The organism is Variovorax sp. DXTD-1, from assembly GCF_003984625.1.
Lineage (GTDB): Bacteria > Pseudomonadota > Gammaproteobacteria > Burkholderiales > Burkholderiaceae_C > Variovorax.
Window position 1 is genome coordinate 110,529 of the sequence record NZ_RWKH01000015.1, and the last position, 41,466, is coordinate 151,994.

General features: G+C 65.1%; 41 protein-coding genes, 1 tRNA gene and 1 pseudogene (1 of these 43 cut by a window edge). 27 read left to right on the forward strand and 16 right to left on the reverse strand.

Annotated elements, in window-relative coordinates:
- The 14 genes from EJI00_RS15685 to EJI00_RS15750 form a co-directional block, all read left to right on the forward strand.
- A protein-coding gene (locus tag EJI00_RS15685; RefSeq protein WP_126748431.1) for a DUF3305 domain-containing protein crosses the window boundary here: on the forward strand, window positions 1-415 show its 3' portion. 155 nt of this gene lie to the left of the window's left edge; 415 of the gene's 570 nt are visible here — the last part of the coding sequence; its start codon lies beyond the left edge, outside the window; its stop codon occupies window positions 413-415.
- On the forward strand, window positions 408-1,067 hold the full coding sequence (locus EJI00_RS15690) for a DUF3306 domain-containing protein (protein ID WP_126748432.1): 660 nt from the start codon (window positions 408-410) through the stop codon (window positions 1,065-1,067). The genes EJI00_RS15685 and EJI00_RS15690 overlap by 8 nt, the downstream gene beginning before the upstream one ends.
- The gene (locus tag EJI00_RS15695) at window positions 991-3,141 is read left to right on the forward strand and encodes a 4Fe-4S dicluster domain-containing protein (RefSeq protein ID WP_185868146.1); all 2,151 of its coding nucleotides are present in this window, start codon (window positions 991-993) and stop codon (window positions 3,139-3,141) included. The genes EJI00_RS15690 and EJI00_RS15695 overlap by 77 nt, the downstream gene beginning before the upstream one ends.
- Entirely contained in the window at window positions 3,138-3,755 is a 618-nt protein-coding gene (locus EJI00_RS15700) for a molecular chaperone (RefSeq protein WP_126748433.1), read from the forward strand. Before EJI00_RS15695 ends, EJI00_RS15700 begins: the two co-directional genes overlap by 4 nt.
- A gap of 112 nt (window positions 3,756-3,867) precedes the next feature.
- On the forward strand, window positions 3,868-4,098 hold the full coding sequence (locus tag EJI00_RS15705) for a formate dehydrogenase (protein WP_126748434.1): 231 nt from the start codon (window positions 3,868-3,870) through the stop codon (window positions 4,096-4,098).
- Window positions 4,099-4,112: 14 nt separating this feature from the next.
- The gene (locus EJI00_RS15710; RefSeq protein ID WP_126748435.1) at window positions 4,113-7,100 is read left to right on the forward strand and encodes a formate dehydrogenase subunit alpha; all 2,988 of its coding nucleotides are present in this window, start codon (window positions 4,113-4,115) and stop codon (window positions 7,098-7,100) included.
- Window positions 7,101-7,109: 9 nt separating this feature from the next.
- Window positions 7,110-7,733: a formate dehydrogenase FDH3 subunit beta gene (gene fdh3B / locus EJI00_RS15715; protein WP_126748436.1), complete on the forward strand. Its 624-nt coding sequence runs from the start codon at window positions 7,110-7,112 to the stop codon at window positions 7,731-7,733.
- Complete coding sequence (locus tag EJI00_RS15720) at window positions 7,730-7,984, forward strand: hypothetical protein (RefSeq protein WP_126748437.1); 255 nt, start codon at window positions 7,730-7,732, stop codon at window positions 7,982-7,984. The genes fdh3B and EJI00_RS15720 overlap by 4 nt, the downstream gene beginning before the upstream one ends.
- 11 nt (window positions 7,985-7,995) lie before the next feature.
- A complete protein-coding gene (locus tag EJI00_RS15725; RefSeq protein ID WP_126748438.1) occupies window positions 7,996-9,216 on the forward strand; it encodes a formate dehydrogenase subunit gamma in 1,221 nt (406 codons plus the stop codon).
- A complete protein-coding gene (locus EJI00_RS15730) occupies window positions 9,213-9,632 on the forward strand; it encodes a hypothetical protein (protein WP_126748439.1) in 420 nt (139 codons plus the stop codon). The genes EJI00_RS15725 and EJI00_RS15730 overlap by 4 nt, the downstream gene beginning before the upstream one ends.
- Window positions 9,629-10,504, forward strand: a complete 876-nt coding sequence (locus EJI00_RS15735; protein WP_126748440.1) for a formate dehydrogenase accessory sulfurtransferase FdhD — start codon at window positions 9,629-9,631, stop codon at window positions 10,502-10,504. The genes EJI00_RS15730 and EJI00_RS15735 overlap by 4 nt, the downstream gene beginning before the upstream one ends.
- Before the next feature lie 70 nt (window positions 10,505-10,574).
- Window positions 10,575-13,091: an ABC transporter permease gene (locus tag EJI00_RS15740; protein ID WP_126748441.1), complete on the forward strand. Its 2,517-nt coding sequence runs from the start codon at window positions 10,575-10,577 to the stop codon at window positions 13,089-13,091.
- Between the two features lie 100 nt (window positions 13,092-13,191).
- Window positions 13,192-14,643 carry an AAA family ATPase gene (locus tag EJI00_RS15745; RefSeq protein ID WP_126748442.1) on the forward strand — a complete coding sequence of 484 codons (1,452 nt, stop codon included), beginning with the start codon at window positions 13,192-13,194 and terminating at the stop codon, window positions 14,641-14,643.
- A gap of 4 nt (window positions 14,644-14,647) precedes the next feature.
- Window positions 14,648-14,872: a SlyX family protein gene (locus tag EJI00_RS15750; protein ID WP_126748443.1), complete on the forward strand. Its 225-nt coding sequence runs from the start codon at window positions 14,648-14,650 to the stop codon at window positions 14,870-14,872.
- A 290-nt stretch (window positions 14,873-15,162) separates the two neighbouring features.
- Here the strand turns inward: EJI00_RS15750 and trhA are convergent.
- From trhA to cyoA, 8 genes and pseudogenes are all read right to left on the reverse strand, one after another.
- Window positions 15,163-15,825 (reverse strand): annotated as a pseudogene (gene trhA / locus EJI00_RS15755) (PAQR family membrane homeostasis protein TrhA).
- Between the two features lie 21 nt (window positions 15,826-15,846).
- A complete protein-coding gene (locus tag EJI00_RS15760; RefSeq protein ID WP_126748444.1) occupies window positions 15,847-16,395 on the reverse strand; it encodes a response regulator transcription factor in 549 nt (182 codons plus the stop codon).
- Window positions 16,373-17,800: an ATP-binding protein gene (locus tag EJI00_RS15765; protein WP_126748445.1), complete on the reverse strand. Its 1,428-nt coding sequence runs from the start codon at window positions 17,798-17,800 to the stop codon at window positions 16,373-16,375. The genes EJI00_RS15760 and EJI00_RS15765 overlap by 23 nt, the downstream gene beginning before the upstream one ends.
- The gene (locus tag EJI00_RS15770; protein WP_126748478.1) at window positions 17,757-18,539 is read right to left on the reverse strand and encodes an SURF1 family protein; all 783 of its coding nucleotides are present in this window, start codon (window positions 18,537-18,539) and stop codon (window positions 17,757-17,759) included. Before EJI00_RS15770 ends, EJI00_RS15765 begins: the two co-directional genes overlap by 44 nt.
- A gap of 80 nt (window positions 18,540-18,619) precedes the next feature.
- A complete protein-coding gene (cyoD, locus tag EJI00_RS15775) occupies window positions 18,620-19,042 on the reverse strand; it encodes a cytochrome o ubiquinol oxidase subunit IV (protein WP_126748446.1) in 423 nt (140 codons plus the stop codon).
- A complete protein-coding gene (cyoC, locus tag EJI00_RS15780) occupies window positions 19,039-19,704 on the reverse strand; it encodes a cytochrome o ubiquinol oxidase subunit III (RefSeq protein ID WP_126748447.1) in 666 nt (221 codons plus the stop codon). Before cyoC ends, cyoD begins: the two co-directional genes overlap by 4 nt.
- The gene (gene cyoB, locus EJI00_RS15785; RefSeq protein ID WP_126748448.1) at window positions 19,697-21,709 is read right to left on the reverse strand and encodes a cytochrome o ubiquinol oxidase subunit I; all 2,013 of its coding nucleotides are present in this window, start codon (window positions 21,707-21,709) and stop codon (window positions 19,697-19,699) included. Before cyoB ends, cyoC begins: the two co-directional genes overlap by 8 nt.
- Window positions 21,706-22,734, reverse strand: coding sequence for a ubiquinol oxidase subunit II (gene cyoA / locus EJI00_RS15790; protein WP_126748449.1), 1,029 nt, complete (start codon window positions 22,732-22,734; stop codon window positions 21,706-21,708). The genes cyoB and cyoA overlap by 4 nt, the downstream gene beginning before the upstream one ends.
- Window positions 22,735-22,911: 177 nt before the next feature.
- Here cyoA and EJI00_RS15795 point away from each other — a divergent pair, with 177 nt between their 5' ends.
- Together EJI00_RS15795 and EJI00_RS15800 are read left to right on the forward strand one after the other, a co-directional pair.
- Window positions 22,912-24,252: an MFS transporter gene (locus tag EJI00_RS15795; RefSeq protein ID WP_126748450.1), complete on the forward strand. Its 1,341-nt coding sequence runs from the start codon at window positions 22,912-22,914 to the stop codon at window positions 24,250-24,252.
- A gap of 91 nt (window positions 24,253-24,343) precedes the next feature.
- Window positions 24,344-25,033, forward strand: coding sequence for an HAD family hydrolase (locus EJI00_RS15800; protein ID WP_126748451.1), 690 nt, complete (start codon window positions 24,344-24,346; stop codon window positions 25,031-25,033).
- A 9-nt stretch (window positions 25,034-25,042) separates the two neighbouring features.
- Here EJI00_RS15800 and EJI00_RS15805 read toward each other — a convergent pair whose 3' ends face one another.
- Genes EJI00_RS15805 through EJI00_RS15825 form a run of 5 tightly spaced genes read right to left on the reverse strand, consistent with a single transcriptional unit; the run spans window position 25,043 to window position 29,117 of the window.
- The gene (locus tag EJI00_RS15805) at window positions 25,043-26,047 is read right to left on the reverse strand and encodes an isopenicillin N synthase family oxygenase (RefSeq protein WP_260590741.1); all 1,005 of its coding nucleotides are present in this window, start codon (window positions 26,045-26,047) and stop codon (window positions 25,043-25,045) included.
- 16 nt (window positions 26,048-26,063) lie between these two features.
- Window positions 26,064-26,807 (reverse strand): amino acid ABC transporter ATP-binding protein, encoded by a 744-nt coding sequence (locus EJI00_RS15810; protein WP_126748453.1) that lies wholly within the window; start codon window positions 26,805-26,807, stop codon window positions 26,064-26,066.
- Window positions 26,804-27,526 (reverse strand): amino acid ABC transporter permease, encoded by a 723-nt coding sequence (locus EJI00_RS15815; protein WP_126748454.1) that lies wholly within the window; start codon window positions 27,524-27,526, stop codon window positions 26,804-26,806. Before EJI00_RS15815 ends, EJI00_RS15810 begins: the two co-directional genes overlap by 4 nt.
- A 10-nt stretch (window positions 27,527-27,536) precedes the next feature.
- Window positions 27,537-28,232 (reverse strand): amino acid ABC transporter permease, encoded by a 696-nt coding sequence (locus EJI00_RS15820; RefSeq protein WP_126748455.1) that lies wholly within the window; start codon window positions 28,230-28,232, stop codon window positions 27,537-27,539.
- A gap of 57 nt (window positions 28,233-28,289) precedes the next feature.
- Window positions 28,290-29,117, reverse strand: coding sequence for an ABC transporter substrate-binding protein (locus EJI00_RS15825; RefSeq protein WP_126748456.1), 828 nt, complete (start codon window positions 29,115-29,117; stop codon window positions 28,290-28,292).
- A 174-nt stretch (window positions 29,118-29,291) separates the two neighbouring features.
- Between EJI00_RS15825 and EJI00_RS15830 the strand changes: the two genes are divergently transcribed.
- Together EJI00_RS15830 and EJI00_RS15835 are read left to right on the forward strand one after the other, a co-directional pair.
- Window positions 29,292-29,714, forward strand: a complete 423-nt coding sequence (locus EJI00_RS15830; RefSeq protein WP_126748457.1) for a group II truncated hemoglobin — start codon at window positions 29,292-29,294, stop codon at window positions 29,712-29,714.
- A 33-nt stretch (window positions 29,715-29,747) separates the two neighbouring features.
- Window positions 29,748-30,971: an NAD(P)/FAD-dependent oxidoreductase gene (locus EJI00_RS15835; protein WP_126748458.1), complete on the forward strand. Its 1,224-nt coding sequence runs from the start codon at window positions 29,748-29,750 to the stop codon at window positions 30,969-30,971.
- A 24-nt stretch (window positions 30,972-30,995) separates the two neighbouring features.
- On the opposite strand, the gene EJI00_RS15840 is transcribed toward EJI00_RS15835, so the two are convergent.
- The gene (locus tag EJI00_RS15840) at window positions 30,996-31,655 is read right to left on the reverse strand and encodes a Smr/MutS family protein (protein WP_126748459.1); all 660 of its coding nucleotides are present in this window, start codon (window positions 31,653-31,655) and stop codon (window positions 30,996-30,998) included.
- A complete protein-coding gene (gene radC, locus EJI00_RS15845; RefSeq protein WP_126748460.1) occupies window positions 31,655-32,332 on the reverse strand; it encodes a RadC family protein in 678 nt (225 codons plus the stop codon). The genes EJI00_RS15840 and radC overlap by 1 nt, the downstream gene beginning before the upstream one ends.
- Before the next feature lie 109 nt (window positions 32,333-32,441).
- Here radC and EJI00_RS15850 point away from each other — a divergent pair, with 109 nt between their 5' ends.
- Genes EJI00_RS15850 through EJI00_RS15860 form a run of 3 tightly spaced genes read left to right on the forward strand, consistent with a single transcriptional unit; the run spans window position 32,442 to window position 34,809 of the window.
- Window positions 32,442-32,885, forward strand: a complete 444-nt coding sequence (locus EJI00_RS15850; RefSeq protein WP_028259435.1) for a peptidylprolyl isomerase — start codon at window positions 32,442-32,444, stop codon at window positions 32,883-32,885.
- Window positions 32,882-33,850, forward strand: coding sequence for a 4-hydroxy-3-methylbut-2-enyl diphosphate reductase (gene ispH / locus EJI00_RS15855; protein WP_126748461.1), 969 nt, complete (start codon window positions 32,882-32,884; stop codon window positions 33,848-33,850). Before EJI00_RS15850 ends, ispH begins: the two co-directional genes overlap by 4 nt.
- On the forward strand, window positions 33,847-34,809 hold the full coding sequence (locus EJI00_RS15860) for a threonine/serine dehydratase (RefSeq protein WP_126748462.1): 963 nt from the start codon (window positions 33,847-33,849) through the stop codon (window positions 34,807-34,809). The genes ispH and EJI00_RS15860 overlap by 4 nt, the downstream gene beginning before the upstream one ends.
- Before the next feature lie 15 nt (window positions 34,810-34,824).
- Here the strand turns inward: EJI00_RS15860 and EJI00_RS15865 are convergent, their stop codons facing one another.
- On the reverse strand, window positions 34,825-35,226 hold the full coding sequence (locus EJI00_RS15865) for a VOC family protein (protein WP_126748463.1): 402 nt from the start codon (window positions 35,224-35,226) through the stop codon (window positions 34,825-34,827).
- A gap of 57 nt (window positions 35,227-35,283) precedes the next feature.
- Between EJI00_RS15865 and serS the strand changes: the two genes are divergently transcribed.
- The 6 genes from serS (at window position 35,284) to EJI00_RS15895 (ending at window position 41,278) form a co-directional block, all read left to right on the forward strand.
- Window positions 35,284-36,615, forward strand: a complete 1,332-nt coding sequence (serS, locus tag EJI00_RS15870) for a serine--tRNA ligase (RefSeq protein WP_126748464.1) — start codon at window positions 35,284-35,286, stop codon at window positions 36,613-36,615.
- 60 nt (window positions 36,616-36,675) lie between these two features.
- Window positions 36,676-36,765, forward strand: a tRNA-Ser gene (locus tag EJI00_RS15875).
- Window positions 36,766-37,045: 280 nt separating this feature from the next.
- Window positions 37,046-37,489 (forward strand): hypothetical protein, encoded by a 444-nt coding sequence (locus tag EJI00_RS15880; RefSeq protein ID WP_126748465.1) that lies wholly within the window; start codon window positions 37,046-37,048, stop codon window positions 37,487-37,489.
- Between the two features lie 48 nt (window positions 37,490-37,537).
- Window positions 37,538-38,887 (forward strand): hypothetical protein, encoded by a 1,350-nt coding sequence (locus EJI00_RS15885; protein WP_126748466.1) that lies wholly within the window; start codon window positions 37,538-37,540, stop codon window positions 38,885-38,887.
- Window positions 38,884-39,660 carry a glycosyltransferase family 2 protein gene (locus tag EJI00_RS15890; RefSeq protein ID WP_126748467.1) on the forward strand — a complete coding sequence of 259 codons (777 nt, stop codon included), beginning with the start codon at window positions 38,884-38,886 and terminating at the stop codon, window positions 39,658-39,660. Before EJI00_RS15885 ends, EJI00_RS15890 begins: the two co-directional genes overlap by 4 nt.
- A gap of 199 nt (window positions 39,661-39,859) precedes the next feature.
- Complete coding sequence (locus EJI00_RS15895; protein ID WP_126748468.1) at window positions 39,860-41,278, forward strand: sensor histidine kinase; 1,419 nt, start codon at window positions 39,860-39,862, stop codon at window positions 41,276-41,278.
- Window positions 41,279-41,466 lie beyond the last annotated feature (188 nt).

Below are 41,466 nucleotides of genomic sequence, written 5' to 3' on the forward strand. Positions count from 1 at the left end.
CGAAGCGAGCGAGAGCGCGCAGCGCTGGCTGCACCCGGGTTTCAAGACCGAACTGTTCCGCGACGACGTCGAGGGTTACCACCTGAATGCCACGACGCCCGCGCCGTGCTGGTTTGTGCTGTGGCGCATGGAAGAAGAGCCCACCATCGCCGACGAGCCGCTGGCACGGCCGGTGGTGGTGAGCCTCAGCTACAACGAGGCCGGCCGCTGGCTCGATGCGCAGGAAACGGTCGAGCAGGTGCCCGCGCCCGAAGAGGTGATCGAGTGGATGCGCGATTTCGTGCAGGCGCACTACGTGATCGAGCCCAAGCGCCGCAAGCGGCCCGAGAGTTTCCGCCCGCTGGTCGACCGCTTCGGCAACGCGGCCAGCGTGTCGACCGAGAAAAAGCGCGGACGCGGAGCGGGCGATGCCTGAGAATTTCTTCGACCGGTGGTCGCGGCGCAAGAAGGAAGCCCGCGAAGAGGCGCCGCCCGCCGCTGCTGCGCAAGAGGCCGAAAAGCCCGCCGATGCGCTCGCCGGAACCGCCGCGCCCGTGCCCGCCGCGCCAGAGCCCCAGGCCAGCCTTCCCGCCGAAAACCAGCCCGAGATCCCCCAGCCCACGCTGGCCGACGCCCAGGCGCTCACGCCCGAGTCCGACTTCCGCCCCTTCGTCGGCAGGAACGTCGCGCCCGAGGTGAAGAACACCGCCTTCAAGAAGCTCTTTGCCGACCCGCAGTTCAACGTGATGGACGGCATGGACACTTATATAGACGACTACTCCGAGTCGACGCCGATTCCGGACAACGTGCTGCGCCAGATGGCGAGCGCCAAGTTCCTCAAGCTGTTCGACGACGAGGAGGAAGAAGAAAGAAAAGCGCAGGAAACTGCCGGAAAATCAGCGGAAACCCCGCAAGACGCTGCGCCCACGGACGTGGCACAGTCAGAGCACCCGGGAGACGCCCTCCCCAGCCAGCAGGTTGCCGATGCGCAGCCCGCAAGCCAGAAGACCGATGACCACAACGCTGATCTGCGACTGCAACCAGACGATGCCGCTCGAGCCGAAGACGCTCGGCGCGGCGCTGGCTGAGTCGCTGCCCCTTCACTCCACCCTGTGCCGCCGCGAGGCGCCCGCTTTCCAGCGCGCCATCCGTTCGGGCGACGACGTGATGGTGGCCTGCACGCAGGAGCGCAAGCTGTTCACCGAGCTGGCCGAGCAGACCGAAGGCGCGACCTCGCCGATCCGCTTCGTGAACATCCGCGAAACCGGCGGCTGGAGTCGCGACGCGAAGAACGCCAGCCCGAAGATTGCCGCCTTGCTGGCGCTGGCTCACCTGCCCGAGCCCGAGCCGGTCTCGACCGTGAGCTACGTGAGCCAGGGCCGTTTGCTCATCGTCGGCCCGCTCGACCAGGCCGAAAAGGCCGCGGCGCTGGTGGCGGATTCGCTGCAGGTCTCCATCTTTTCCACCGGCCCGGGTGCCACCGGCGGCGGGCAGGAGCGCCGCTGGCCTGTGATGGCGGGGCGCATCGGCTCGCTCACAGGCTGGCTGGGCAAGTTTTCGCTGCGCTGGACGCGCGACAACCCCATCGACCTCGACCTGTGCACGCGCTGCAACGCCTGCCTGGGCGCATGCCCCGACCAGGCGATCGGGCTCGACTACCAGATCGACCTGGCGAAATGCGGCTCGCACCGCGACTGCGAAAAAGCCTGCACCGTGGCCGGTGCCATCAACTTCAGCCGCGCGCCCGAGGCGCTCGATGCGGATTTCGACCTGGTGCTCGACCTGGGTGCCAACGCGCTGATCGACTGGCATGCGCCGCCGCAAGGCTACTTCCACCTGTCGGGCGGACTCGCGCACGCCGAGGGCTTGTCGACCCTGCTGCGCCTGCGCGAACTGGTGGGCGAGTTCGAGAAGCCCAAGTTCTTCGACTACAAGCAGAAGCTCTGCGCCCACAGCCGCAACGAAGTGGTGGGCTGCAACGCCTGCGTCGAGGTGTGCTCGGCGCATGCCATCTCCAGCGACAAGGAACGCCAGCGCATCGTCGTCAATCCGCAGCTTTGCGTGGGCTGCGGCGCCTGCACCACCGTGTGCCCGACCGGCGCGCTGGGCTACACCTACCCGCGCACGCCCGACCAGGGCCGCAAGCTGCGCACGCTGCTGTCCACCTACACGGGAGTCGGTGGCCGCGATGCCGCGGTGCTGCTGCACAACGAAGAGGGCGGGCAGGCGCTCGTCGAACAACTCGGCCGCGCGGCGCAACTGGGCCGCGGCAAGCGCGACGGCTTGGCCGGCGTGCCTGCGCATGTGCTGCCGGTGGCGCTGATGCATGTTGCCAGCACCGGCATCGACCTTTGGCTCAGCGCCATTGCCTTCGGGGGCTCGCAAGTGGCGGTGCTCTCCACCGGCGAAGAAGCTCCGCAATACATCGATGCACTGAAAAAGCAGATGGCCGTTGCACAGGCGCTGCTCACGGGCCTGGGCTACACCGGAACGCATTTCCACCTGATCGAGGCCGCCACGCCGGCCGCGCTCGATGCGGCCCTCGCCGGCCTGCGCGCCACGCGGCAGCGCGTGCCGGCTACTGCGGCGCGTTTTGCCGTCGGCGGGGAAAAGCGCGGCACGCTGGAGATGACGCTCGACCATTTGATGGCGCAAGCGCCCGTGCTTGCGGCGCCGTCGAACGAGGCGGCCGCAGCCCTCGCCCCTGCGCTTGAAATTCCGCTGCCCCCTGGTTCCCCCTTCGGCGCGATCACGGTCAACAAGGACACCTGCACGCTGTGCCTGGCCTGCGTGAGCGCCTGCCCCGCCAGCGCGCTGCAAGACAACCAGAACGCGCCGCAGCTTCGGTTCATCGAAAAGAACTGCGTGCAGTGCGGCCTGTGCGAAACCACCTGCCCCGAGAACGCGATCGCGCTCGTGCCGCGCCTCTTGGCCGCCCCCGAGCGCAAGCAGCCCGTGGTGCTCAACGAGGCCAAGCCCTGGGCCTGCATCCGCTGCAGCAAGCCATTCGGCACGCAGAAAGCCATCGAAGCGATGCTCGGCAAGCTGGCGGGCCACGCCATGTTCCAGGGCGAGGCGCTCGAGCGGCTCAAGATGTGCAGCGACTGCCGGGTCATCGACCTGTACAGCGCGCAGAACGAAATGAAGATCACCCAGCTATGAGCCAGTTTCCCCCGATGACCTCGGCGCTCGATGAGGAGATTGCACGTGCCGAGGTCTATGGCCTTCTGGCACGCCTCTGGTATGCGGCGCCCGACGCCGAGCTGCTCGGCGCCTTCAGCGTGGCACCCACGGAAGCACCGGCAGCCGGCGCTTTCCTCGAGGAACCCTGGCGGCAACTGGTCGGCACGGCGCGCGGCACCGAGGCCGCTGCGGTTCATGCCGAATACGACGCGCTGTTCGGCGGCATGGGCAAGCCCGAAATCTACCTGTTCGGCTCGCACTACCTGAGCGGCTTTCTCAACGACAAGCCGTTGGCGCAGCTGCGCACCGACCTGGCGCGGCTGGGCCTCGCGCGGGACGAGGCCGTGTCCGAAAGCGAAGACCACGTCGCCTGCCTGTTCGAGGTGATGCGCTACCTTATTGCCGGTGACGACGCGGCTGTGTCCAACCTCGCGCAGCAGCAGGCGTTTTTTGCGGCGCACCTGCAGTCCTGGCTGCCGACCTTGTGCGACGCGGTCGCGCAACATCCCAAGGCGCATTTCTATGCGTCCCTGGCGGGTTTCACCCGCGCTTTTGCCGAGGTCGAAGTCCAGGGCTTCGACATGCTCGATTAAGCTTTTTTGCTCCGTAGAAATACGATTGTTAGAAATTTGGGCCTAGACTAGTATCCAGATGTACGAACATCAGTTCACATCTGATTTGCCCCTAGCCACTCCTGGAGATCACATGCAGGACAGCCAAGCGGCCGGTATCAAGCCGGCCTCGCGTCGAGGTTTCTTTTTTGGCGCCGCCACCGCGAGTGCCGCGGTCGCCGCGGTTTCGGTGCTTCCCAAGGTGGCCGAGGCCCCCGCAGCCATCGAGGCTGCCGCTCCCGAGCTGAAGCCCGCGCCTGAAAAAGGCGGCGGCTATTCGCTGAGCGAACACGTCAAGCACTACTACAAGACCGCTTCGGCCTGAAGCGGACACCCAAGATGTTGTTGACCAAGAAAACGACCCCCGCGAACAGCGTGTCGCGGCAAGGGGAACGCGAGTCTTCTCCGTTCATTCACAGCCTGCGGCGCGGCCTTTCGGGCGCGCTGCCCACCATGGACCGGCGTGCCTTTTTGCGCCGCTCCGGGCTCGGCGTGGGCGTGGGGCTGGCTGCCAGCCAGCTCACGCTGATGCGCAAGGCCGAGGCGGCAGGCGATGCCCGTCCCACCGCGGTGGGCGCCGGCAAGGTTGAAATCAAGCGCACGGTGTGCTCGCACTGCTCGGTAGGCTGCGCCTCCGACGCCGTGGTGGAGAACGGCGTGTGGGTGCGCCAGGAGCCGGTGTTCGACTCGCCCATCAACCTGGGCGCGCACTGCGCCAAGGGCGCCGCGCTGCGCGAGCACGGCCATGGCGAGTACCGGCTGCGCTACCCGATGAAGCTGGTCAACGGCAAGTACGAACGCATCAGCTGGGACACCGCGCTTACCGAGATCACCGCCCGGCTGAAAGACCTGCGGCAGGCCAGCGGCCCCGACTCGGTCTACTGGATCGGCTCGTCCAAGCACAGCAACGAACAGTCGTACCTGCTGCGCAAGTTCGTGAGCTTCTGGGGCAGCAACAACTGCGACCACCAGGCGCGCATCTGCCACTCGACCACCGTTGCGGGCGTGGCGAATACATGGGGCTACGGCGCCATGACCAATTCGTACAACGACATGCGCGGCGCCAAGGTGGCCATGTACATCGGCTCCAACGCGGCCGAGGCCCACCCCGTCAGCATGCTGCACATGCTCCATGCCAAGGAGCATGGCTGCAAGATGATCGTGGTCGACCCGCGCTTCACGCGCACGGCGGCCAAGGCCGACGAGTACGTGCGCATCCGCTCGGGCTCGGACATCGCTTTCCTGTTCGGCATCCTGCACCACATCTTCAAGAACGGCTGGGAAGACAAGCAGTACATCAACGACCGCGTCTTCGGCATGGAAAAAGTGCGCGAAGAGGTCCTGGCCAAGTGGACGCCGGACAAGGTCGAAGAGGCCTGCGGCGTGAAAGAGGCGCAGGTGCTCAAGGTAGCCACCTGGCTCAATGAAAACCGCCCCGGCACCGTGGTGTGGTGCATGGGCCAGACGCAGCACACCATCGGCAACGCGATCGTGCGCGCGTCGTGCATCCTGCAACTGGCGCTCGGCAACGTGGGCAAGTCGGGCGGCGGCACCAACATCTTCCGCGGGCATGACAACGTGCAGGGTGCCACCGACGTGGGCCCGAACCCCGACTCGCTGCCCGGCTACTACGGCATCGTCGAAGGCTCGTGGAAGCACTTTGCCGCCACCTGGGGCGTCGACTACGAATGGATCAAGGGCCGCTTCGCATCGCCTGCGATGATGAGCAAGCCCGGCATCACGGTGTCGCGCTGGATCGACGGCGTGCTCGAGAAGAACGAGCTGATCGACCAGGACTCGAACCTGCGCGGCGTGTTCTATTGGGGCCATGCGCCCAACTCGCAGACCCGCGGTCTCGAGATGAAGCGCGCCATGGACAAGCTCGACCTGCTGGTGGTGGTCGACCCGTACCCATCGGCCACGGCCGCCATGGCCGCCATGCCCGGCCGGCCGGAAGACCTGAACCCCAACCGCGCCGTCTACCTGCTGCCCGCGTGCACGCAGTTCGAGACCAGCGGTTCCGTCACGGCGTCGAACCGCTCGATCCAGTGGCGCGAAAAGGTGATCGAGCCGCTGTGGGAGAGCCGCAGCGACCACATGATCATGCAGCAGTTCGCCGACCGCCTGGGCTTTGGCAAGGAACTGAGCAAGAACTACAAGATGCAGAAGGTCAAGGGCATGGACGAGCCCTTGCCCGACGACATCCTGCGCGAAATCAACAAGACCTGCTGGGCCGTCGGCTACACCGGCCAGAGCCCCGAGCGCCTCCAGGCGCACATGCGCAACATGGGCGCCTTCGACGTGCGCACGCTCAAGGTGAAGGCCGGCGTGAAGGACAAGGTCAACGGCTACGACCTCACGGGCGACTACTTCGGCCTGCCGTGGCCCTGCTACGGCAGGCCGGAGCTCAAGCACCCGGGTTCGCCCAACCTCTACGACACGTCCAAGCACGTGATGGAAGGCGGCGGAAATTTCCGTGCGAACTTCGGCGTGGAGCGCGAGGGCAAAAACCTGCTGGCCGAAGATGGCTCGCATTCGCTGGGCGCCGACATCACCACCGGCTACCCCGAACTCGACCACATGTTGCTCAAAAAGCTGGGCTGGTGGGACGAACTCACCGAGGCCGAAAAGCCGAAGGCCGAAGGCAAGAACTGGAAGACCGACAGCTCGGGCGGCATGATCCGCGTGTTCATGAAGAACCACGGCTGCCATCCCTTCGGCAATGCCAAGGCACGCGCGGTGGTCTGGAACTTCCCCGATGCCATTCCGCAGCATCGCGAGCCGCTGTACGGCAACCGGCCCGACCTGATGGCCAAGTACCCGACGCACGACGACAAGATGGCGTTCTGGCGCTTGCCCACGCTCTACAAGAGCGTGCAGCAGAAGAACATCGCCGACAAGGTGGCCGAGAAATTCCCGTATATCATGACCTCGGGCCGGCTCGTCGAGTACGAAGGCGGCGGCGAGGAAACCCGTTCGAACCCCTGGCTGGCGGAACTGCAGCAGGAGATGTTCATCGAGATCAACCCGAAGGTCGCGGCCGAGAAGGGCATTCGCAACGGCGAGCGCGCCTGGGTGCACACGCCCACCGGCGCAAAGCTCAACGTGCAGGCCCTGGTCACCGAGCGCGTGGGGCCCGACACGGTCTTCATGCCGTTCCACTTCTCGGGCCATTGGCAGGGCGCCGATATGCTGGGCTATTACCCGGCGGGCGCCGCCCCGGTGGTACGCGGCGAGGCCATCAACACCGGCACGACTTACGGTTACGACAGCGTGACCATGATGCAAGAGACCAAGACCACGGTCTGCAATGTGGAAAAGGCATAAGGAAGCACCATGGCGCGAATGAAATTTGTCTGTGACTCTGAACGCTGCATCGAATGCAACGGCTGCGTCACTGCCTGCAAGAACGAAAACGAAGTGCCGTGGGGCGTGAACCGCCGCCGCGTGGTCACGCTGAACGACGGGGTGCCGGGCGAGAAGTCGATCTCGGTGGCCTGCATGCATTGCTCCGACGCACCCTGCATGGCCGTGTGCCCGGTGCAGTGCTTCTACCGCACCGACGAAGGCGTGGTGCTGCACGACAAGGATGTGTGCATCGGCTGCGGCTACTGCTCGTACGCCTGCCCGTTCGGCGCGCCGCAGTTCCCCTCGCAAGGCACCTTCGGCGTGCGCGGCAAGATGGACAAGTGCACCTTCTGCGCCGGCGGCCCCGAGGCCAACGGCTCCGAAGCTGAATTTGAAAAGTACGGCCGCAACCGGCTGGCCGAGGGCAAGCTTCCGGCCTGCGCCGAGATGTGCTCGACCAAGGCCCTTCTGGCCGGCGACGGCGATGTGGTGGCCGACATCTTCCGCACCCGCGTCGTCCAACGCGGCAAGGGCGCCGAAGTGTGGGGCTGGGGCACCGCCTACGGCTCGCAGCAAGCCGGCACGCCGCCGGTGAACGGGGTGCAGAAGTGAAGCGGCAGGGCCTCGTCGTCCTGGGCGTTGCGCTGGTCGCAACCTGCCTGGCGGCCTGCGGCGAAAAGCCGCAGACCAATGCGCAGGGCGTGAAGCACGACGCCGTTCCCTGGAGCGGCACCGGCACCAAGGAGAACGCCGGCACGGTGTTCACCGCGCCCGACTGGAAGGTCGGCGACAAGACCGCCTGGCAGCAGCAGCTCAAGACCCGCACGCAAAACGGGCAGAACGAATACAACAAAGAGAACTGAACGGAGAGCCCATGAAGCAAGCGCTGACCGCTCTCGTTATTTTCGCCGCGCTGGGTTCGGTGTTCGCGCAGGCGCAGCCGCCGGCTGCACCTGGAACGACGCCCGCACCCGCTGTTCCTGCTGCAACCGCCGCGCCGGCGCCCGCCGGCGGCGTTCGCAGCCAGAACATCTTCGAGGTCAAGCCCGAAGCGAGCGCCGATCCCAACTACGCGAACCAGACCAACGGCGAGCGCATGAAGGTGCAGCCCGGCAACAACGCGCCCATGTGGCGGCAGGTGGGGCAGGGCGTCACCGGCTACAGCAGCCTGCCGAAAAGCGAGGCGCCCGAAGCCGGCAACCTGATTCAGCCGTTCGTGCAGTACCCGGGCTCGCGCTTCACCAATGCCGGCGAAGCCTGGCGCCAGGTGCGCAACGACTGGATCATTCCCTACGGCGCCGCACTGCTGTTCGTCGTGCTGCTGGCGTTGGCCATCTTCTATTTCACGCGCGGCCCCATTCGCCTGCACGGCCAGGAAACCGGCCGCAAGATCGAGCGCTTCACACCGTTCGAGCGAGCCACGCACTGGTCGAACGCCATCGCATTCGTCACGCTCGCCATCTCCGGCATCGTGATGGCCTTCGGCAAGTTCTTCCTCTTGCCCTGGATGGGCTTGACGCTGTTCGGCTGGATTACCTACGCGCTCAAGAACGTCCATAACTTTGTCGGCCCGCTGTTCGTGGTGACGACGGTGTTCATGGTGTTCACCTTCATCCGCGACAACATTCCGCGCGCGATGGACCTGAAATGGCTTGCGCGTTTCGGCGGCCTCTTCGGCGGCAAGGAAGTGCCTTCGCACCGTTTCAACGCGGGCGAGAAGCTGGTCTTCTGGGGCGGCGTGCTGTTCCTCGGCCTCTTCGTCATCGGCTCGGGGCTCTTCCTGGACAAGCTGCTGCCCGGCTTCGTCTATACCCGCGGCGAGATGCAGGTGGCGCACATGATCCACGGCGTTGCAACGCTGCTGATGATGGCAATGATCATGGGCCACATCTACATCGGCACGCTGGGCATGACGGGCGCCTACAAGGCCATGCGCACCGGCTACGTCGACGAGACCTGGGCCAAGGAACACCACGAACTCTGGTACGACGACATTGCCGCGGGCAAGATCCCCGCACAGCGCACGGTTCCGGCCGATGCGTCGGCACCTGTCGCAGTGCGGGCACCGCGGCCCGCCGAAGGAACGTCCTCATGAAGAAGCTGTCTGTGTCGCTGAAACTTTCCGCGCTGGTGCTCGCGCTGGCCGCGCCCATCGCATGGGCCAAGCTGCCGCCGCCGGCCGCCACACCCGAGGCCAAGGCCAAGGCGGCCGAAGCGGCCGCCAAGACCGCGTGGAACGGCAAGGTCGACTCCTACAAGCTCTGCCAGGCGCAGGACCGCGTGGCCGCCAAGTACCGTGCAAGCGCGACCGCCGCAGGCAAGCCGGTACCGGCGGCGCCGGCGACACCGCCTTGCGCCGATCCCGGCTCCTTCGTTTTCACGCCGCCGCCGCCGGCGGACGCCAAGCCCATCGAGGCCGCGGGTGCGCATTCGCCAGCCACCACGGCGGCATCGCCACCCAGCACCGTTCAGCCCGCCTCCGTCGTCAATCCCACGCCCAAGGCGCAGTGACGACGCGTTTGCCGTTGTTGCCGCTTCCACGTCTTACCCAGGCCCGCGCCGCGCTCACGCGCGAGGTCGAGGTCGTCGATGAGCATGGCGCGCACGGCACCGTTTCCATTCCTGCCGAGCGCGATCTCACGGTGTATGTGGACCGGCGCGAGCTCGTCACGCTGATGACGCTCGGCGCCCAGCCCGAATTGCTGGTGCTGGGCTACTTGCTGAACCAGCGTCTCATCGAATCGGCCAGCGACGTCGAGTCGGTCACGGTCGACTGGGAAGTGGGCGCTGCCGCCGTCAAGACGCACGCCGGCATCGACCGCATCGAGGAGCGCACCGCAAAGAAGGTGGTAACCACCGGCTGCGGCCAGGGCAGCGTGTTCGGCGACCTGATGGCCGACATCGACAACCTCCGGCTGCCGCCCACGCGCATGACGCAGGCGCAGCTCTACGCACTGGTCAACGCCATCCGGCTCCAGGAGAGCACCTACAAGTCGGCCGGTTCGGTGCACGGCTGTGCGCTGTTCACGCTCGAGCCCGGCGGTACCGAAGCGACGATGCACTGCTTCGTCGAAGACGTGGGTCGCCACAACGCCATCGACACCATCGCGGGCTGGTGCGCCATGCAGCCGCCGGCCGCGCTGGCGGGCGACCGCGTGTTCTACACAACGGGCCGGCTCACGAGCGAAATGGTGATCAAGTCGGCGCAAATGGGCGTGCCCATCGTGGTTTCGCGCAGCGGCATCACGCAGATGGGCCACGAGGTGGCCACGCGCGTCGGCCTGTGCGCCATCGGCCGCGCCACCAACCGGCACTTCGTCTGCTACGCGGGCGTCGATCGGCTGGTGCAGCAGCCGGAACTCGCGCGCCGCAATCCGGCCTAAGGCCTGTTCCCCTACTTGCGGTAAGCCCCTGAAAGGCGCCGGCGCACCCGCGTCGGCTATCGTCTCGCCCATGAATGCCTCCCTTCGCCTTGGCTGGCGCACCCTCTGGCGCGATTTGCGCGCCGGCGAACTGCGCCTCTTGATCGTTGCCGTGCTGCTGGCCGTGGCCGCCCTCACGGCCGTCGGCTTCTTTGCCGACCGATTGCAGGGAGGTTTGCAGCGCGATGCGCGGCAGCTGCTCGGCGGCGATGCGGTGATAGTGAGCGACAACCCCACGCCTGCGACCTTCATTGCGCAGGCCCACGCGTTCGGGCTCCAGGGCACCGGTACCTTCGGCTTCCCGACCATGGCGCGGGCCGACGATGCCCAGGGCGGCGCCAGCAAGCTGGTGGCCCTGAAGGCCGTGACCGCGGGCTACCCGTTGCGCGGCAACCTGCAAACCGCGAACGCCCCCGATGCGCCCGGCACCGTCACCCGCGACATTCCGCCGGCGGGCGAGGTGTGGGTCGATGCCTCGCTGCTCGACTCGCTCGCGCTCAAGGTGGGGGACATGCTCCTGCTCGGGGACACCGGCCTGCGCGTCGGACGCGTGATCACGCTCGAGCCGGACCGCGGGGCAGGCTTTATGAGCTTTTCGCCGCGCGTGATGCTCAACCAGGCGGACGTGCCGCGCACCGGGCTCGTACAGCCCGCGAGCCGCGTGGGCTACCGCTATGCGGTGGCGGGCGAAGATGCGGCCGTCAAGCGCTTTTCCGACTGGGCCGAGGCCACCATCAAGAAGGGCGAACTGCGCGGCGTGCGGCTCGACTCCTTCGAAGGCGGGCGCCCCGAAATGCGCCAGACGCTGGACCGGGCCGAGAAATTCCTGAGCCTGGTCGCGCTGCTCGCGGCGCTGCTGTCGGCCGTGGCCGTGGCGCTGGCCGCGCGCGGCTTCGCGGCCAGCCACCTCGACGACTGCGCCATGCTGCGCGTGCTCGGCCAGAGCCAGCGCACCATCGCGATGGCTTACTCGTTCGAATTCGCGGTCGTCGGCATCGTGGCCAGCAGCCTCGGCGTGGCCATCGGCTTCGCCGTGCACTACGTGTTCGTGGTGCTGCTTGCCGGGCTGGTCGAAACGGCGCTGCCCGCGGCCACCTTGTGGCCCGTGGCGTTCGGTTTGGGCATGGGGCTCACGCTGCTGTTCGCCTTCGGCCTGCCGCCGGTGCTGCAACTGGCCAAGGTGCCTCCGCTGCGCGTGATCCGGCGCGACGTCGGCGGGCTCAAGCCCGCGTCGCTCGCGGTGCTGGGCATCGGCGTGGCCGGCTTCGCGGCCTTGCTGATCGCCGCCAGCAGCGACCTGAAGCTGGGCCTGATCGCCGTGGGCGGCTTCGCGGGCGCGGTGGCCGTGTTCGCGCTCCTGAGTTGGCTCGCGGTGAAGGTGCTGCGGCGCAGCGTCAACGAAACCACCGCGCCGCGCTGGCTGGTGCTGGCCACGCGCCAGATCTCGGCGCGCCCGGCCTACGCCGTGGTGCAAGTCAGCGCGCTCGCCGTCGGCCTGCTTGCGCTGGTGTTGCTGGTGCTGCTGCGCACCGACCTTGTTGCAAGCTGGCGCAAGGCGACGCCGCCCGATGCGCCGAACCGCTTCGTCATCAACGTCATGCCCGACCAGAGCACGGCGTTCCAGAAATCGCTGCGAGACGCCGGCGTGCGCAAGTTCGACTGGTACCCGATGATCCGCGGCCGGCTGGTGGCCATCAACGACAAGCCGGTGTCGCCCGACGACTACGTGGAAGACCGCGCCAAGCGCCTGGTGGACCGCGAGTTCAACCTCAGCAACAGCGTGGAGGCACCGGCGCACAACAGCATTGTGGCGGGTGCGTGGAAGCCCGATGCGCCCGGTGAAGTGAGCGTGGAAGAAGGCCTGGCCGAAACGCTCGGCCTCAAGCTGGGCGACCTGCTGCGCTTCGACATCGGCGGCATGCAGAACGACGCGCGCATCACCTCGCTGCGCAAGGTCGACTGGGGCTCGATGCATGCAAACTTCTTCGTGATGTACACCGTGGCCGCATTGCCCGACGTGCCTGTGACCTACATGGGCGCCTTCCGCGCACCCGAAACCCGTGGCTTCGACAACGCGCTGGTGCGCAGCTACCCCAACGTGACCAACGTGGACATGAGCGCCACCATCAACCAGGTGCAGCGCGTGCTCGACCAGGTGATTCGCGCGGTCGAGTTCCTGTTCGGCTTCACGCTTGCGGCGGGCCTTGTGGTGCTGTTTGCCGCGGTCACCGCCACGCGCGAAGAGCGCGCGCGCGAGTTCGCGGTGATGCGCGCCGTGGGCGCGCGCGCCAGCCTGCTGCGCCAGGTGCAGCGTGCCGAGCTGGCCGGTGTCGGCCTGCTCGCCGGCTTCCTGGCGAGCATCGTGGCGTCGGTCATCGGTTGGGGGCTTGCGCGCTATGTGTTCGACTTCACCTGGACCGCATCGCCCGTGGTGCCGGTGGCCGGTGCGCTCGCAGGCGCCGTGCTGGCGCTGGCCGCGGGATGGTGGGGCTTGCGCGACGTGCTGCGCCGGCCGGTGGTGGACACGCTGCGGCGCGCGGCCGAGTAATTGATAGAGATAGATTTTTTTCTTTAGCCGTGGGCGGGAAGGGCCTGGGAATGCAATACATTCCCCGGCCCTGCATTCATTCGATGAGAACCCCCCCTACATGCGCTTGGCGTCATTCCAGATCACCAACTTTCGCTCGATCAACGACAGCGGCTCCATCGATTCCACACAGCTCACCGCGATCCTCGGCCGCAACGACAGCGGCAAGTCGAACCTGCTGCGCGCGTTGCACAGCCTGAACCCTGCTGAAGGCATAACCGAGCTCAGCCCGATCAAGGACTTTCCGCGGCACCGCCGCCTTGAAGAGTGCCAGCCCGATACACCGGTCGTTGCTACATGCTGGGCCCTCGACGAGAGCGAGCGGGCCGAACTCACGGCAATGCTCCCGCGCGCGGCCAACGTGCGCCACGTGACCGCGGGCCGCGGCTACGGCACGGCGCGCTGGACGGGGCTCGAAGGCCTGGCTGAGCTGTCGCTCGACGTGTCGGACATCAAGGGCAAGGTGCGAAAGATCGTGCCGGCGGTGAAGGCTGCCGCCGAGAAAGTGGCTGAGGAAGCAAGGGCGACGCTGGAGCAGGAGGCCGACGCCTTCGACGCCGCCATGATCCTGAGCCCCGACTACATCCGGTGGTCGGAAGGCGCAGTGAAGGCGCTGCAAACCTTGCGCAAGGCGCTGGCCGCTGCGGATGCCGAACTCAGCGACAAGCAGGAGCAGATGCTGGTCGAGCTGGAGGACATGGCCCGCGCGATTGCCAACGACACGCCGGCGCTTGCCAAGGCAAAGCAGTGGGTGCTCGAGAAGCTGCCCCGCTTCATCTACGTGGACGAGTATCCGGCGCTGCTCGGCCACCAGAACATTGCCGACTACCTGGTGCGCAAGGGCTGGGGCCAAGCGGCGCCCGAGCAGCAAGGCTTCGAAAAGCTCTGCAAGGCCGCTGGGCTCGACCCGCAGCAACTGCAAGACCTGCTGGACAAGAACGACCTGGCCACGCGCAACCAGCTTGTCAACCGCGCGGGCGCCGTCGTCACTTCCGAGATTCGCCGGCTCTGGAAGGACCGCGAGCTCAAGGTGCGCTTCAACCTCGACGGCCCGTACATGGACACGCTGGTGTCCGACCCCGACGACACCTACGAGGTGGAAGTGAACCTCGACGAGCGCAGCCGCGGCTTCCAATGGTTCTTCTCGTTCTACATCACCTTCTTTGCGGACACCAAGGGTGGCCGTGCAGGCGATGCCATCCTGCTGCTGGACGAGCCCGGCCTGCACCTGCATGCGCGCTCGCAGGCCGACTTGCTCGACCACTTCGAGCGAGACTTCGATAACCAGATCATCTACACCACGCACTCGCCGTTCATGGTGCCGGTTCATCGGCCCGATGCAGTGCGCACGGCCAGCATGGCGCCCTCGACCGGCACCATCGTGAGCAACAAGGCAGAGGGAGATGAGCGCACGCTGTACCCGTTGCGGGCCGCGCTCATGCTGAGCCGCATGGTGAACGGGGTCGCTGCATCAGTCGACGAAAGCGCTCTGGCGGCGGTTCCTGTCCAATAGAGCCATGGAACACCTACCGGACGACATTGCAGAGCGGCTGACCGAACTCGAGATCAAGTCGAGTTACGCGGAAGATCTGCTGGAGCAACTCAACATGACGATCTACCGCCAACAGCAGCAGATCGACAGCCTGATTCTTCAAGTGACCCAGCTGAAACAGCAGAGTCAGAACGCGGGGCAGGAGGGGGCGGCGCGCAGCTTGCGGGACGAGTTGCCGCCGCATTACTGAGAGCCTGTTGTTCAGGGCGGCGCACCCGCCGACGGGGTACCTTACTCCGCGAATGTCCCCCGGCCTGCGGCCTCCTCCTTTATTTCGCTGCGCAAGGCACCCCGCCAGCGGGTGCGATGCAAAGAGCAGTCGTTGATCAGCGATACACCACGAGCGTGCCCCAGTGCACAGGGCATCGGGTGCTCCACGCAGCGAAATAAAGGAGGAGGGGCGCAGCCCCGGGGGACATTCGCGGAGGGGAGTACCCGGTGGCCTTTGCACACGCCCTGAACAACAGCGCCAAGACAAGATCAGCCGTGCGAATGCCAGAGCACAGCAAAGAAGTAGCAAGAACTGCCAGCCAGCACGAACAGGTGCCATACAAAGTGGGCAAACCGCACCTTGTTGTCGAACAAGAACACCACCGCACCCGCTGTGTAGAAAAGCCCACCGGCCACGAGCCAACCCAGGCCTGCCGGCGACATGCGTTCGTACAGCGGTACCGCCGCCATCAACGCCATCTAGCCCATTGCCACATAGAGCCCGGTCGACCACAGCGGATGCTGCAGCCGATTGAACAGCTTGGCACCCACGCCCAGCGCCGCCGCCGCGCAGATGGCTCCGAACAGCGTCCAGCCCCATGGCCCACGCAGCACACCGAACAGAAATGGCATGTAGCTGCCCGCAATGAACAGGTAGATGGCTGCGTGGTCGAGCCGGTTGAACCACGCCTTGGCCTTGCCGGTAGGTAGCGCGTGGTACAGCGTCGAGATCAGGTACAGCACGATGGCCGTTCCTGCAAAGAGAGATGCACCGACGATGCTGGCGGCTTGCCCTTTCTGCGCGGCGCTGTAGACCAGGATCGGGAGCGACACGATGGCCAGCAGCAGGCCCAAGCCGTGGCTCAGCGCGTTGAAGATTTCTTCCAGTGTGGTCTGGTCACGCACAGTGGATGTCGGCTTGCCGGAACTCATGTTTGTCGATTCGCTTTGCTGCTACTTGACCTGCTGCTTGCCGAGCTTGCGCGCCAGCGTGCGCCGGTGCATGCCGAGCCGCCGCGCGGTCTCGGAAATGTTGAAGCCCGTTTCGGCGAGCGTCTCGTGAATGCGTTCCCACTCCAGCGTCTTGATCGACGTCGAGCGGTTGGTCAACTCTACCTCGGTGGTGCCCGTCGCGCGGCCGAAGGCGGCTTCGATGTCGTCGGTGTTGGAGGGCTTGGCAAGATAGTGGCAGGCGCCCAGCTTGATGGCCTCGACCGCGGTGGCAATGCTCGCAAAGCCCGTGAGCACCACGATCAGCATCTCGGGGTTGTGCCGGTGCAGCATCTGCACGCAGGCCAGGCCCGAGGCTTCGCCGTTGAGTTTCAGGTCGACCACCGCATAGCCGGGCGAATGGGTCTGCAGCAGCGCTTCGACCTCTTCGGCATTGCTTGCATGCGTGACTGTGTAGCCACGGCGCTCGAACGAGCGGCCGAGCGTGCGCGCGAAAGCGGCGTCGTCTTCGACGATCAGCAACTGGCGCTCAGCTTCTGCGGCTTCGGTCATGGGCTTCCGTTTCAGTCATTGCGATGGTGTTGTCGATGGCTTCGTCGTCTTCCTCCAGCACGACAGCCGCGAGCGGCAGCGTAATGGCCACGACGGCGCCGCCCTCGGGCCGGTTGCGCACCTCCACCCGGCCTCCCAGCGTGCGCGCCACGTTCACCACCAGGAACAGCCCGAGCCCGCCACCCGGCCGGCCCTTGCTCGACTGGTAGGGCTTGCCGAACTGCTTCAGCATCGCGGCCGGAAAGCCCGGGCCCGCATCGGTTACCGTGAGCGTCAGCGCGTCGGTGTCCTGCTCTGCTTCGAAGCGCAGCCAGTGCGGCGAGGCCTCCAGTGCATTGTCGAGCACGTTGCAGATCATCTGCTTCACGGCCGAGTCGGAAACCATGGGCAGGTCCCGGCCAAACCGGTTGTCGTAGTCGAAATCTTCCACGGGGCGCGTGGTGCGCCATTCCTCGACCAGCTCGTCGAGAAAGGTGCTCACGGTCGTTTCTTCCGACGATTCGCCGCGCGCCTCGCCGGCCGACAGCAGGATGCCGCTCACGATGCTCTTGCAGCGCTGGATCTGCAGTTCCATTTCGGCCACTTCGGTCAGCAGCTCGGGGTCGGAACTGAAATGCGGCAGCCGGCGCCAGTCGCCCAGGATGACCGCCAGCGTGGCAAGCGGCGTTCCCAGCTCGTGCGCGGCGCCCGATGCGAGCAGGCCCATGCGCACGATGTGCTCTTCTTCCGACGCGCGCTGGCGCAGGTCGGCCAGCCGCGCATCGCGCGCGCGCAGGTTGCGGCTGATGCGCGTGATGAACACCACCAGCAGCGCCGCATTGAGCGCAAAGCAGATCAGCATGCCCTGCACATAAGGGCTCCAGAGCCCGCGGTCGTGGTCGAGCGGCAGTGCGAGAGGGCGCGAGAAAAGCGCCAGCCCCGCGAAGCACAGGCTGGTGACGACGACGATGGTCCACGTCGACCAGGCCTTGAGCAGCACCGCGCCCAGAATGACCTGCAGCAGATACAAAAAGACGAACGGATTGGTGGCGCCGCCGCTCAGGTAGAGCTGGGCGGTGAGCGTGGCCACATCGACCAGCAGCGCGAGAAACAGTTCCCCGTTGGTTACCTTGCGAAGGGTGCGCGAGCGCAGCAGGCTCACCACGTTGAAGAGAGCCAGGCAGGCCAGCACCAGCAGCATCTGGTCGAGCGGCAGCCGGATGCCGAAGCCGTAGTGCACGAACAGGATGGTGACCACCTGCCCGACCACCGCAAACCAGCGCAGTTGGATCAGCTGCTGCATGTTCTTGTGGCCCGTGGCGTTGTCCAGGCTCGCGACGCCCGCGCGAGATGCGTGCAGTTCCCCCGCCACCGCGGAGAGCTCAGTCGGGGCGGCGGCCGTCTTGGCGGGTTCTTCCGTCGGCATGGGAGGCATTGTCGCCGTTGCTGTCGGCTGAGTCGGCGAGCTTGCGGCGGCGGCGATCGTCGCGCCACACGAACCAGGCCGCGCCCGTGACCATCAGCGCCAGGCCGTACCAGGTAATGGCATAGACGAGGTGGCTGTTGGGAAAGGCAATGACCGTCAGGCCCCCGGCGGGCCAGGAGGGCGCTGCGCCGGGCGCGCTGGGCGCGGCCTCGGCATCGACGAAGTAGGGCGCGACATGGTTCAGGCCACGCGCGGCGGCAATGGCCTGCACGTCGCGCGAGAACCAGCGGTCGGTGGCGGGATCGTTCCTGCGCAGGAAGCCGCCCTTGGGCTCGGCGATGCGCAGCAGGCCGGTCACGACGGTTTCGCCCTTGGACTCGGTGGCCGCACGCATGGCGCGGTCGCGTGCCTCGGGCGGCACGAAGCCGCGGTTGACCAGCACCGTGGTGCCGTCGGCGGCCTGCAGCGGCGTCAGCACCCAGAAGCCGGCGCCGAGCCTGGTGCTGGCCTGCACCAGGGTTTCCTTGTCGTGGAGAAAGGTGCCGGCGATGCGCAGGTGCCGGTATTCGTCGGCGGCTGCGTTGATTTGCGGCCAGCGGTCGGGCGTGGGCGCTTCGGAGGCCGGCGTGTGCACGCGCTGCTCGACGCGGGCAATGAGATCGAGCTTCCAGGCCCTGCGCTCGACCTGCCAATTGCCGAGCGCGACAAAGCCGGCAAAGGCAAGCGCCGCGCAGACCATGAAGATCACCCGCGCGGCCGTGGAGCGCTGGTCGCCGGCCGGTTTGTTGCGGATGCTGTGGTCTGGCGGCTGGGTCGTCGTCAAGGCATGTTCTTCATGTCGTGCACCGACATCGGCATCATGTTGGCGTTCATGTGGTACATGACCCAGAGCGAGCCGGCCAGCGTGATGACGACGAGCACGATGGTGAAGATCAGCGCCAGCATGTTCCACCCGCTCTCGGACTTGGCGTCCATGTGCAGGAAGTAGATCATGTGGACCACGATCTGCACCGCGGCAAAGCCGAGGATGACGAGCGAGGTGGTGTGCGTGTTGGAGAGCACGTTGCCCATCACGAGCCAGAACGGAATCGCGGTCAGGATCACGGCCAGCACGAAGCCGGTCATGTAGCCCTTGAAGGTGCTGTGGCTCACGGGACCGTCGTCGTGATGGTCGTCGTGGGCATCGTGCGCGCCATGCGCGGTGTGGCCGTGCGCTGCGGTTTCAGTGTGGGCGGTGCTCATGCCATCGATCCCATCAGATAGACGAAGGTGAAGACGCCGATCCAGACCACGTCCAGGAAGTGCCAGAACATCGAAAGGCACATCAGGCGGCGGCGGTTGGCGGCGGTGAAGCCGTGCTTGGGCAGCTGGAACATCAGCACGACGAGCCAGATGATGCCGAAGGTCACGTGCAGGCCGTGGGTGCCGACCAGCGCGAAGAACGACGACAGGAATGCGCTGCGCTGCGGGCCCGCGCCTTCATGGATGAGGTGCGCGAACTCGTAGATCTCCAGGCCGATGAAGCCCGCGCCCAGCAGGCCCGTAATGGCCAGCCACGCCAGCGTGCCGCCCATGCGCTTCTTCTGCATCTCGAGCATCGAGAAACCGTAGGTAATGGAAGACAGCAGCAGCAGCGAGGTGTTGACGGCCACCAGCGGCAGGTCGAACAGGTCGGCGCCCGAGGGGCCGGCCGCGTAGCTGCGGCCCAGCACGCCGTACACAGCGAACAGGCACGCGAAGATGAGGCAGTCGCTCATCAGGTAGAGCCAGAACCCGAGCAGCGTGCCGTTCTCTGGGTGGTGGTCGTTGCCGACGTGGAACAGCTCGAACACGGGCGGCTTGCCCGTCTGGTCGCTGTGGGCGTGGCCGGCCGCGGGGGAGTGGAGGGCGGTGGTATCAGACATGGGCTGCTGCCAGGAGGCGCGTGCGTTCGGCTTCGGTACGGACGACGTCTTCCGCGGGAATGTAGTAGTCGCGCTTGTAGTTGAAGGTGTGGATGATCACAGCGGCCAGCATGGCGACAAAGCCGATGCCCGCCACGAGCCACATCTGCCAGATCAGCGCAAAGCCGCAGACGGCCGCCAGTGCCGCGATGATGAAGCCGGCGCTGGTGTTCTTGGGCATGTGGATGGGCGTGAAGCCTTCGAGCGGGCGGGCATAGCCGCGGCGCTTCATGTCGGTCCAGGCGTCGTTGTCATGAATGCGCGGCGTGAACGCGAAGTTGTAGGCCGGCGGCGGCGACGAGGTCGACCATTCGAGCGTGCGGCCGTTCCACGGGTCGCCCGTGGTGTCGCGCAGCGAATCGCGGCGCACGAAGCTCACCACCAGCTGGATGAGGAAGGACGCAATGCCCAGCGCGATCAGCACCGCGCCGAAGGCCGCCACCTGGAACCAGAACTGCAGCGACATGTCCTGGAAGTGGCTCATGCGGCGGGTGACGCCCATCAGGCCCAGCACATACAGCGGCATGAACGCGACCCAGAAGCCCACGAGCCAGAACCAGAACGAGCACTTGCCCCAGAACGGATCGAGCTTGTAGCCGAAGGCCTTCGGGAACCAGTAGGTGATGCCTGCCAGCATGCCGAACAGCACGCCGCCGATGATCACGTTGTGGAAGTGGGCGATCAGGAACAGGCTGTTGTGCAGCACGAAGTCGGCCGGAGGCACCGCGAGCAGCACGCCCGTCATGCCGCCGATCACGAAGGTGACCATGAAGCCGACGGTCCACATCATGGGCAGCTCGAAGCGGATGCGGCCGCGGTACATGGTGAAGAGCCAGTTGAAGATCTTCGCGCCCGTCGGAATCGAGATGATCATCGTCGTGATGCCGAAGAACGAGTTCACGCTGGCGCCGGAGCCCATGGTGAAGAAGTGGTGCAGCCAGACGAGGTACGACAGGATGGTGATCACGATGGTGGCGTACACCATCGAGGCGTAGCCGAAGAGGCGCTTGCCGCTGAAGGTGGACACCACTTCGGAGAAGATGCCGAAGGCCGGCAGGATGAGGATGTACACCTCGGGGTGGCCCCAGATCCAGATCAGGTTCACGTACATCATGGCGTTGCCGCCGAGATCGTTCGTGAAGAAGTTGGTGCCGGCATAGCGGTCGAGCGACAGCAGCGCGAGCACGGCGGTGAGCACCGGGAAGGCGGCCACGATGAGCACGTTGGTGCACAGGGCGGTCCAGGTGAACACCGGCATCTTCATCATGGTCATGCCCGGCGCGCGCATCTTCACGATGGTGGCCAGCAGGTTGACCCCCGAGAGCAGGGTACCTACCCCCGCTATCTGCAGCGACCATATGTAGTAGTCGACCCCCACGTCGGGGCTGAACAGAATGCCCGACAGCGGCGGGTAGGCCAGCCACCCGGTCTTGGCGAACTCGCCCACGAAGAGCGACGCCATCACCAGGCCGGCGCCGAAGGTGGTCATCCAGAAGCTGAAGTTGTTCAGGAACGGAAAAGCCACGTCGCGCGCGCCTATCTGCAGCGGCACCACGAAGTTCATCAGGCCCGTGACCAGCGGCATGGCCACGAAGAAGATCATGATCACGCCGTGCGCGGTGAAGATCTGGTCGTAGTGGTGCGGCGGCAGGAAGCCGGCGTTGTCGCCGAAGGCCACGGCCTGCTGGGCCCGCATCATGAGTGCGTCGGCAAAGCCGCGCAGCAGCATGACAAGGCCGAGCACGATGTACATGATGCCGATCTTCTTGTGGTCGATGCTGGTGATCCAGTCGCGCCACAGGGTGCCCCAGAGCTTGAAGTAAGTGACGGCGCCCAGGATGGCAAGGCCGCCCAGCACCACGGCCGCAAAGGTCGCCAGCAGAATGGGCTCGTGGTAGGGAATCGCCTCCCACGTGAGGCGGCCGAAGACAAGCTTCGTCAGGTCAAGGTTTTCGAGCATCGTCATTCTTCGGTGGTGCACATCGCCGTGACGTACTTGCGCCTTGGCGAATTGATGAGGGTGTCAGCCTGCCAGGCCTGCATGGTGGCAATGTTGAACGCGCCGGGCTTGCCCAGCCCGCCGTTCGCGTCGATGGCCATCATTTCCTTCATGCACATCTTGTTGCGGTCCACGCAGAGGTTGAGGATGGCGTCGTACAGGTCCGGCGCAACCGTGGCGTAGTGCCGCACCGGCTCGCGCTCGCTCGGCACTTCGAGCTTCTTGTACTGCTCGCGCGTGAGTTCGCCATCCTTGCCCGCCTTGACCTTCTGCACCCACTGGTCGAAGTCGGTGTTGCTCAGGCCGTGGAACTTGAAGCGCATGCCCGAGAAGCCGGCGCCGCTGTAGTTGGCCGAGAAGCCCTCGAACTCGCCGGGCTTGTTGATGACCGCGTGAAGCTTGGTCTCCATGCCCGGCATGGCGTAGATCTGGCCGGCCAGCGCGGGAATGAAGAAGGAGTTCATCACCGAGGAGGCAGTGATCTTGAAAGTGATCGGCCGGTCGACCGGCGCGGCCATTTCGTTCACCGTGGCAAAACCCTGCTCGGGGTAGATGAAGAGCCACTTCCAGTCGAGCGCCACCACTTCGACCACCAGCGGCTTGGCTTCGGCGGGAATCGGGCGCTCGGCGTCGAGCCGGCTCAGCGGCCGGTACGGGTCGAGCGTGTGCGTGCTGATCCAGGTGATGGCGCCCAGCGCGATGATGATCAGGAGCGGCGCGCCCCAGATCGCCAGTTCGAGCTGGGTGGAGTGGTCCCAGTCGGGGCTGTAGTCGGCCTCCTTGTTCGACTGGCGATAGCGCCACGCAAAGAAGAGCGTCAGCGCGATCACCGGAACGATGATGATCAGCATCAGCACGGTCGAGACGACGATGAGTCGCCCCTGCTGATTGGCGATGTCGCCGGAAGGATTCATGAGCACCGTGTTGCAGCCTGCCAGCAAGGCAAGGGGAAGCAACAGGGACCATCGCCGAAGAGTTTTGAGGGTGGGCATGCCGGAAGAAAGAAGTGCAGGGGCTGCGCAAAGAACCCACAATCTACGACCAAAGGTTGCGCCCGCCTATTGGACGTTTTGTCCTATGGCGGGAATCTTCATTCGGTGAGACGCTTGGAGCCTCTGTTCAATGGCCTACCTTTGTCACTGCACGTGACACCCGGATTACAAAACGCAATGACGACGACGTCCAGCATCCTTCCGCAAGGCGCACCGCCGGTGCCGAACACGTCCGAAAACGACGCCCGGCAGGGCGACGGGCATTCCCATATCGCGCCGGGCGAGATCGCCGTCGGCGTGATCATCGGGCGGGCATCGGAGTACTTCGATTTCTTCGTCTACGGCATCGCCTCGGTGCTGGTATTTCCGGCGGTTTTCTTTCCGTTCGAAGCGCGCCTCGAGGGAACCCTCTATGCCTTTGTGGTTTTTTCGTTCGCCTTCATTGCGCGGCCGTTCGGAACCGTCATTTCAATGGCCATCCAGAGGCGGTTCGGGCGAGAGGCCAAGCTGACCATCGCGCTGTTCCTGCTGGGAACCTCCACCGCGGGCATCGCCTTCTTGCCGGGGTACGCGAGCATCGGGTTCACATCCATCGTGCTGCTGTCGGTGTTCCGCTTTGCACAGGGCCTGGCGCTCGGCGGCTCGTGGGACGGGCTACCGTCGCTGCTGGCGCTGAATGCGCCGCAGAACCGCCGCGGCTGGTACGCCATGCTCGGCCAGCTGGGCGCACCGCTCGGCTTCTTTGTGGCCAGCGCACTTTTTGCCTATCTCTACGGCAGCCTGGCGCTCAAGGACTTTCTCGATTGGGGCTGGCGCTACACCTTCTATGTTGCGTTCGCGATCAACGTGGTGGCACTGTTCGCGCGTCTGCGGCTGGTGGCCACCGAAGAGTATTCGCGGCTGCTCGAAGAGCGCGAGCTGCAGCCCACCAGCGTGGTCGAGCTGACCCGCTCGCAAGGCGCCAACCTGCTGATCGGCGCGTTCGCCGCGCTGGCCAGCTATGCGCTGTTCCACCTGGTCACGGTGTTCCCGCTGTCGTGGATCACGCTGTATTCGGACCAGTCGATCACCGAATTCCTGGTGGTGCAGATGATCGGCGCGGTTCTCTGCGCCGGCGGCATGGTGGCCTCGGGCCTGATTGCCGACCGCGTCGGGCGCCGTTTCACGCTGGGCGGCCTGGCCGGGATGATTGCGGTGTTCAGCGGCTTTGCGCCCACGCTGCTCGACGGCGGCCATATCGGGCAGGACATCTTCATTCTGCTGGGCTTCGTGTTGCTGGGGCTCTCGTACGGCCAGGCGGCCGGCGCGGTGACGTCGAACTTCGAGCCCAAGTACCGCTACACCGGCGCCGCGCTCACGGCCGACCTGGCGTGGCTCATCGGTGCGGCCTTTGCGCCGCTGGTGGCGCTGGGGCTGTCGGCGAATTTCGGGCTGGCGTATGTCAGCGTCTATCTGCTGTCGGGTGCGGTCGGCACGCTGGCGGCCCTGGGTTTGAACCGGGCGCTGGTGCGGGACTGATCACCGTCAAACGCGGGTGTTCGAAAAAGGGGCCGGTCGGCCCCTTTTGCGTTTCGGGAGCCGTAGCGCGCGCTGGCTTAGGATTCGCCTCATGTTCACCGCCGCCATCTTCGACATGGACGGGCTGCTCATCGATTCGGAGCGGCCCATCATGGCCGCCTGGATCGAAGCCGCCCGCACGCTCGACATCGAGCTTTCGCACGCCCAGTACCTGCAATGCGTGGGGCTGGCCATGGGCGAGTCGAAGCAGATCCTTGCGGCGCTGCTCGGCGGCGCGGCCGCCTACCAGCACGCCGCATCGCAAGTGACCGCCGCGCTGCAGCTGCAGCGTGCTGACGGCGACGCCCGACCGCTCTTTCCCATCAAGCCCGGCGTGGCCGAGTTGCTCACTGCCTTGCGCGGACGCGGCACACGCTGTGCGGTTGCCTCGTCGTCCACGCGCGGTCAGATCGCGGCCTGCCTGGGCAGCCTCGACGTGCTCCATCACTTCGAGGCCTTTGCAGGCGGCGACGAGGTAGCCCGCGCCAAGCCCGATCCGGCGCTCTACCTGCTCGCGGCCGAGCGCCTTGGCGTCGACCCCGCGGAATGCGTGGCCTTCGAGGACAGCGAGAACGGTGCTAAGGCCGCGTTGGCGGCGGGCCTTCGCGTGGTGATCGTGCCGGACCTCAAGCACCCGCCTGCTGCGATCATCGAGCGGGCATTCCATGTGCTCGACTCGCTGCACGACGCCATGGCGCATGTGCCGCTGTGGTTTCCCACGCCGGCGCAGAAGCGCGCCTGACCTGCGGGCTCAGAGCACTTCGTCGCGCAGCTGCGGGAACACCTTCGACACCTTGGCGAGCAGGTAGTCGCCGTAGCGGCCGCTGAAGGCGTGCACGTTGGCGCGGTCCCAGCGCTCGGCGCTGTCGTCGCGCGCCTCTGCACCTTGCAGCCCTTCGATGCGCTGCACGCGGGCCTCGAAGTTCGGATCGAAGAACAGCGGAAACGAAAGCCGGTCACGCCCCGAGGTGTTGCGCTTCACGCGGTGTGGGGTCGATTTGTAGAGCCCGCCGGTCATGCGGTCGAGCATGTCGCCGATGTTGCAGACGAACGATCCGGCGATTGGCGGCGCATCGATCCAGCCGCCTGGCGTGTGCACAGCGAGGCCGCCGACCTCGTCCTGGTGCAGGATGGTGAGCAGGCCGTAGTCGGTGTGCTCGCCCACGCCCCATTGCACGTCCAGGCCTTCGGGTACGGGCTGCGAGGGGTAGTTGAACAGGCGGAACAGGATCAGGGGATCGGCGGTGTAGCGCTCGGCGAAATACGCTGCGGGCAGGCCGAGGCTCAGCGCGATGCCTTCCATCAGCCGGTGGCCGAGCTGCGTGACGGCGGTCATGTACTCGAGGATGGTTTCGCGGAACCCAGGCACGTCGGGGAACAGATTCGGCCCGTGCACCGGCGTCTTCGCCTGCACCAGCGGGTGCGTGGCGGGCAGCTCGGTGCCCAGGTAGAGGCCTTCCTTCCAGTCGGGTCGGCCCGAGGTCAGCTCGCCGCCCAGCGGGAAGAAGCCGCGCCAGGCGCGCCCGCCGAGGGCCATGCGCCATTGCATCTTGGTTTCCTCGGGCAACTCGAAGAACTTGTGGCTCAGCACTTCGAGCCGCTGCACCAGCGCCGCATCGACGCCGTGGCCCGTGGCATAGAAGAAACCGTGCGCGCGGCAGGCAGCGCCGATCTGCGCGGCCACGCCGTCGCGCTCGGGCGTGCCGGCCACGAGCGGGACGACGTCGATCACGGGGAGCGTCTGTGTGTCGGTCATGGTCGAAGAGAGCATGTCATGCGCCGCGCGCGAAGGGCGAACGGATGTCCGAAAGAAACTGCTGCGCGCGGGGGTGCTGCGGCCGGTTGAAAAAGTCGTCGGGCGTCGCGCGTTCGAGCACCTTGCCCTCGTCCATGAACAGCACGCGGTCGGCCACCTCGCGGGCGAAGCCCATCTCGTGCGTGACGCAGATCATGGTCATGCCGTCGCGCGTGAGGTCGCGCATCACCAGCAGCACCTCGCCTACCATCTCGGGGTCGAGCGCGCTGGTGGGCTCGTCGAACAGCATCAGCGGCGGCTGCATGGCGAGTGCGCGCGCAATGGCCACGCGCTGCTGCTGGCCGCCCGAGAGTTCGCTGGGCCACGCATTCGCCTTGTGCGCCAGGCCCACGCGCTGCAGCAGCGCCATCGCGCGCTCGTCGGCTTCCTGGCGGGTGAGGCCTCGCAGCTGCACCGGCGCCATCGTGCAGTTCTGCAGCACCGTGAGATGCGGGAACAGGTTGAACTGCTGGAACACGAAACCGATGCGCGATCGGAACGCGTTCACGTCGGTGCCCGGCGCGTGGATGTCCTTGCCTTCGATGAGGATGCGGCCCGACTGAATCGGCTCCAGCCGGTTGAAGGTGCGGATCAGCGTCGATTTGCCCGAGCCCGAGGGCCCGCACACCACCACCACTTCGCCCTTGTGGATGGTCTCGCTGATGTCGACCAGGGCGTGATAGCTGCCATACCACTTGTTGACGTTCTGAAGTTCGATCATGCGGACACCTTGGGAGCCGTGGCGGGATCGGCCACGGACATGCCGCGACGCGCGAGGCGACGCTCCAGCCAGTAGGCGAAGCGCGACAGCCCGAAGCAGAGAATGAAATAGGTCCCGCCCAGGATCAGGTAGATCTGGGCCGGTTTGGTGAACACCTGCGTGTTGATCTGCGTGGCGATGAACGACACCTCGGCCAGCCCGATGATGTAGCCGAGCGAGGTTTCCTTGATGGTCGAGACGAACTGGTTCACCAGCGAAGGCAGCATGCTGCGCAGGGCCTGCGGCAGCACCACCAGCCGCATCGCGCGGCCGTAGCCCAGGCCCAGCGCGCGGGCGGTTTCCATCTGCCCGCGCGGCAGGCCCTGGATGCCGGCGCGCACGATCTCGGCCAGGTAGGCGGCGTCGAAGATCACGAGTGCGATCAGCATGGTGGTGAACTGGTCGGTCTTCACGCCCGTGACGCTGGGCAGGAAGAAGTAGGCCCAGAAGATCACCATCAGCAACGGCAAGCCGCGCACCACGAAGACGAAGCCCGTGACCGGCCAGCGCAGCCAGCGCCACGGGCTCACGCGTGCGAGGCCAAGCACGATGCCCAGCGGCAGCGCGAGCACCAGGCCGCACGACGCGAGCAGCAGCGTGAGCACCAGCCCGCCCAGCGGGCCGTTCGGGTACTGCCCGATAAGAAAGTAGACCCAGTAGTCGTTGATGATTTCGAGCATCTGGTGGGCCTCAGATGGTTCGCACGGGAAAGCGGTGGTGGTACCAGGTGGCCAGCCCGGTGATGGCGAGCGACACCGTCAGGTACGCCGCGCTCGCGAACGCGAACGACTCGAAGCTGCGGAAGGTTGCGCTCTCGACCTGCCCGGCCTGGTACATCAGCTCGGCCACGCCGATCACCGTGGCAATCGATGTGTTCTTCCAAAGGCTCAGCGTCTGCGAGATGAGCGGCGGCACCGTCACCCGAAGCGCTTGCGGCAGCACCACCCGGCGCATGGCGCCCATGAAGCCGAAACCCAGCGCGCGGCCCGCTTCGAACTGCACCGTAGGAATCGCGCGGATGCCGCTGCGGATGTCTTCGGCCATGAAGGCGGCCGTGTAGAGCGCCAGCGCAATGATCGCGCTGTAGGCCTCGATGTGGCCCGCGTACAGCCACTGCTTGATGCCTTCGGGCAGCAGCTCGGGCGCGCCGAAGTACCAGAACAGCATGTGCGCGAGCAGCGGAATGTTGCGGATCGATTCCACATACGCAAAGCCGAGCCAGCGCAGCGGCGCGATGGGCGAAAGGCGCAGCAGCGCCACCACCAGCGCGATGGGCAGGGCGAACAGCAGCGAGGCCGCCAGCAGCTGCAGCGAGAGCAGCAGGCCCGCGACCAGCATGTCGTGGTACTGGCCGGTGAGCAGCAGCGAATAGTCGAACAGGGGCATGAGGGGCGACAGTATCACCGCCGCGGCGGGATTCGCTCCCTCCCTACCGTTACGAGATCAGTCGATCTTGTCGCTCTCGAACTTGAAGTCGCGCGTCTGGAAGCCCGACGCCGTGTTCGGCCCGTACCACTTGACGAAGATCTTCTGCGCTTCGCCCGACTTCTCCAGTTCGCGCAGCGTGTCGTCCACCACCGCCTTCAGGCCGCTCTCGCCCTTCTTGATGCCGATGGCCAGCGCCTCGGTACTCAGGTTCTGCTTGAGCACGACGTACTTGGCCTTCTGCGGGCCAAGCTTGGCGTAGCTGCGCAGCAGCGCGGCCTCGTCGTCCACATAGCCCACGCCCTTGCCTTGCTGCAGCGCCTGGAAGGCTTGCTGGCTCGTGTCGAAGGTCACCACTTCGGCGGTGGGCACGGCCTTGCGAATGTTCGGCTCCTGCGTGCCGCCGCGGATGGTCAGCACCTTCTTGCCGGCGAGCTGGGGTACGTCGGTAATGCCGCTGTCCTTTTTCACGATCGCCTTCTGGCCGGTGACGAAGGTGGTGAGAGAAAAGTCGATTTGCGCCTCGCGCTCCTTGTTGTGCGTGAGGCCCGCGGCCACCAGGGCGACGTGGCCCTGCTGCAGCTCGGGGATGCGCGCGGCCACGGCAATCTGCTTGAGCACCGGCTTCACGCCGATCCTCTTGGCAATCGCGTTCACCAGGTCGACTTCGTAGCCGACGATCTGGCGCGTCTTCGGATCGATGAAGGTCGCGGGCTCGTCGGTGCCGAGCACGCCCACCACGAGTTCGCCTTTTTTCTTGATGTCGGCAAGCTGATCCGCGTGGGCCGCAATGCCCGTAAAGAGGGCGGAAGCGGCGAGGGCCGCGGCGATGAAGTTCAAGCGCATGTTCTTCTCCTTCTTGGAAAACAAGGACGGGACCATATCAATAAAACCGTGGATTATTAAATCCTCAATCGACATATACATATGGATGCCCGAATGGTCCTGATGCCGGTACTGGAATCGCGAGAATTCAGCCGGCGTGCGGGCCGGGGAGACTGCTGGAGGGATACTCCCGCCATGCAGATTCACGAAAAGCCCCCCGTCGACACCCCGTTCGAATGGATCGGCGGCGAACCCAAGGTACAGGCGCTGGTCGACCGGTTCTACGACCTGATGGAGCTCGAACCCGCCTATGCGCAGCTGCGTGCGGTGCACGGCACCAGCCTGGACAACGCGCGCCAGCGCCTCTTCTGGTTCCTGTGCGGGTGGCTCGGCGGCCCGCAGCACTACACCGACCGCTTCGGGCATCCGATGCTGCGCGCGCGGCACCTGCCGCAGAGCATCGGCGGGCACAGCATCGGCATCAAGGAGCGCGACCAGTGGCTGGCCTGCATGGACCAGGCGATGGGCGAAACCGGCGTGCCCGAGGGATTGCGCGCTCGGCTTCGCGATTCGTTCTTCCAGACCGCGGACTGGATGCGCAATCGCGGTGAGCAATAACACAGACAACGACTCCGAAAGAGACTCTCTTCAATGAATTCAATCGTCATCATCGGCGGCGGCCATGCCGCGGCCCAGCTTTGCGCGGGTTTGGCGGAAGCCGGGCAGGGCGCGCGCGTGCACTTGGTTTGCGAGGAGGCCTGCGAGCCGTACCACCGGCCGCCGCTTTCCAAGGCTTTTTTGAAGAGCGCCGAGGAGACCAGGCAACCCCACAAGGCCGCCGACTGGTACCGCGAAGCCGGCATCACGCTGCACCTGGGCGATGCGGCCGTGGCCATCGACCGCGAGGCGCACACCGTGACGCTGCGCTCGGGTGCCGTTCTGCCGTGGGAGCGGCTGGTGCTGGCCACCGGCACGCGTGCGCGCCAGATGCCCGACCTGAAGCCGGGCCTTGAAAACGTCGCAACCCTGCGCGCGGCCGAAGAGGCGCATCGCCTGCGCGAACGGCTGGCCGATGCGCAGCATGTCACGGTGCTGGGCGGCGGGTTCATCGGGCTCGAAGTGGCGGCCACCGCCAATGCGCTCGGCAAGCGTGTGCAGGTGATCGAAAGCGCGCCGCGGCTCCTGGGCCGCGCCGTGTCGCCCGAGCTGTCGGCGCATGTGCTCGCGACGCATCGCGCGGCGGGCATCGACATCGTGCTTGGTGCGCGTACCGGTGCGTTCGAGGTCGAGGGCGACCGGCTGCTGTCCATCCAGGTCAACGGCGCGAAGCAGCCGGTGGACCTGCTGCTGCTCGGCATTGGTGCCGTGCCCGAGACCGCATTGGCGCAGGCCGCGGGCATCGAATGCGCGGACGGCATTGTGGTCGACAGCCATATGCAGACCAGCGCGGCCGACGTGCTCGCAGTAGGCGATTGCACGCGCTTCCCTGATCGGCGCGCAGGCCGCCCGTTGCGGCTGGAGTCCGTGCAGAACGCGAACGACCAGGCGCGCACGGCCGTGGCCACGTTGACCGGCGCCGCGCGGCCGTACGACGCGGTGCCGTGGTTCTGGTCGGACCAGGGCGGCCTGAGGCTGCAGATGGTGGGCCTGATGCCGGCCGAGGGCACCCCGGGGCTGGCGAGCGTGCGGCGCGCCGGACCCAAGCCCGATGCGTTCTCTCTGTTCCACTATGTGGATGGACAGCTGATGTGCGTTGAATCGGTCAACGCGCCGGTCGATCACATGATGAGCCGCAAGCTGCTCGAAGCAGGGCGCAGTCCGGATGCGGCGGCGGTGGCCGACGCGGCCGTCCCGCTCAAGAATCACTTGGTATAGCGGAAGCGCGCCGTAGCGCGGCGTTCAGCGCCGCGCTGGCGCCAAAAGCACCACCAGCGCACCTGCGCCGCCCTCGGCCGGCTTGGCCTGCACGAAGGCCAGCACCTCGTTCTTCTGGATGAGCCAACGCTGCGCCTTGGTCTTGAGCACCGGCTGCTTGCCGGGTGAGCCCAGGCCTTTGCCGTGCACCACGCGCACGCAGCGCAGGCCCTGTTTGTAGGCATTGCGAATGAAGCCGCCGAGCGCCTCGCGGGCCTCGTCGCTGCGCAGGCCGTGCAGGTCGATTTGCGCCTGGATGCTCCAGTCGCCCTTGCGCAGCCGCGCGGTCACGTCGGTGCCTATGCCCGGGCGGCGAAAGCTCATCGCGTCGTCGACGTCGAGCAAGGTCGTCACGTCGAACTCGTCGGAAAGCGATTCGCGCAGCACGCGCTGTTCGTCGAGCTGATGCTGCACCGGGATGGGTGCGGGCGGCTCCGGCGCAAGCGGCACCACGGCCGCCTTGCGGCGAAGCGGCTCCGTCGCGCCAATGGCGCGCGTGAACAGGTCTTTTTCGGCCGCGCGCTTGCGCTCGGCGGCGGCCTTGGCGGCTGCCGCAGCCGCTTCGCGCTCGCGGGTTTCGGCCAGGGTGCGCTGCACCTGCTTCAGGTCTGCCAGGTTCTTGATGGGCGGCGTGCGGGAAGCCATCAGAGCAGCCCTTTCTCGGCCATTGAAAAGCTCTGGCCGGCGCTGACGATCACGTGGTCGAGCACGCGCACGTCGATCAATGAAAGCGCCGCCCTGAGCGTCTGCGTCAGCGATTCGTCGGCGCGCGAGGGCTCGATGCTGCCGCTCGGGTGGTTGTGCGAAAGCACCACGGCCGCGGCGTTGTGGTGCAGCGCGCGCATGACCACCTCGCGCGGGTAGACACTGGTCTGGGCGAGCGTTCCGCGAAACAGTTCTTCGAGCACGATCAGCCGGTGCTGCGCATCGAGAAACAGCACCGCAAACACCTCGTACGGGCGCGACCCGATGTGCATTTGCAGATATTCCTTCACGGCCCCGGGCGAATCGAAAACCGCTCGCTCCTTCAGCCGCTCGGCCATGGCGCGGCGCGCCAGTTCGAGCACCGCAATGAGTTCGGCGCGCTTGGCATCGCCGCCCATGCCCTTGATGACCTTCAGGTCTTCGGCGCTGGTCTGCAGCAGGCCCGAAAGGCCGCCGAAGTGGTCGAGCAGCTCCTGGGCAAGCTGGAGCACGTTTTTTCCGGCGACGCCCGTGCGCAGCAGCAACGCCAGCAGTTCGGCGTCGGCCAGCGCGGCGGCGCCTCGCGCGATGAGCTTTTCGCGCGGGCGGACGTGGGCGGGGAGATCCTTGAATGCCATCGAAAACCTGGGTGAAACCTTGAAAGAGCAGGCGGAAGCCCCGGCTCCTTAAAATGCAGTCCAGTTTATCGGGACACCCACCTTGTCTTTGCCTACCTCCGCTGCACCCATGTCCCACGTCGTGACTTCCGGCTCGTTCCTTACCCTGCATTACCGGCTGGCCGGTCCGGCGGGCGACATCATCAACACTTTCGCCGACAAGCCCGCCACCCTGTCGCTGGGCACGGGCGAACTTTCGCCGGCCATGGAGCAGCGGCTCATGGGCCTGGAAGAGGGCACGCATGCCACCTTCGAGCTGCCCGCCGGCGAGGCTTTTGGCGAGCGCAACCCCGACATGCAGCAATGGGTGGCCAGGAAGCTGCTGGCCCAGATGGGCGACCCCGACGAGCAATATGCAGTGGGCGACGTGGTGCAGTTCCCCACGCCCGACGGCTCGGGCAGCTACGCCGGCGCGGTGGTCGAATCGAACGAAACCGCGGTGCGCTTCGACTTCAACCACCCATTGGCCGGGCAGCCCGTGACCTTCGAGGTGCGGCTGATCGGAGTTCTATGAACAAGGGCCTCGAGGAAGTCGTTCTTGCCGAGCCGCGCGGCTTTTGCGCGGGGGTGGACCGCGCCATTGAAATCGTCGAGCGCGCGCTGGCCAAGTTTGGCGCGCCCATCTACGTGCGCCACGAGATCGTGCACAACACCTATGTGGTGAACGAGCTCAAGGCCAAGGGTGCGATCTTCATCGAAGACCTGGCCGACGTGCCGCCCGGTGCCACCCTGGTGTTCAGCGCCCATGGCGTGAGCAAGGCGGTGCAGCAGGAGGCGCGCGACCGCGGCTTCGACGTTTTCGACGCCACCTGCCCGCTGGTGACCAAGGTGCACGTCGAGGTCGCCAAGCTCGGCAAGGAAGGCTACGAGTTCATCATGATCGGCCACAAGGGACACCCCGAGGTCGAAGGCACCATGGGCCAGCTCTCCAGCGGCATCCACCTGGTCGAAGACGTGGAAGACGTGGCGACGGTGTCGCCCGCGCAGACCGAAAAACTCGCCGTTGTGACGCAGACCACGCTCAGCGTGGACGACGCCGCCGAAATCGCGGCCGCCGTGCGCGCGCGCTTTCCGATGGTGCGCGAGCCCAAGCAGCAGGACATCTGCTACGCCACGCAAAACCGGCAAGACGCGGTGAAGATCTTGAGCCCCCAGGTCGACCTGGTGATTGTGGTCGGCAGCCCCACCAGCTCCAACAGCAACCGGCTGCGCGAACTGGCACAACGCCTCGGCACCGAAAGCTACATGGTCGATTCGGCTGAAGAGCTCAAGCCGGAGTGGTTCGAAGGCAAGGGCCGCATCGGCCTCACGGCGGGCGCCTCGGCCCCCGAAGTGCTGGTGCGCGAGGTGATCGAGCGCGTGCGGGCGTTCGGCGCGGTGTCGGTCCGCAAGATGGACGGCATCGAGGAAACCATCAAGTTTCCGCTGCCCAAGGGCCTCAAGCTCGACGACATTCCACCCCCGGGACACATCTCTTGAACAACGACACGACGAACTGGCGCCTTGAAACAGAGAGCGCTTCCCGCAGGCTGCGCGAACGCTCCGGCGGTTTCCTGCGCGAAACCCCGCTCTGGAAGCTGCCGGCCTCCGCCTTCGGCATCGAGGTGCCGGGCGTGGAGGTGTGGCTCAAGCTCGAGCACATGCAGGTGAGCGGCAGCTTCAAGGCGCGCGGCATGATGAACCGCCTGCTGGCCAACGGCATTCCCGAAAGCGGCGTGGTCGTGGCGTCGGGCGGCAATGCCGGCATTGCCACCGCGGCGGCGGCCAAGGCGCTGGGCGTGCGCTGCCAGGTGTTCCTGCCCGGCGTTTCACCCGAAGCCAAGCGCGCGCGGCTGCGTGCGCTGGGTGCCGAGGTGGTCGTGGTCGGCGAGCTGTACCCAGACGCATTGGCCGCCTGCCTCGTGCGCCAGAAGGAAAACGGCGCCTTGCTGACCCATGCCTACGACCAGCCGGAAGTGGTGGCAGGCGCGGGCACGCTGGGCGTCGAGATCGAAGCGCAGGGCGGCCTGCCCGATTCGGTGCTCGTGAGCGTGGGCGGCGGTGGCCTGATCGGCGGTTTAGCCGGTTGGTTCGAACAGCGCGCCCGCGTGGTGGCGCTCGAACCCGAAAAAGCGCCGACGCTGTTCCGTGCCCGCCAGGCCGGCGAGCCGGTCGACGTCGACGTGGGCGGCATTGCCGCCGATTCGCTCGGCGCGCGGCGCATCGGCGCCATTTCCTGGGAAATTACCCAGAAGTACGTGCAGGACGCGCTGCTGCTGTCCGACGAATCCATCCGCACCGCCCAGCAGTGGCTGTGGAAGGAACTGAAGCTGGCCGTGGAACCCGCCGCCGCACTGCCGCTGGCAGCGCTGCAGACCGGCGCCTACATGCCACGCGCAGGCGAGAAGGTGTGCCTGATCGTCTGCGGCGCAAATGTTGATCCGGCCACGGTCGGCTGACGGCGCAGCTCTGGCTTACTTCTCGCAGTTCACCATCCAAGGCACGCCGAACTTGTCGGTCAGCATGCCGAAGCCCACAGCCCAGAACTGCGGGCCGTAGGGCATCGTGACTTCGCCGCCCTCGGCCAGCGCTTCGAAGAGCTTCTTTCCTTCGTCCACGTTGTTGCCCTGCACCGAGAGCGAAAACCCCTTGTAGCCTTCGAACGCGATGCCTGGCGGCATGTCGGATGCCATCAACTGGTGGCCTCGCGCTTCCAGCGTGGCGTGCATGATCTTGCCCTTGTAGGCCTCGGGCGTTTCAGCGCCCATGGGGCTTTCGCCGAAGGTCATGCTGAAGATGACCTTGCCGCCCAGCGCCTTGGCATAGAAGGCCAGTGCCTCGGCGGCGTTGCCGTTGAATGTCAGATAGGCTTGCATTGTTGTTTCCCCTTTGGTTGTCGAGGCCGAGATACCACGCCCGCCTAAAATCCTTGCATGCTCGACATCACCCTGCTCCGCAAAGATTTGGCCTCCGCCGTGGCCGGCCTCGAAAAACGCAAGAAGAACCAGCCCTACCTCGATGTATCGGCGTTCACCGCTCTCGAGGCCGAGCGCAAGACGCTGCAAACCCGCACCGAGGAAATCCAGGCCCGCCGCAACACGCTCAACAAGCAGATCGGCCCGCTCAAGGCCAAGGGCGAATCGGTCGATGCGTTGATGGCCGAAGTCAACGCGCTCAAGGCCGAGCAGGAATCGCAGTCCAAGCGCCTGGATGAGATCCAGCCCGAACTGCACGCCTTGCTGCTGGCCGTGCCCAACCTGCCGCACGCCAGCGTGCCGGTCGGCGAAGATGAAGCGGGCAATGTCGAAATGCGCCGCTGGAGCCCGCAAGGCGGTGCCGGCGCGAACGCCACGCCGCTGGCCTTTGCCGCAAAAGACCATGTCGACCTGGGCGCACCGCTCGGGCTCGACTTTGAGATGGGTGCCAAGCTCTCGGGCTCTCGCTTCTCGGTGATGAAGGGGCCGATTGCCCGGCTGCACCGCGCGCTCGCGCAGTTCATGCTCGACACCCAGACCGAGAAGCACGGCTACACCGAGTGCTACGTGCCCTACATCGTCAATGCCGCCACGCTCAGCGGCACCGGCCAGCTGCCCAAGTTCGAGGGCGACTTGTTTGCGGCCAAGAAGGGCGGGCAGGACGGCGAGCCCGCGCCCGACCATTCGGCGCTCTATCTCATTCCCACCAGCGAAGTGCCGCTGACCAACTTCGTGCGCGACGAGGTGGTGCCCGAGTCGCAGCTGCCGATCAAGCTGACGGCCCACACGCCGTGCTTCCGCTCCGAAGCCGGCAGCGCCGGGCGCGACACCCGCGGCATGATCCGCCAGCACCAATTCGACAAGGTCGAGATGGTGCAGATCGTCCACCCCGAAAAGAGCTACGACGCGCTCGAGCAGATGACCGGCCACGCCGAAGCCGTGCTGCAGGCGCTTGAACTGCCGTACCGCGTGGTGCTGCTGTGCACCGGTGACATGGGCTTTGGCTCCACCAAGACCTACGACCTCGAGGTGTGGCTGCCGGCGCAGAACACCTACCGCGAGATCAGCTCGGTCTCGAACTGCGAAGCCTTCCAGGCCCGCCGCCTGCAGGCCCGTTTCAAGAACGCGCGGGGCAAGAACGAGCTCGTCCACACGCTCAACGGCTCGGGCCTGGCCGTGGGCCGTACGCTGGTCGCGGTGCTGGAAAACCACCAGAACGAAGACGGCTCGATCAACGTGCCTGCCGCGCTGCGGCCCTACCTGGGCGGGCTGGAAGTGTTGCGCGCCTGACGCGCCCGGGGCTTTAAACCCCCCGTTTTTGTCTGCTAGAATCGCAGGCTCGACAGCACCGGAGAGGTGGCAGAGTGGTCGAATGTACCTGACTCGAAATCAGGCGTACTAGCGATAGTACCGAGGGTTCGAATCCCTCCCTCTCCTCCAGCAAGTTAAGTAAAAGAGCGCCTTTTAAGGCGCTTTTTTATTTCTGTAATCTTTCGGCTTACAGGAAATTTTGCACAACATCCTTACGTTTCGCCGAGGTGCTCGATACACCCGGAATCTCGCTTCTTCGAGCGGTCATAATGCATCGGGCATTCAGCTATCGAATTCGCATTTTCGAGTGAGTCTGCAATGTATCTCATTGCGGTTAGCTAAGAAGGCGCACGAACCGAGCTTTATCTGGAACCCGGGTTTCGTAAACTAGTTTTTTAACTCTTTCAAGATGGCCGAGTCTAATCAGTCGCATGCTCAAGATGCGCAATATGCGTCGAGTGGCGATGCCGATGCCGTTACTGCAGATGCATGGGGATGCACCCTAAAAACGCGGCAGTATATCACTGAATTGCAAGCTGTGTTAGAGAGGGAAATTGGCATGCGTGAGAGTGCTCAGCGAACCCTGCAATTGAAAAAACAGCAATGGGAGGAAAGTTTTAATGATCTTCGCACTCATTTTGAAAGATCAAGTGCCACTCAGAGAGACTCTTTGAACTTGTTAATAGAGCGCGAAAGAGAGTTGAAGCAACGATTGAACGCCTGCAATGAGCAATTGGCAGCCGTGCTGTCTTCAACAAGCTGGAAACTCACTGCTCCGCTTCGTGTTGTGGCTCGAATTTTTCCGGCAGAATTACGCTCGAAGATTAGCAATATCTTTCGATCGCGCTCCTGAGTCTATTGCAGTGAATTTGAAGTTGGCAAATAAGCGTTTATTCATTCTATGAATAACTTCTCTCGGCTCGCTAAACCGGAAGAGGCAAGTTCTTACCTTCCTCACTTTTCACGTTCGCTGGCGGAAAAATCTGCCCGAAGGTTAACAGCGATGCCGCTGTTTTCTGAGAAGGATTACCGTGAAATGCATCCGGGTGCAGTTGATGGTAGCGACGGCGACACCTTCTATCACGCGCTCTGCTATGGTGCTCCGCAAGGAGCGCCTCTATTCAAACCTGAACAGATCGCGCGTTCGCTAGCGAATGCGTCCGATTCATCAACCGATGAATCGTCACCCGCCGCTCCGGTTGTGTCATCCTTCCACGATCGCGCCGGGGCATTCAGAGCGCAATATCCCCACGCATCGGTCTACGTAAGTTCGTTAGGCAATACGTTCATGAAGGAAATTGCGGGAGATCTCGCACTTGATCTGCGGCGCGCCGGCCTGGATGTTGTCATACAAGATGAGAACTCGGATATAGCCAGCATGCCGCCTCTGAGTATCGTGGTAGCTCCTCACGAATTCTTTACTCTGGGTGTGGGGAAAGAGTGGATGAGGGATGCCGTGGTCTCGGCCTCATTCGTCTACAACACCGAACAGCTGCATACCCCCTGGTTTGCAAAGGCAATGCCCGCAATCGTGGCGTCACAGGGTGTGTTTGATATTTCACCACAGGCTGCCCATCTGTTCGGGGAAGCGGGAATACCTGCCATGCACCTCGAGCCTGGTGCAACACTGCAGACTCGCTGGCTCGAGGATGAGGATATGGATCATCCCCTCGTCGACGCACTCCCAACGAATGCTAAGGGCCAGATTTTTAATCCGCGCGCATGGACCGGGCGTCCAATCGATGTTTCCTTTTTTGGAAGCGAAAGCGCGCGGAGAGAGTCTTTTTTTGGGCGCAATGCGGCGACGTTTGCAAAGCTGTCCTCATTTATCTACTACCGTCGACAGTGGCATGGACCAATTCTTGACTATACGGAAGGCAGATCGCTAACCCGTCTAGCCGGCCATGTAGCAGGTCATTCAAAAATCAGTCTTAACATTCATCGTGACGAGTTTCCCTATTTCGAATGGCATCGAATGGTGAGGCAGGGCATGGCGTCCGGAGCGCTTGTTGTTACCGATCCATGTTTGCCTCATCCGCATCTGCGGCCTGGGGAGCATTTTTTTGAGGAAGAAGCTCGCCATATTCCCAATCTACTGGAATGGCTGATCTTCGATGTCGATGGGCAGCGCGATGCACAGAGGGTATTGAAGAACACGGCTGACCTTCTGTCGAGCAATGAAGCCAACTTTGTCCGAACCGACGCCATGCTTTCGTTTCTTTCCAAGCAACTGGGTGGAACCGGACCATGAATGTGCGAACATCGCCCCGGCTGGTGCCCTTCGAGATCGTCTTCGAAAAAACCAATCGAGCGGGGCCAGCCAAGGACGGGATTACAGTTGCTGTAAGTCTGTTCAACTACGCCCGATTTGTTGTTGAGTGCCTGGATTCGATCGCTCGGCAAACGCATCCGCGCATCGAGTTGATCGTCGTGGACGATCACTCCGAGAAGGACGACTCAGTCGCGGTGGCTCGACACTGGATGGAGCAGAACAGCCACCGGTTCGATCGGACCTCGCTGCTTAGGCACACGCGCAACCAAGGGTTGGCGGAGGCTCGGAACACTGCGTTTGAACACGCGCGGACGGATCCTGTATTCGTTATCGACGCTGACAACCAGATCTACCCTCGCGCGCTTGCCCGCTTGTTCGGGCCAATCGAACACCGAGAGTTCGATGCTGCATACACCCAGATCGAATTGTTTGGAGATCAAAGCGGCCTCGGATATGCAGATGTCTGGAGCAAGAGTTTTTTTAGGGCCGGCAATTATGTTGACGCCATGGCGCTGATCTCCAAGCGCTCGTGGCGTCAAGCTGGCGGATACACCCACATCGAAGGTGGCTGGGAAGATTTCGACTTCTGGTGCAAGTTTGTCGACAAGGGAATGCGGGCACTGTACTTGCCAGAGATTCTGTGTAGATACCGGGTCCACGGCACTTCGATGCTTCGCACCGATACGGTTGGCGCAACTCCCAGGCTCAAGATCGAACTTACCATGCGCCATCCCTGGCTTCATCTCAGGTGACTGCAAGGTCAGCGAGTTGCGTGAGGGGATGCAGGTCGCTGCTCTTGTTGCTTTTCTTCGACTTCGCGGCTTTCGAGGCGGCGTGCATAGCTGGTTGGCGTGAAGCTGCTCTGCGCACCGCCGTTAAGATCGCCACCTCTTCAAGCCCCGCATGCCGAGGGATTTCCTGTAGTCGAATAAAGAGGGGGCGAAGCGCCACATGGCCAATGCGTCGATCGCAAGCGTGACACCGGTCCCGGCTTCGGCTGACGAGGCCGAATCGTGGGTGCGCGGCGAGCTGATCCGCAGCCTGATGCGCTCCGCGCGCGGCTCCTACATCGTGTCGGCGGCGCTCATGCCGTTGATGGTCGGCCTGAACTGGAGCTACGTGCCCCACTGGGAGCTGCTCACGTGGCTTGCCTTCGGCTTTGCTGCCACGGGTTTCCGCGCCTGGGGGGGGCGGGTCTATGCGGTGCGCTACGCCGGCCGGAGCGCCGCGGCGCAACTGCAGTTCACCGAGCGCTACGGCTTCGTGTGGAGCACCAGCGCCATCGTGTGGGGCGCATCGATCCTGCTGTTCTTCGAGCGCACGCCACAGGTCAATCAGTTCATGAGCTGGCTCATCGTGGCTGGCGTGGGCACGTTCCCGCTCAACGGGCTGGCGCTGCACCCGCCGCTGCTCAAGCGCTACGTCAACACCCTGTTCATCACCATGCTCGGTGCGGTGTTGATCCGGCTGGTGAGCATCAACATCGTGGAGCCGCATTTCCAGTACGGCTACCTGATGCCGATCCTGCCGATCCTGCATTGGTTCTTGCTGCTGCGGGCCGGCCGCCATATTCACGAAACGGCGCGCAACAGCCTGGAGCTGCTGTTCCACAACCACATCCTGATCAAGTCGCTCACGCAGCAGCGGCAGGCCGCGGTGGCTGCCGTGGCCATGAAGAACCGCTTTCTCGCGAGCGCCGCGCACGACATGCGCCAGCCGGTATTGGCGCTCTCGCTCTACGCCGATTGGCTGCGCAACGAGCCCGAACTGGTGCTGGAACTCGCGCCGAAGATCGTTCGCGCCACGCACGCGGTGAATGCGCTGTTCGATTCGATGTTCGACCTGGCGCGCATCGATTCAGGCCAAGTGCGCTTGCACATCGAGCGTGTGGACGTGGCAGAACTTCTGCACGACCTCGAGCTGCAGTACCGCCCGGTCGCTGAAAGCCGGGGGCTCGATTTCCGCGTGCACGTGACGGAAGGCAGCTTTCTGACCGACCCCATTCGCGTGCGCCGCATGATCGGCAACCTGATCGCAAATGCCATCAAGTACACCTCCGACGGCGGCGTGCTGCTCGCTTCGCGGCAAACGCGCGAGGGCATGCGCATCGAGGTGTGGGACACCGGCATCGGCATTGCCCCCGAACACCTGCGCGACGTTTTCCTGGAGTTCTACAAGGTGGCCGACCATGCCGGCACGTCCGACGGCTTCGGCCTGGGCCTGGCCATCGTCGCCCGGCTCTCCCACGTGCTCGGCCACCCCGTCAGCGTGCGCTCGCGCCTCGGAAGCGGCAGCGTGTTCCGAGTCGCACTGCACGACGCCGACGAAGCCGTGGCCCAAGCCCGCGTCAGCGCCTCCGGCGGCGGCTGAGCACCCGGCTGCAGCCAAAAAAAACCGCGCCAGCGCGGTTTTCAGCAGCCAACAAATTCGCCCCGGTCCCCTTTCAGAAACACCGAGGAACCGGCTTCGCCGGGCCTCTGGTGTTGCCCCCGGTAGGGGGAAGGAGAAGCGCACGAAGTGCGCGGAGCCTGGGGGCGAGCCTCAGTCTCGAGACTAGT

Excerpts from the sequence above, each read along its gene's own strand:
- cyoA (WP_126748449.1), bottom strand. The coding sequence starts at position 22,734 with ATGCCCACCCTCAAAACTCTTCGGCGATGGTCCCTGTTGCTTCCCCTT.
- EJI00_RS15725 (WP_126748438.1), top strand. The coding sequence starts at position 7,996 with ATGAAGCAAGCGCTGACCGCTCTCGTTATTTTCGCCGCGCTGGGTTCG.
- EJI00_RS15760 (WP_126748444.1), bottom strand. The coding sequence starts at position 16,395 with ATGACCGAAGCCGCAGAAGCTGAGCGCCAGTTGCTGATCGTCGAAGAC.
- EJI00_RS15825 (WP_126748456.1), bottom strand. The coding sequence starts at position 29,117 with ATGCGCTTGAACTTCATCGCCGCGGCCCTCGCCGCTTCCGCCCTCTTT.
- cyoB (WP_126748448.1), bottom strand. The coding sequence starts at position 21,709 with ATGACGATGCTCGAAAACCTTGACCTGACGAAGCTTGTCTTCGGCCGC.
- EJI00_RS15710 (WP_126748435.1), top strand. The coding sequence starts at position 4,113 with ATGTTGTTGACCAAGAAAACGACCCCCGCGAACAGCGTGTCGCGGCAA.
- EJI00_RS15770 (WP_126748478.1), bottom strand. The coding sequence starts at position 18,539 with ATGGTCTGCGCGGCGCTTGCCTTTGCCGGCTTTGTCGCGCTCGGCAAT.
- EJI00_RS15730 (WP_126748439.1), top strand. The coding sequence starts at position 9,213 with ATGAAGAAGCTGTCTGTGTCGCTGAAACTTTCCGCGCTGGTGCTCGCG.
- EJI00_RS15820 (WP_126748455.1), bottom strand. The coding sequence starts at position 28,232 with ATGCCCCTGTTCGACTATTCGCTGCTGCTCACCGGCCAGTACCACGAC.
- ispH (WP_126748461.1), top strand. The coding sequence starts at position 32,882 with ATGAACAAGGGCCTCGAGGAAGTCGTTCTTGCCGAGCCGCGCGGCTTT.
- EJI00_RS15835 (WP_126748458.1), top strand. The coding sequence starts at position 29,748 with ATGAATTCAATCGTCATCATCGGCGGCGGCCATGCCGCGGCCCAGCTT.
- EJI00_RS15750 (WP_126748443.1), top strand. The coding sequence starts at position 14,648 with ATGGAACACCTACCGGACGACATTGCAGAGCGGCTGACCGAACTCGAG.
- EJI00_RS15695 (WP_185868146.1), top strand. The coding sequence starts at position 991 with ATGACCACAACGCTGATCTGCGACTGCAACCAGACGATGCCGCTCGAG.
- radC (WP_126748460.1), bottom strand. The coding sequence starts at position 32,332 with ATGGCATTCAAGGATCTCCCCGCCCACGTCCGCCCGCGCGAAAAGCTC.
- EJI00_RS15830 (WP_126748457.1), top strand. The coding sequence starts at position 29,292 with ATGCAGATTCACGAAAAGCCCCCCGTCGACACCCCGTTCGAATGGATC.
- EJI00_RS15700 (WP_126748433.1), top strand. The coding sequence starts at position 3,138 with ATGAGCCAGTTTCCCCCGATGACCTCGGCGCTCGATGAGGAGATTGCA.
- EJI00_RS15690 (WP_126748432.1), top strand. The coding sequence starts at position 408 with ATGCCTGAGAATTTCTTCGACCGGTGGTCGCGGCGCAAGAAGGAAGCC.
- cyoD (WP_126748446.1), bottom strand. The coding sequence starts at position 19,042 with ATGAGCACCGCCCACACTGAAACCGCAGCGCACGGCCACACCGCGCAT.
- EJI00_RS15885 (WP_126748466.1), top strand. The coding sequence starts at position 37,538 with ATGAATAACTTCTCTCGGCTCGCTAAACCGGAAGAGGCAAGTTCTTAC.
- cyoC (WP_126748447.1), bottom strand. The coding sequence starts at position 19,704 with ATGTCTGATACCACCGCCCTCCACTCCCCCGCGGCCGGCCACGCCCAC.
- EJI00_RS15800 (WP_126748451.1), top strand. The coding sequence starts at position 24,344 with ATGTTCACCGCCGCCATCTTCGACATGGACGGGCTGCTCATCGATTCG.
- EJI00_RS15895 (WP_126748468.1), top strand. The coding sequence starts at position 39,860 with ATGGCCAATGCGTCGATCGCAAGCGTGACACCGGTCCCGGCTTCGGCT.
- EJI00_RS15795 (WP_126748450.1), top strand. The coding sequence starts at position 22,912 with ATGACGACGACGTCCAGCATCCTTCCGCAAGGCGCACCGCCGGTGCCG.
- EJI00_RS15810 (WP_126748453.1), bottom strand. The coding sequence starts at position 26,807 with ATGATCGAACTTCAGAACGTCAACAAGTGGTATGGCAGCTATCACGCC.
- EJI00_RS15805 (WP_260590741.1), bottom strand. The coding sequence starts at position 26,047 with ATGACCGACACACAGACGCTCCCCGTGATCGACGTCGTCCCGCTCGTG.
- EJI00_RS15740 (WP_126748441.1), top strand. The coding sequence starts at position 10,575 with ATGAATGCCTCCCTTCGCCTTGGCTGGCGCACCCTCTGGCGCGATTTG.
- EJI00_RS15890 (WP_126748467.1), top strand. The coding sequence starts at position 38,884 with ATGAATGTGCGAACATCGCCCCGGCTGGTGCCCTTCGAGATCGTCTTC.
- EJI00_RS15705 (WP_126748434.1), top strand. The coding sequence starts at position 3,868 with ATGCAGGACAGCCAAGCGGCCGGTATCAAGCCGGCCTCGCGTCGAGGT.
- EJI00_RS15765 (WP_126748445.1), bottom strand. The coding sequence starts at position 17,800 with ATGCCGACGGAAGAACCCGCCAAGACGGCCGCCGCCCCGACTGAGCTC.
- EJI00_RS15815 (WP_126748454.1), bottom strand. The coding sequence starts at position 27,526 with ATGCTCGAAATCATCAACGACTACTGGGTCTACTTTCTTATCGGGCAG.
- EJI00_RS15880 (WP_126748465.1), top strand. The coding sequence starts at position 37,046 with ATGGCCGAGTCTAATCAGTCGCATGCTCAAGATGCGCAATATGCGTCG.
- EJI00_RS15745 (WP_126748442.1), top strand. The coding sequence starts at position 13,192 with ATGCGCTTGGCGTCATTCCAGATCACCAACTTTCGCTCGATCAACGAC.
- EJI00_RS15865 (WP_126748463.1), bottom strand. The coding sequence starts at position 35,226 with ATGCAAGCCTATCTGACATTCAACGGCAACGCCGCCGAGGCACTGGCC.
- fdh3B (WP_126748436.1), top strand. The coding sequence starts at position 7,110 with ATGGCGCGAATGAAATTTGTCTGTGACTCTGAACGCTGCATCGAATGC.
- EJI00_RS15840 (WP_126748459.1), bottom strand. The coding sequence starts at position 31,655 with ATGGCTTCCCGCACGCCGCCCATCAAGAACCTGGCAGACCTGAAGCAG.
- EJI00_RS15850 (WP_028259435.1), top strand. The coding sequence starts at position 32,442 with ATGTCCCACGTCGTGACTTCCGGCTCGTTCCTTACCCTGCATTACCGG.
- serS (WP_126748464.1), top strand. The coding sequence starts at position 35,284 with ATGCTCGACATCACCCTGCTCCGCAAAGATTTGGCCTCCGCCGTGGCC.